Here is a 57671-nt window from a genome sequence, read left to right as displayed (position 1 = left end):
TTTGTCCGCCGAAGTCCAGGCCCTCACCAACGGGGTGAACCCATGAACCATGTCCTACGTCTCTCCGTGCTAACCCTCGCACTGGTGGCCACCTTTGCCTGCGACCGCAAGGCCGCCGCCCCCGCTGAAACCAAGGAGGCCCAGAAGGATGAGGCCACCCAAGGCGACGAGCATATGCACCTTCCGCTGAAGGACATCCGGGGTCTTCGCTTCCTCGTGGTCCCCGAGCCCAAGGCCGAGGGCGCGTGGTATCCCGCCGAGGCCATCGGGGACGAATCCGCCCAGGCCATCCTCAGCAGCCCGGTGAAGGGCATCGTCTCGGCGATCCAGGTCCCACCCGGTCAGCACGTCGGCGCGGGTGTCGGGTTGTTCACCATCCAGAGCCCCGAACTGGCCCGACTGAAAGCTGACTGGCTGTCCGCCAGGGCCAAGCGTGACCGTGCCGAGTCCGAACTGGCCCGCGAGCAGCGCCTCTTCGACGCCCAGGCCGGATCCCGGCGCGATTTGGAAGTCTCCAAGAGTGAAGCCGCCACAGCCCGTGCCGACGAAGAAGCGGCCCGCCTTGCCCTGGAGGCCCGAGGGCAGAACCCCGAGACCACTGGCGCCGTCCTGACCGTGAAAGCTCCGAAAGCTGGCACGGTCACCGCTTACAAGATCCAGCCCGGCCAGGGGGTCGAGGCTGGACAGGAGCTGGGTAGCTTCCAGGCCGCCTCCGCTGCCATCGCCCGCCTGGAGCTGCCGCTCCCCGCTCCGGAGAACTGGAAAACCGGCGCCATGACCGAGGTCCGCAAGGGCGACGGCCAGCGTTGGAAGGCGCGACTGGAGGGCACCCCCATGACCCTCACCACGGACACCCGGCGCCTCAGCTACCGCCTGCGCCTGCTGGGGGGTCCGCTGCCGATCCCAGGCACGCCGCTGGAGGTCCACGTGCCCCTGGCGAAGACCGTTGTCCTCCCCCAGAGCGCCCTGCAACAGGTGGAAGGCATCTGGGGCGTCTTCGTGAAGGACGGCGAGGAGGCCGTGTTCCGACCTGTCCGCCGGGGCCCTGAGTTGGGAACTGATGTGATGGTGCTCGACGGGGTGAAGCCCGCCGAGACAGTGGTGGGCGAAGGCGCCTACCTGCTGAAGTCCCTCCAGATCAAGCGGAAGAGCGGAGGGGAAGACCATGACCACTGAGCCCAATGCCAACCAGGATCCGGACATCCCCCTCGATCCAGCGATGCCCAACGATCCCTTCAAGGTTTACACACCCCAGCACCGGACCCTGATCCGCCGCTGGTTCGACTGGATGCTCCCCCGCAAGGGCTGGGTCTTCGCCCTGGCCATGGTCTGGGGAGTCGCGGGATTGGCTAGCTTCGCGACCCTGAAGCGGGATCTCTTCCCGGACCTCACGCTCCCCAGCCTCAACCTGCTGATCCAGAGCCCCGGGCGGGCCGCCACGGAGCTGGAGCTGACCGTGGCCCAGCCGGTGGAGCAGGCCATCGGCGGCCTTCCCGGCGTCAAGCGCGTGGTGAGCACCGTGCAGGCTGAGGTGGTGCAGGTCGTGGTGTCCTTCGAGGGCGACACGGATCCTTGGCGAGCCCGCCAGCTTGTGGCCGAACGCCTCGCAGGGATCATCGGCAACTTCCCCGATGGGACCCGAGCACCGCTGGTCTCCAGTGCCGCTGGGCGCCTCCAGGAGATCATGGAGATCGTGCTTGAAGGGCCCACCACGGACCCCATGAAGCTGCGGGACCATACGGAGAAGGTGATCATTCCCCGGCTTCAGGCCGTTCCCGGCGTGGCCCGCGTGGAACGCCTGGGCGGCGAGGAGCGCCAACTCCAGATCATCGTCCAGCCTGAACGAATGCGCCTACAGGGGGTGAGCCTCACCCAGATCCTCGAAGCCATGGACGGCACCAACCAGGACAGCGCCGCCGGGGTGATGGAGATCCAAGACAAGGGCTGGTTCATCACCGTGGGCAGCCTCGCGGCCCAGCCCGAGGCCGTGAAGAAGCTCCGCCTGAAGACCCCCCGGGGGACGATCCTCCTGGGCGATGTTGCTGAAGTCCGTGAAGGTGCTGGCTTCCGGCGCGGCCTCGCCCGCCACCAGGGCCACGAGGACGTGAGCCTGCGGGTCGTGCGGCAGCCCTCGGCGGAGACCCTGACCGTGTCCATGGAGACCAGGAAGGCCCTGGATGAACTTCGCCAGAGCCTCCCGGAGGGCATGGAACTGACCCTTATGTATGACCAGGGAGGACTCGTCACCCACGCCCTGAATGGCGTCACACTGGCGCTCCTGCTCGGCGGACTCTTCGTCGCCCTGGTGCTCGTGCTTCTCTTGGGGAACATCCGGGCAGCCCTCATCGTCATCGCCGTGCTCCCACTGGCCACCCTCGGGGCTGCGATCCCCCTGAGCGCCGCAGGCATGGGGCTCAATGCCATGACCTTGGGCGGCCTCGCCATCGCGGTGGGTCTGCTGGTGGACGCCGCCGTGATCATGGTGGAGAACCTCGCCCACCGGTTACATGAACACCGTGATCACATCGAACCCCGCCGGGTGGCTCTCACGCGGGCCGCCGCAGAAGTGGGGGTTCCCATCCTCACGGCGGTGCTGGTCATCCTGGCCGTCTTCATCCCCTTGCTGGCCATCGGGGGACTCGCGGGCAGGCTCTATGCCCCCCTGGCTGTGGCCATCGCCACCGCGATGACCCTCAGCCTAGTGCTGAGCTTCACGCTCGTCCCGGCGCTCGTGGAGCGGTTCCTGCCCCCCGGTTCCATGCTGGAGGAGCCCAGGCCCGTGAAGGCCATCAAGGCCATCTACAAGCCCGGCCTGGAGTGGGCCATGAAGCACGGGGTGCTGGTGCAGATGGCGTTCCTGGGGTTGACGATCCCCAGCCTGTGGCTGGCGATCAACCTGGGGAGCAACTTCCTGCCCACCCTGGACGAGGGCGCCCTGCTCCTGAACAGCATCCTGCCAGCGGAGACGAGCCTGGCCGCCGTGGACGAGGCCAACTTCCAACTCGAACAGAAGCTGGTCAAGCTCCCCGGTGTCTCCTCGGTCTACCGCCGAACTGGACGATCCGAACTAACCGAAGATCCCATGCCTCACACGATCTCCGACGTGTTGGTGGTGCTGGACGGGTCCAAGCGAACCGCTGATGTTCAGAAGGAAGTGGCAGAAATCTCTGAAGAGCTGCCCTATCCGGTGGAGCTGACCACACCCATGCAGATGCGCATCGCTGAAGGCATCGGGGGCACTCCGGCGGACATCCAGATCAAGCTCTTCCACCCGGACCTGGGGGCCCTTCAGACCCAGCTCCCCGGCATCCAGGAAGTCTTGGCCAAGGTGCCGGGCGTGGCGTCGGTCACCCCCGAGGGCGCGGGATCGCTCCCAAAGTGGACCGTGGTGCCCGACGAGGACGCCCTGCGTCGTCTGGACGTGCCTCGGATGCTGATTGTGAAGACTCTGAGGACAGCCCTGCAAGGCATCGACACTGCGCCTCGCTTCGACGGCCCCCAGCGCATCGAACGGATCGTCCGCTTCCCGGACGATGGCCGCACCAGCCCCGAGACCCTCAAGCGTCTGCCCTTGGTGCTGGACGATGGCCGTGTGGTGGAGCTGGGTCAGGTGGCCCGCTTCGACGAGGCCAGCACGCCCAGCTTGATCCGTCGGGAAGCGGCCCAGCGGCGTCTGGCCCTGAACGTCCGCACCAAGGGCGACCTCGGTGGCACGGCGGATCGCCTGGAGAAGGCCCTGAAGGGCATCACGTTGCCCAAGGGCACCGTCGTGAAGCTGGGCGGCAAGATCGAGGATGCCCGGGAGACCCAGAAGCGCCTGATGGTGGCCATCGGAGCCGCCCTGGCCCTCGTGGTCGGCCTGCTCTACCTAGCCCTCGGTCGATGGCGGGAAGTCCTCGTGGTCGTGCTCACCATGCCCAACGCCTTCGCCGGTGGCCTCATCGCCCTCTGGCTGGCAGGGGAGACCTGGAACATCAGTTCCATCGTGGGGGTGATCGGGCTCTTCGGTGTGGCGGTGCAGAACAGTCTGGTCCTCATCTCCCAGGCCAAGCACCTCATAGCTGCGGGGATGCCCTTCCATGAGGCCATCAAGGAAGCCAGCCTGGGTCGTGTGCGCCCCAAGCTAATGACCGCCGGGAGCGCCATCCTCGGCCTCATGCCCATGCTGCTCGGCATCGGCGGCAGCGAACTTGAACGCCCCCTTGCCATCGTCATGGTGGGCGGGCTCATCACCAGCACCCTGTTCACCCTACTGGCGTTGCCGAGCTTCTACGCCTGGGTGGGGAAGCCGAAGGAAAGGCGAGATGCCATGTCCTAGCGCCACGCGGTCTGGGGTGGAGTCCCTGGGACAACCTACAATGGGGAATCCACCCGCACCAAACGCGACTCCCAACGAGGTTCTCCATGACTTCGCACTACGACCCAGAAAAAAAATGCCGCATTGGCCTCATGGACGAGAAGCAGTTCTTCTCGGAGGCCAACGAGGTCAACGGGGTCTACTTCAAAGCGTTGCTCGGCGCCTGGCGGAAACAGGGAGGAAGCCAGCAATGGGGAGCGGGGGGCCTTGGCCTCCGCTCCCGCATCGAAGGGAAGGAGGTTGGCATCTGCTTCCTCGCGCCCGCCTTCGCGGGCAAGAAGGATCGCATCGAGCTATCGTTCACAAATCTGGCGAAGCAGGTGGGCCCCACCAGGTGTGAGACCCTAAAGCGGGCCTTGCAGGCTGCGGCGGGCGACCACTTCAAGGGCACGTCCATGGTGAGCATCCTAGACCCAGGGGACCTGCCGCCCGCAAGCTGCACGGCCCTGACTACCGCCCTTACGGCCCTGCTCTAGGGGTTGGCGTCGGCAGGTGTTCAACTCAAAACGTGACGACCTTGTCGGAATCCCGCACGAGTTCGTAGAGGTCCTTCATGGTCGAAAGGGGACAGAGTTCTGTGCCCTCAGAGTTCCGGATCTTCAGACAGGTGCCGCAGGCGAGGATCTTGCCGCCCTTCTCCACCAACTCGGTCATCTGGCCGGTCACAGAGAACCGCTCGGTATCCAGGGATTCGCACTCGACGCCGCTGGCCAGCAGGAAGACGTTCACCGTGTCGCCTTCCTTGAGGGCGAACACACCCAACCGGAAGGCGTTCCACACGGTCTCCGCATCGGTGGAGTAGATGACGATTCCAAGCTTCATGGGGTATCTCCTATGGCGACCACGAGGGTCAGCGTGGTTGCTTTGTGCGGGTGGAAGCCCGAGGGCTGGGTAAGAGAGGCGTGGAGGCCTGGCCTACGGCGACGGGGAACCCCCTTTTGCGCCAGTCCTGGACGCCGTCTTCAAGGCGGATGGCTTCGATCCCATGCTTCCGGAGCAGCTCGACAGCCTCTACCGCCAGAACGCAGTAGGGCCCACGGCAGTAGGCGACGACCTCACGGTCCTTTGGGAGGCTGGCGATCCGGCGCTTCAGCTCCGCAAGGGGCACGGAGATCGCCCCGGGGATATGGCCCGTCTGGAACTCCTCCTCCGGACGCACATCCAGAAGCATGACCTCCTGGTGCCTCACGCGATCAACCAAAGCGTCCTGGTCTACAACCTCCAGCAGATGCCGTTCCTTCAAGAAGGTCCGGGTGAGCTGGCCCACCTCGGCGATCTGGACCTCACCCAGGCGACGGAAGCTGGTGAGGAAGTCCTCCACCTCCGGGGTCGCCAAGCGGTAGACCACAAATGTCCCCTTCCGGTCGGTCCGAACCAGGGCGGAGCCCTTGAGCACCTGAAGGTGTTGGGAGGTATTGGCGATGGGCATCCCCGTCAGTTTCGCCAGGGCATCGACCGTGCGCGGACACTGCGCCAGGAGATCCAACAACTCCATCCGCTTCGGATTGGCCAAGCCCTTGGCCAACCGGGCGAACTGTTCCCAGACCTGGTCCTTGAAGTGGCGGTTGGAGAGCATGGTGGGCTTGGGCTCCAGATATTCAACAAATCTATTGAATACTAAAATCCGAACGGCCATCCTTGTCAATCCACGGATTCCTCATGACCACGAACCCCGATCCCATCTACCTGGACCACAACGCCACGACGCCCTTGTTGCCCGAGGTCCTAGAGGCGATGCTGCCCTTCCTCTCCACGCACTTTGGCAACGCCTCCAGCTCCCACATCTACGGTCAGCGGACAAGGGAGGCCATCATGCGGGCCCGAGCCCAGGTGGCGACCCTCATCGGAGCCACTCCAGAGGAGATCGTCTTCACCTCCGGCGGTATCGAGGCGAACAACCTCGCCATCCGGGGTGTCGCCCAGGCGGCGACAGGTGATCGGCACATCGTCACTTCGGTCATCGAGCACCCGGCCACGGATGGGCCATGCACTTTCCTAGAGGCCGAGGGCTGGCGCATCACCCGCCTGGGCGTAGATGTGGACGGACGTGTCCGACCCGGCGAAGCGGATGCGGCCCTCTCCGCTGGCACCGCCTTGATGACCCTCATGCACGCCAACAACGAGACCGGGGTGCTCCAGCCCGTGGCGGAGCTGGCCAGACTTGCCAGAGCACGCGGCATCCTCGTCCATACCGACGCAGCTCAGAGCGTCGGAAAGGTCCCCGTCCACGTGGACGACCTCGGCGTCGATCTTCTCTCACTGGTAGGGCACAAGGTCTATGCCCCCAAAGGGATCGGGGTCTTATATGTGCGCAAAGGAACCCCCCTCCAGCCCCTGCTCCTGGGGTCTCCAGGCGACCTCCGCTCCGGCACTTTGAACACCCCCTCCATCGTGGCCCTTGGGGCAGCCTGTGAGATCGCCGCCCGCGATCTGGCCGCCGAATCGGCACGCCTTCTGCGGATGCGGGATGAGCTATGGGACCGCCTTCATGCCGCGATCCCCGGTCTCCGCCTCCACGGTCACCCCTCCCAGCGTCTTCCCAATACGCTGAACGTGGGCTTCCCCGGGGTAACCGGCGGTGCATTGCTGGGTCAGGCAAAGGAGATCGCAGCCTCTACCGGGGCGGCCTGCCACGCCGGACAAAATCATGGCAGCGCCGTGCTTCTCGCCATGGGCCTCACCAATGATCAAGCCCTCGGAGCGGTGAGATTGTCCCTGGGCAAGCTGGTCGGCGAACATCAAATCGCCGACATTGCCGAGTCGCTTTCTTTGGCATGGGAACTCGCACGTTAAAAGTTGGCCCACACCGGATGCCAGCGATCTTGGCACCCTCGGAGTGGGCGGCATGGTTGGACCCGACTACACCAGTGGCCGATCTCCAGGCCCTACTGCGGCCCTGCCCACCAAGCCTCCTCGAAGTGAGGACTGGAGGTCCGAAGGATTTCCATTAATCCAGGTTGGTCCTGGGGAACGAAAAAGATAGTGCCGCTTTGAGGGAGCGGCACTATCCACTTTGGTTGAGAACTGTATTAGTTTTCGAGGATTTCGATTTCGATCAGAACTCCGTTAGAGAGAAGGGCATGGAGAGCAAGAAGGCCGACCGCTCCGAGGAGTTGATCGGGCGGGCATGCCGTTGAGAACCGGTGGACGTGGTCGCTCGAAGGGTCTGAGAGGCCGAAGATTTCGAGGGTGATTTCACCTGGTACGACTTGGACATCGAGCTTGGCCGACGTGTTCTGGCCGTCCATTTTGATTCTGAAACGATCAGTGAACCCCATTTTGGGGGTGAGGAGGATGCGTGCGGAAGTTATGAAGGCCACCCGTACGACTTCTTGGTGCTTCTGGTCCGAGCATTTCATGTTGGTGGCCTGGTGGAGCAGGAGGTCGGCAAGGAAGTAAAAAAAATCCAGTTGGAGGGCTTGGTTGTCCGGCCCCGAGGAGGGCGTTGGACTCAGTGGGAGGGGGCTAGGGACTGTGGGGCGAACAGACGACTGTCGTGAGGCGGACTTCTGGTGGGACTTCTGGCGGTTTTTCATTGAACGTCTCCATGCGTGAGGGAAGTGGCTGGTGGCCCGTTGAGGAATGATTTGAGGTCTGGTCCTGAGGTACAGCTCTCCTGCCCACCGCCAGCGGTGCCGTGAGCAGGGTGGTATCGAAGGCCGCTTGACTCCTCGATACCGGGGGATGGTCTGAAGTTCAGCCGCCGGTTTTGGTCGAATAGGCCGTCTTCATTTGGATGATACCCAGCACATGGGAAACTTCATTGACGGGCCCCCTCAAGAGAGGAAAGCACATTCACCTCAAGTCGCCTGGCAGTCAAGAATCTCCGGTTCCCGGGCTTCGAGGGATGGTTTAGGCCGCATCATGCTGGCCACCAATGCCGGGTAATAGGGTCCTCCAGACTGGCGGCAGTGCCCCTGCTGACGAAGGGCCTCCGCGACCTTCCGAAGTGAAAGCCCCCCTGACCTCAGGCGGCGTGCTTCCTCTATGACGTTCCACTCCTGCTCATTGAGGGTCAGCCGGGTTTTGCCGCCAACCTCAACAAGATTGAAACCGAAGGGCCGCCTCCCCCCGATGTAGCCCCCAGATTGGAAAAGGTGCCGGACACAGGCTGAAGTTCGCTCGCTGATCTGGCCCCGTTCCAGCTCCGCGAGACTTGCAAGCAGGTGGAACAAAAATCTTCCGGCAGCCGTCTCGGTGTTCAGCTCCTCGCTCAGAGAGACGAGGCTGGCACCCTTCTTCTCCAATAGCTTGACGATGTCCAACGCATCGCGGATGGATCGAACCAGCCGGGAGAGGGCGCAAACCACGAGGGTGTCACCCCGCTCCAGCATCCCGAGTGCCATGCGGAGCTGATGGCGATTCAGGAGCGACCCACCACTGACGCCCAGCTCTCGGACGATGAGGGGCGTGCCGCGCTGCTGGAAATCGCACCATGCCTTGATGCGTTCGGCCTGGTTGTCCAGGCTGACGCCATGCCGGGCTTGCTCTTGGGTGGACACGCGGCAGTAGCCAACGACCACCGGATCCCTTTTTCGCTGTTTCCGGCTGATGGTCACCCCGTTGGTTTGTATGGGCGGCGTCGCGCCCATACACTCACACTCCCGAATAGGGCCTGAAGGGTGCCCCGGTGCACCCTCAATCTCGCAGGCCATATCCTCGCGCCCAGCCGCTCCACCTTCGGCGATTCGATGGGGCCGGTGGCCGAGGCTGGCCATAACGAACTGGCGTTGGACCTCCAGCCCTATAATTGAGGTAAAGGGGGAGGATTTGCTGGTGAACAAATGCCAGCTTCCCCTCGATACCAACTCCAGTGTCGGCGTTCACTCAATCGATTTGATTCTAGTTAAGTCCAATCGATAAAGGAATAAACGTGAATTTCTACTCCGAAGGCATCAGTGGAAAACCTGCGACAGGATTCTCCGAGGTCCGGGACTGGGAGGCATTCAAGGGAAGGGCATTGGCTTGCTTCGTCCCGGCACTCTCTGAACCTGTTCAGGAGTCCGCATGGGCTGAAGTGAAATACCTTGGTACGGTTTACATGGCCAACCTCGAACGATTAAGAACCCCATCGCCTTTCACGATGAATTACATGTTGAGGTTTAAGAGTGGGCTTCTCGTCAAGGCCACTTACCCTTCTCCAAAACATCGTGGAAGGCCAAGTGAAAATATTGCAGCTAGGCTTGTTTGCGACCTTCGAGCGTTATTGATCCGACATCATTGCCGACATGGTGTCTCCCACCAAGATCGCAAGAAATACGGAAGTCCCATTGAGGATCTGGCCAAGGTCGTCCACGAGATGGTGGGAGAAGATCCCAGGGGGGGGTGGATGCACATGGCTGAGATGGCCAACGTCAACCGGGAAAGGGCCAAACGGGTCAAGGCAATCAAGTGGCGGTGGAACTTGAAATGTGGAGACGGGGCCCCTCCACCTAGCTCGACACTTGATGAGTCGAGGGTGTGGGAGTGCATCACTTCGACCTACGAACCGGGCACCACAGAACCATAAGACCCACACCCCAGTGTTCACAGCCTTCAGATCCTGTTCAAGGAGAGGCTAAGACGGGCTTCAGAAATGGAAATTTGCGACCGGGATTTGTCCCGCCTAAGAAAGTCCAAAAGGATGGGGTTTCATGATTGCAGGCCTATCTTGGCCATCCTGGAACCCACATGGCACACGACCCACATCCTCCCCAGCCCTCACATCAGGCTAGCCAACAATCCCAGTTGTCTACCGCAGAGCCTCACCATCTGGCAACAGCCGATGCTCTGATCGATCCCCGTGCCACCGCCGCCTATCTCGGGGTATCGATCATGACCCTCGCCGATTTCCGCACCAAGCGGGTTGGCCCTGACTACATCAAAGTCGGTCGATGCGTTCGTTACCGTCGATCTGACATAGAAGCCTGGCTTGTCAGCCGAACCAAACAGGGTGGCTAACAACGCTTAAGGTCTAAACCCAATCCTTCACCTTCCACCTTCAAGGGATTAGCCATGGCCTGCCTTCGGTCTGTCTATTCCTAGAACAACCCGACTTACAGCACAGCGCCTTGGCCTACTTGGAACACAACCTGATCCGAACTCCAACACTCACAGGAGAGCAAACCATGAAACCGCTCAAGCTCGATGAGCTGACCATCGTCTTCGGAATCGACGGGATCTTACTCACGGAGGGCGAGGACGTTGAATGGGGCGAGGACCCTAGGTTGATCCTCATCACCCCAGGAACCTCCCGAGTTCTGGCCGAGCACTATGCTCATGTGTTCCGGGTGGTCGCTGACCACTTCGAGACCATCGTGAAACCCTGGGCAGAACAGGTGGATGCCCCGAAGCCCACCATCTCCTTGAGGAAAGCCCAGGCCACCCTTAACCATGTGTGCCGCAACTACGGATCCTGGTCGGAGGAGTTCCACCAGGCCATCACGGAAGGTCCCACTGAGCTTCCTAGCGACACGGCTGAGTGGGATTACTAGATGGCGGTCTGGAGCGCAGTTCTTCTCAACCTTCGCCTTCTCTTCCATCTGCAGAAAAGGCCTCATCAACAACGAGTGGGGTCATAGATGGCCAGGGAACGAACCCTCTCGCCTGAGTTCTTCACGAACCACCGGCTCGCAAGTTGTCCACCCCTCACCCGCCTGATGCTCCAGGGGATCTGGACCCTTGCAGATTTCGACGGGTGCTTCGAGTGGGATCCGGAGGCCCTGGCGATGAAGCTCCTTCCCCGGGATGACTTCGACGCCCAGGAAGCTCTGGGTCGTCTGGAGCGGGACGGGTTCGTCAAATCGTTCGACGCCGATGGTCGTCGCTTCGGCTACGTCACGAAGTGGCACGACCACCAGGACCCCCACCCGCTGGAGCGGCTCGTCTACCCGAGGCCCGATGGGGATCCTGAGTTCTGCGTGCGGGTGAAGGCCGAGAAGTATCGGCGGGACGGGGACATTGGCGTCGGCGTGCCCGACCTTCTGCCCCGTCGCTACCCCTTTCAGCAAGTCGCTAGCAAGTTGCTCGCACATGGTCAGCAGGTTGTCAGCAACGCTATGCCTTCTATGCCTTCTATGCCTTCTTGTCCTTCTTTGAAAGACATAAAAGACATGAAAGACATGGAGCCCATTTCCCCTTCGGGGATTGAAAAGCAAAGGACCCGGGCTACGCCCGACAGGAACACCCCAGAACTCACTCAGCTCTACTCCGCCTATTCAGCTATCACCATCCAGGGAGCCCCCTGGCCCGCCATTTCCCAGGAGGTCATGGAGGCTATCCCGGGGGTCCACCGGTGCCTCTCCCGCCCGGGCTGGTTCGAGGAGGCGGAGGAACTCTTCGGTCTCATGACCAACCCGGAGAACACTCCGCTCCTCGCCGGACTGCTCCCGGCGAAGTCCGGGGGAAAGAAATTCGACCCTGCGACGACTCCCCGCTACCTCTTCTCTGACCCCCGTCGAGTGCCCGCCCATCTGAAAAGAGCCCGGGAGGTCGCCGCCCAGCGCCAACACACCCCCGAGAACCCCCGGGAGGCTCCTCCTGCACCCCAACCCACCTGTGAGACCTACAGCCAGAAAGTGGCCCGTATTCAGGCCAAGACCTCGATCACCACCCCAGCTCCCGCCATCCAGGAGGCCCGATGACCCCCGACGAGTTCACCACCCGCCAACTCAAGGTCTGGAAGGTCCCGAAGACCCTTCAGGGCCTGAACCTCGCCGACCTTGATGACGCGGCGGCCCTCCCCGACCACGCCATCGAGGCGGCCCTGGTCGGCAAGCTCCCCGCCTCGTTCGGCCTCCTGGCCGTCGGGGGCGACCGGGTGATCGCCGCCCTCCTCCGCCAGACCCTACTGGCCATGGTCGCCACGCATCCCCGGTTCCTGGACGACGACCGCCAGAACCACCAGCTCCTCTGGGTGTCCTGGCCTGTCCTCTTCGGCGAGCTGGCCATGGCCGACCTCGCCTCCGACGCCTACAAGGCGACCCTGACCACCCTGGACCGGATGCAGACCGTGAAGGTCCTGGTCCTCACCGGCCTCGGCGACACCCCCGAGCGTCCCGACCGCCTGGAGGCCGCCCTGAGGGGGATCCTCACCCGCCGGGAATCCGAGGGGCTCCGGACCTACTGGTCCTCGCCGCTTGGCCTTCTCCAACTCCGGGCCCGTTATGGCCGGACGGGGCTACTCCCGGAGGCTGCCCATGTCTGAGATCACGATCACCACCTGGCACTTGGTCAAGGCGATCCTCCGCCCCGAGAACGCCACGCCGACCGAGATGGAGGAGTCTCGTCGGGCGTGCCAGTGGCTCCACGAGAACCTCACGGTCGTCCAGAAGGTCTCGGTCGCCGAGGAGCGCGAGCTTCTCGACAACATCAACGTCTATTACCTGGTCAACCGCGAGGCTCCGACCCGATCCCTCCTGGAGCACACGCTCCTAGAGACCAGGGCATCCCTGGTCAACCTCGACGAATACAAGGCCGCCGACGACGCCGGGGAGCTGGTGAGGCAGGCGGTCGAGGACCTCCCGGCGATCCTCAAAATGAGGGCCACCGCGTTCCGAAACGAACAGCTCGCGAAGGTCTTCAAGAACGGGATGGCCATCGCCACTATTGGTGTGGACCAGCCCGTGAAGGGCGGTGAGAAGCTCCGGCTCCAGGGCGCAGACGCCGCGATCCAATACGTCCTCGCCCGCCTCGACCGCGACGCCATCCGCCAGGGCTTGCCCCCGACGCGGGTCTCGTCCTCGGGGGACCCGACCCTCCGCCAGCTCTGGGAGGCCGCCCTTGCCCCCGACGACCGGGACAAGATCACCTCAGGGATCACCACCATCGACGAGAAAATCCCCCTCCGGAAGGGCCAGCTCGTCGGGCTCCTCGGCCACGCCGGTCAGGGCAAGTCCACCTTGGCGCGGACCATTGTTTACAACGCTGCGATGGCGGGTGCTTCGGTCCTGACGATCCCATTGGAGTTTGAAGTAGGCGAGGAGGTCGCCGCCCTGGCGATCATCCACGCCCTCAAGGTCTTCCCCGATGAGTCCCGGCACCTGAAGGTCACGAAGGCCGCCCAGTATCAGCGGCAGCTCTCTCCCGATGCCCGCTCGTGGCTCTCCGGGGTCCGGGCTGACTTCGAGGCCCAGTTCGATGGTCAGGGAAGCCGGGGAATTATCCGTGTCGCCCGCCCGGCGGCGATGACCCTCGATGCCGTGATCGCCCTGATCGACCAGGAGCACGCCAAGCACCCCATCGACGTGGTGTGCATCGACTACCCCCGTTGCCTCCGGCTCCCCGGGAAGAACCCCCGCCCAGAGGCCGAGGACATGGTCGCCCGTCTCAAGGACCTCGCCGCCCACTTTGACTCCGGGAACCGCCTTCTCGTCCTGGCGCCAATCCAGTCCAACCGCGCTGGGTATGAGACTGCGAAGAAAAACGGTGGGGCATGGGAGATGTCTGCGGTCCTGGAGGATAGCGCTTATGAGCGTTACGCCGACATGATCCTGGGTGTCTACCGGGACGATGATCTCGACGACGAAGGCAAGGTTCGGCTCAGCACACCCAAGGTCCGCAACGGGGCTCCCATCCCTCCCTGGGACCTTCGCGTGGACCGCGCCGGTCGATTCTTTTTTCAGGGGAATCCTCCTCTTCCGGACATCGACCTGGTGACGATGGATGTTCTGGAGGTTATCTAGCTCCTCGGCAACCTCAAGCGGGACGCTTCTTTGGCCCAGATTGGTTGACGACCTTGGGTTCGACGACCTAGGTGAGTGGGTCGATTTGAATGCCACCTACAGCTCTCCACCCTACGAACATGCCCACCTCCAGTAGGTGGCGGGGATGGTGGCCATCGGGGCATTCACCCGAAGGTCAGGGCCTATCAGCGCAGGCCCCAGGAAGCCTCAATCCGGCGTGTAGACGAGTCGGGGCGGCCATCACATAGGCGGAGGCCCTTGCGGGGCTATTAGGACCTGTTCTGGAGGCGACTTTTTTCGGTCCCGAATCGAACACTCGGGTGATGGCCCCGAACTTCGTGACAGCCGACTACCCGTGCAGGCTGTGGCCAATGGCCTCCATGTGCTGCTTCTTCCCTGTTGGGTCGCTGAGGGCACTCCAGGGGATGCGGTGGACGTGATACCCCTCCATCTTCAGGATCCGGTTGATCATCGCGTCACGCTCTCGCATCTTGGGGTCCCCGTGCAGCCCGGCGGACATCCCATCCAGGTAGACGGCGACCTTCTTGGTCCTGTAGAGGGCGTCCGGGGAGGTCACGATGCCATCGCCGAGGTCCAGATTGGCGTTCAGCTCGGGGCCGTCGTCACCGACGAGTCCGGCCTCTTGCAGTGCCAGGAGGAAGACCTGCTCCTTCGAGTGGTGCGGCTGGCCCTTCGTGGGCATGTCCCCGGTCGCGGGCTCGATGGTGTTCTGCTTGGTAAGACCGCGCCACGCGGCCAGTAGATCCTGGGCTTTGACCCGATCCAGGTATGGCTGATGGAAGGCGTTGGAGTGGTTCTTCAAACACTCGTAGCACGCGGTCGCACATGCTTCTGGACATCCTTGTAGACGTTCGGTGGCGCCGTCCAGCACCTGCTCCCAACGGTCCAGGATCTCATCGAGAACCCCCGACCCGCCGGGCATGGGGTCGTAGAGGAGGGCTTCCCAGGCGCCGTCGTCCTGGGCGATCCCAACCCAGGTCAGATCCCGCTCTCCCATGTCCAGGAGGTCACGGGCGCCGAGGAGGAGGGCCTCGCACAGATTCGCCGCGTCCGCCATGGACGCCTGACCACGTAGACGAAGACCATCTACGCGAACATCCGCGAAGAGGGCACGGGGGACGGGCACCTGGCCGCAGGACTTCACGTGGGTGTCCACGAAGGCGGCCTTCTCGGCGTCCGATGACATCGAACTCCGGGCGGCCCCGCACACAGTGCAGATGGGGTAGCCCCATTCACCCTGCCGGGAGAGATTGGCCGGTCCGAGGTTCACTAGCCGGAGCTTCTGCTGACGAAGCAACTGGAGCTGAAGTCCCGTTGGGGCCGTGTAGGTGGCACCGCCGTTGTGGACGTTCTCCAACTGGCTGGCGCGGAGGTCCACGGACAAGGCGAATCGCATGGACTCGTCGTCGGTGATCCGGCTGGCGTGGTCCAGGCTGCCGTCGGACATGGGAATGGCATCCACGGAGGCCGGTGGTGTCGAGGCGGCCACGCCGAGCTTACCTGCCTGACCGGGCAGACGTAGGAACGGGGCATCCGGGTCCACGCCGATCTCGAACCGCTCGGCGGTCCGGTCCTCCGGCTTGGGGCTCAGCCTATAGCTCACGACCTTGAATCGTTCGCCCATGGCGTAGATCAAGTTGCCCGGCACGAACTCGCGGACGCCCTGGGCCAGACCGCGCCCGAGGGATAGGTCCCGGCTGGCAGACTTCGAGTCGGCGCCGTGGAACTCGAAGCGGCAACCACCCTGGGTCATCCCATAGCCGGGCAGGAAGCCCTCCAGTGCCAATACCGACAACGTATAGGTGTCCTGGGTCTTGCCCCGGTAGGCCCGGATCATGGCGTCGAACCGCTGCTTCAACCGGCGCTCTGACTCCTCCAGCTCCTTGCCCTCACCCTCCAGCTTTGCCCATTCAGCCCGGCGATCGCTTGCCCACTTGGCGCGGTGATAGAGACGAGCGACGACTTCCTGGAGATCAGGGCCGAGACCATCAAGGAGAGCGTCCAGGATCTCGGGGCGCACGGTCTCCTGATCCTCCACGGGCCACGCCTGATCGAAGGCGGCCCGGACTGCGACGACGAGCTTGTCCCGATGCTTGACGACCAGCTCCGCCAGGGGCTCACCCACCTCGGGGGGCTTGCCGCGCAGGCGGGTCCGCTCGTCGTCGGCGTCGTAGATGAACATGTAGTCGCCGATGAAGGACGGGAAGATGGTCTTGATGGCCTCGGAGTCGGGGCCTTCCAGGCGAAGTAACGTTCCGACGACGACGGCGTGGAGGTGCTTGGCCACCAACACGGGATTCCGGAGGTTGAACCTTGGGGCTTCGATCTCACCTCTCAGCAAGTCCAGGGGGTTGTTGAAGAAGTATTGGTCGTGGTGCCACCGTTTGCAGTAGGTGACGATCGACGCCATCCGCTCGCGCCGCCCTGCACGACCAGCCCGCTGCCAGTAGTTACTGGAGCCCGGCGGCATGTTCCGCATCAGCACCATGTCCAGTGCGCCGATGTCCACGCCCATCTCCAGGGTCGGGGTGGCGACCAGGCAGTTGAGATCGCCGTCCTTCCGCTTGAACTCGCGCTCGATGCGGGCCCGCACGTCGGCGGGCACCTGGGCGGAGTGCTCGGAGGGCACCAGGGGCTCGAAGTCGGGTTGGAGCAGGAGCGCCACGTCGAAGTTGTCCTTGTCCAAGGACTCCAGCTTCAGCAGGCCGTCGCAGTTGTGCCGGGGACACCTGTTCTCCGGTGATGCATGTGCCGTAGGCTTCCGGCACCGCTGACAGCGCCACCGGTCGTCGGCGATCTTGAAGCTCAAGCTGTCGGCGACCAGGGAATAGCCCTTGCCGCCCGGCAAGGCCGTGGCCTTCAGGCCGCTGCCCTTGAGGGTGACGTGCTCCATCAGCGACGACTGGCTGAGGAAGGCCCATGCCTCTTCCATGAACGCGATCCGGTCCGAGGGGGATCGTCCCGGCGTCAGCTTTGCCAGGAGGCCGAGGGCGAACGTCCGCCCGGTCTTCGACACCAGGGCCTGCTGCCGACGTTCGTCGTCGCCCTCCTTTTTCTTCTTGAGCACAATAACCTTCGGGCGCTTGAACTCCTGGATGTAGCCCTTGGTGACTTCGCGGGCACCCTGGTTCCAGATGCGGGTGAAGGTGTCGGCCCCACCGGTGGCGTCCGAGAGAATCTGGTTGCGCCGCCAACTGTCCAGCAGGAGGGCCAGGAAGCGACGCACCTCCACGGGGTCCCAGGTCAGGATCCCAGCCAGCTCCCGGAGCTTGGCCCCGTGGGCGTCCAGCTCGGGGTAGTCGATCTGCACAAGGCCATAGGGTTCCAGGCCATAGCGGCTGGTGTAGGAAGTCGCGGCCTCGACCATCAGTCGGTGCCGGAGGTATCGCGCCAGCTCCTTCCGCTGGCGGTCCTTGTCCGTGGTCCCCACCAAGTAGGACATGACTTCTGGGGCGATCACACGGAGGAGAAAACTGTCCCCCATGAGGCGATCGACGAGGCGGCTATGGAGGGCCCCGAAGGATAAGCCATCGTCCTTCTGGATCTCCTGGAACATCAACTGGCGAAGCCGGTGACGGCGCCCATGATCTTCACTCCAGCCTGCCTGGAAGGCGGCGTCCTGGCGGCTGTCGGCAAACACCAGGAGCTTCCGATGCTCTGTCGGGGCAAAGGTGAGCATGGCCTGCCCCAGGGTGTGCACGTCGGCCACCTGAGAAGCGCGGACCGGACGGAAGGGGCGAACAGCCCCCTTATAGCCCCGACTGCCTGAACCGCAGGCCGGGCACTTGGTGTTCTCCTCGCCGGAGACCTCGACCTTCAGCAGCGGTAGCTCGACGCCGCACTTCGGGGCCAGACATCGTTCTGCCTGCCGTCCATGCATACTCCCGCATCTCCGGCACAGGTAGCCCCTGACGGTTCCCTTCAGTTCAGGCCGGGTCGTCAACGGCAGGGTGTCGTCCTCGCCCTCGTCCTCTGGCAGCCACGCGAGCTGGTCCGTGAAGTAGCAGGTGGCGGTCGCGGGACCATCGGGGATCTGTCCTCCACTGGCCCAGACGGCGTTGTGCCCCTCCTGCTGTCCGCCGACGACCTTCCCGTCCTCGGTGCCGAAGCCGTGGATCTCGGTGGCCATCAAGTGCTGGCCGCACGTCGTGCACACCGACACGGGGAAGATGCCCGAGGGTTGCCAGTCCGGGTGCTGCTGGATCAAGTCCACCTTGTTGGTGAGATAGAGCTTGAGCTGATCATCATCCTCGAAGCGGGCATGGGCCTGGTCGAGGCCGGAGATGAACGTGTGGAGCTTGGGGCGGAGGATGGGATCCCCCTCCTTCTGCGCCCGGACGCCCATGGCCAGATAGGCCAGGACCTCGACCTGATTCCAGATCGGATCGATGGCGCGGCCCGTCTCCTTTGCCACCTGTTCGGCCCCTTCGGCCAGCCCCAGCGGCTTTGCGAAGGTCCTCGCGATGGCCTGCACCATGGGGTTGGCAGCCAGGAGGTAGTGAAGCCCCTCTTCGGCGGATGCCTTGGTGGGGATGCTCTGCCCGAGCCACCGTTTAACTTCGGCGTTCAGCTTGGGCAACTCCTCCCAGTCCTCGCCCGTGACCGTGGCGAGCAAGCTCTCCAGGGTGGCCATGGCATCGCCAGTCGGCAGTGCGGGGAGCGCACCCGGCGTGGGCCACTCCACCTCCACGTAGCGTTCCTCGACGACGGCCACCTTGTCCTGGGGCACGCCGAAGAAGCGATGGGCAAAGCGGGCGGCGGCCTCCGTGCCGCGCTCGGGGTCCGCCAACGTCGCCGACGTTCCGATACAGGTGATCTGGCCCCCGGCGAACGCCTTCAGGCGCCGGATGAGCACGGCGACCTCCGCCCCGGTAGTGCCCTCGTAGGTGTGAGCCTCGTCGAAGACAAGGTAGCGAAGCATCCCACTGGAGAAGAGCCCCTGGTCCTTGGCCCGGGTGAGCAGCATCTCTAACTGCTGGGGGTTCGTGAGCAGAAGGCGAGGCGGGCGGGTGCGAATGTCTTCCTCTGAGATGCGCTCCTCCTGGGGAACCCGGCGGGTCTTGGCCTTGGGGTCCTCCAGCCACTTCGACAGCGGCTCCCCCGACAGGGCCTCGGGCGCCCGCTCGACATCAGCCCCGGCGTCCTTGTCAGGCGTGGAGCCCACCCACATCCCGTAGCTGATGCCCGAGCCGCGAAGCATCCGCCGAAGGCGGTCCATCTGGTCGATGGCCAAGGCGTTCATGGGGTAGACGAGCACGGCCATGACCCCCTGGGGGGCCTTCTCATCCCTCATCGTCAAGGCCGAGTCCAGGATGGGGGACAAAAACGCCTCGGTCTTCCCGGAGCCCGTGCCGGTGGACACGATCAGGTGCTTGCCCGCCTTCACCGCCCGCAGGGCTTCCTCCTGGTGCTGGAAGAGCGTCGGATAGGGCATGACCCCCTTCATCCCGGCGTGGAGGGTCCCCTCCGCGACTAGGGAGGCCACGGTAGCCCCGAGCCTGAAGGGGCGGCTGAGGCTGACGAAGGGACCTTTGGCCAGATGGCTGGTCAGGCTCTCGCCCAGCATCTCCTTGGCCTGGGCCGCCAACCTGGGGTCCGAAAACGGGAACGCCGTCCGCTGGTAACGGAGGAAGGTGTCCAGGATCTGCTTGGTGAACACGATGGGGTTCAGGGACATATGTGATCCTGTTCTTCGCTGAAACTATCGAAAGTAATGTGTTAGGTTCTCATTCATGACCACCTTCCCGCCAGATATGCCTGATCAGTGTCCCCCTGCGGACGCTCAGGCGGCCTCTGGTCCCGTGTTCCGAATCGTTCAACGTCGCCCTTTGGCCCACAAAGATTTCCGGACCCACGCGGAGATGGACAAACTCCCAGATGCCGACCCTTGCCTTCGCAGGGGGTTGTCCGTTTTCCCTCACGTCAAAGGTGCGATTCATCAAGCCAACCTGTTCCCAAAGCTAGGCCCGTTGTTGGCTTGTGGGACCTTCCAGCCCCATCATGGGGTAATTAAACGGACCCCAGGAAAAGCACCCGGACACACCACATGGTGGCCCTACGAAGGTGTGGACAGGGTTGAACCGTTTCATGAAGTCATTGATATCCCGGTGCAATCATGACCTGGGAAATTGAGGATCGTTTTGCTTGTCCTAATGTCTTTGGCGATCTTAGGCCAGAGACGGTCTTGAACGAGTTCGATGGCCCAAAACTATTCACCACTCGACACACACAGGGGCATCTTCTTCTGGCGTATTGGTGTGATGAGGACGATGAAGCTAAAACAGAACGATTTATCCTGGCCCCAACAACAGAATCAACGATTACTAGTATTGATTCTGGTGAGTTGGCAGTTCGTGATGGGCTAGATCAACCACTTGTATGGTTAGTGGATCGTGCGTATGACTCACGTGTTACTGCATGTTGGAACGTCCCCTTCGCCTTGATACCTAACGGCGTTCTTCCGAAATTAAATACATTCCTACACTTAGAACACCAACCTTATCTCTCCGTTCGTATGGCAGGGGCCGATCTCCACAAGGACAACGTCCCTGCAAGCGTCATCAAGCGAGTTGTGGACTCAGTGACGACCGCCATGAAATCTTTAGTCGAAGCAGCCTCGTCCCGAGCTATCGCACCCGGACGACCTGATGATGCATTCCGAATGCTTTATGACCTCCGGGCCCAAAGTGTGGCATTTGGCAGTTTTCAAATATCCTTCCGCCCCCCCCAAACTTCAGATGTAGATAAAGAATCCTGCGGACATGTATCCCAATTGTTCACTCAGTCCTTGGACTGGCTTGTAGGCCCAGCGGAAACGCTGCCTTCAGACGGCGATCAGGAGCTATTGGCCCTCGCATTAGCTTCCATCGTGAGTTTAACTCCTCCGAAACATGGCCTCGTCGAGGAAGTGCACATCGGCGGGGTTGTCGCGGCAGGGCGTGACTTCGTCCTGCGTCGGGAACACACCGTTAAGGCTAAGAACGAATTAAAACGAATTGCATCCGAAGACCCTGTGGTCGAAATCAAAGGGCAAGTTCGCCAAATTGATAAAGATAGGTGCATCCTTACTGTGCGTGACCACCAGGTAGGAGTGGATCAGCGTTGTCGCTACGACGACCAGTATGCTGACGACGCAATTGAAGCCCTGGCTAACGATGATGTTGTTCGTGTCGTAGGTAGGAGGAAGCCGTCTGGGGTTGTAGAAATCAACCTTCTATCGGTTGAGCCACCCGATGGCGCAGGCCATGCCGACGGTGGAACTCCCACCCCCTGAACTACCGAAGCCTCAACCATAGACCACAAGGCTACGGTGTGTGGGCCCTTATGCGCCGATGCGACGTAGCTTCTCGATCATCTCGGTCTCCATCTCATAGCGACGTGCCCCATAGTGGGCTTGGCGATGATGTTCTGGGCACAGCGCGATCACGTTCTCCACGGTGTCTGGCCCTTGGTCCGCCAGCGAGATGATGTGGTGGGCCTCCAAATATTTTTTTCCATCCAGCATGAGGAAACCTTCCATACCGCAATGTTCACACCGTCCCTGTGCCCGCCGGATGACGTAGGCCCGCACTGCTGGATCTCTCTGGAAGGCCAATGCTGAGGACTTGATCCTGGGTGGCTGCTGGGCACCCACTGGACGGTCGTCCAAGTCATCTAGCGAGTCCAGGTTGGCCTGTGGGCCTGAATGGATCTCCAACAAGTCCACGCCGAATGTCCGGACCACGTTCACCAGAGCTTCTTGTCGTGGCCCGGTTGCCGTGACGTAAAAACTTGGTGAGGCTCCGTTCTGGGTGAGCGGGAAGTCAACAGCCAGGGCCGCCTCGGTGAGGGCACCGAATGCGACGAGGGGAACTAGATAGGCTGCCAGCGGGGTCTGCCCCGAATTGTCCGCAGCCAGTAGGAGCACGTGTGTTGCACCCCGCTGCTCAGCTCGTCCCACCTTTTCGGTCACGATGGTGATGACTTCTTCAGGAGTGTGGGCACGCTCCTCCTTACCGGGGAAGGCCATCTGCACCGCACAGTTGCCATGCTTCCCTGGCTTCCATGCACATTTCACCCAGACCACCATTTTTGAGTCGGACTCTGGTTCCACTGTCACGAACTGCATCCCTCGAACCGTGCGTTCCTCAGTGATGGGGCCTAGGCGGCCAACGAGCGTGGGCGCAAGCGCTCGCATGGTGACTTCCCTTGATTCACTTTCTGGAGTCCTCGAATACGGTGTTTTGTCAGCCATTGGTCATCCTGTGATTCTGTCTCATGTGGGCCTTGCTCGTTAGAAGGCTGGGTCCTCGTCGAAGAGGCCCAAGGTGTCATCACTTCCAACCTTGGCCTTCTTCCCGATGACCGCCCTGTCCTCCAGGAAGGGGGCGAGGTCCTTCTTGTCGTGGAAGGCGTCCAGGAGTCGTTCCCTGAACTCATCCTCGTTCATCTGCTGAAGGGTGAACTCCCGGATCGTGACCTCCAGCTTGGGCTTGGTGAGCTGCCTCATCATCTGGTTGACGTTGTTCCAAAGGGCCTCCTGGATCCGGTCCCCCAACGGCACAGCCATGTCAGGCCTGCTCGGGCGCGTTTCCATCCACCGTTCCCAACGGGCCAGTTCCTTCTTGTCCTTGGTCTGGGGTCGTAAAGCTTGGATGATGTCCTGATCGTTCATGGTGTGAAGGCACTGCTCCAAGCAGATATGGCGGATGTCCTCTACCTGCGGTGCCAGCCCATCCTTGAAGGCCCTGATGGCTTCCGGGTGGTTCAGCTCGATGAGGGCCTCGATGGCCTTGCGCTCAGCTTCAAAGACATCCAGATCCCGGCGGAGAAGCACTGTGCCATAGGGCTTCCCCAGGCTCCGGGCGGTCTTCGTCCGGAGGATGTCCGTGCGCCTGCGAATCTCTGCCAGCCCCGAGAGATCACCATCCACCTTCAACTGGAAGGACCGGCGGCCAACGATGTCAGCCTTCTCACCCAGAAGGGGCAGCAGGGCCTTGTTGACGACGATCTCCCGGTTGTCCAACCGGCAGGCGGTCAGTTCCACCACCACGTAGAGCAGCAGGGACGTGTAGACCATGGACTGTCGGTGGACCTGAAAGTCCATGGGGGGTGCCATGGCCAGGGAAGCCTGGGTCACCGCTAGGACTTCATCGGTGATCGGCAGGGCCTTGGGCGCTTCCAGGTCAGCGTTCTTGCTGTTGGCGAGCCGGTCGAGGATGTCTTCCTGGGCCTCAGAGGAAAGTTCAGGGTCGGGCGAGAGCACGTCATCCAGCTCTGGTCCGTTGGCAATGCCTCGCAGGAACGCCAGGGCGATCTGGGGCTCGACGTAGACAGCATTCACTGGATGCACTTCTGGGTCCGGGGGTGCCTCGACCAGTTGGGGCGGCTGTGTCAGGAAGAAGGCCCTCTCGTCGATCAGGCCGCAACCCAGACGAAGCCCATGCCGGGCGAGCAGGGGCATCCCCTTGCCGTAGGCCTCCTTGATCTCCTGGAACGCCCCGTAGCCGACCCGGTAGACCCGTTCATCTGGGTCAACGACCACCAGGACCCGGCCAGGGAGGCGGTCGTGGGCTGCCACAAGAGCTGCACCGAGACCCTCTGTCAGGCTAGGCAGGGCAAAGATCACACGAGTCTGGGCGGATGCCACCGACTTGACCAAGTCGAGCATGGTCAGGCACTGGGGGACTGCTCTAGGCATGGTCGCCTCGCATCAGAACCACTCTGGGACAGGGGCAGACGGGGGTGGAACGGGGGCCACGGCCACGGCGGCGGGATCTCGGCGGCCTGAGAGGATGGCCACGAGGTTGACGACCGAGGTGGTCGCCTCCTCGCACAGTGCCGCTGTGCGGAAGTTGGCCGTTCGGTCGTGCTGGAGACCTAACGTAAGATCCATTGCCGCCTTGGCGTGCTTACGGGCGATCTCGTTGGACCCACCCCCAAGCTCGACGGCGATGAACGCCTCAAGCATCCGCTTAGCATCTGTCCGGCTTGGGGTGGTCCCATCTAGGGGTGGATGGCGTTGCGGGTCATACACGGCCTGGGCAGTGGAGATCAGGACCTCGCGGCACAGGAGACCCACCTGTTGAAAGTCCTCTTCCACGGCTGCGGTAGCCAATCGGCCCCTGGCCTTCTCGACACACCGGTCCACCCGTTCCCATCCGGTAGGTTCAGCCCCCAGGCCCGTTCGGTCGCCAGAGGACGTGGACTCTAACTCGTCCAAAAGTGGGCGAAACATCTCAGAGAGGAAGACTCTGCGGTCCTGCCATTTGGGCATCTCTCCGTTGCTCCAACGTCCATACCAATCCCAGATGCCCCGGAAGGGGTTGGGGTCGGCGATACCCATGGCGGTGAGGGACCGGTTGATGAGCCTCCAGCGTTCCGAGTATTCCTGCTCAACTGATTTGAGGGTCGGTCCCTTGGTGGCTACGGCCAGCATCAGGTCCCACTGGGCCTGAACCTCCATAGCCAGAGCACCTCGGGCGAGAACTTCAGGGCTCACAGCAGCCTCCGCTGCCCATCCCGGCGGAACTCATCGGTATCGAAGAGGGCTCCGGGTTGGGGGTCGGCGCGGTAGGGGTCCTTGCCGTGCTCGGCGGAGGCGGCCATGTCCAGGGCGCCTTCGAGGTTGCCGTATTCGGCTTGGACGGCGTGCTCCTTGCCCAGGAAGAGATCCCATTCATGCTCTGACTCCGCCATGGCCTCGGCCTCGGCCCAGGCGGCGTCCCAGCCGTCGGCGGGGGACCATATCTCGATCAGAGGGCGGCGGTAACCCAGGGCAGCCTCTGGGATCTCAGCGCCGTCCTGGAGGAAGCGATCAAGGCCCTTGTGGAGGAGCTGATGGTAGGCATCCAGGGTGAGTTGGGGCTGGCGGATCTTGAAAGGAAGATGTTTGTCCAAAGCATCGAAACCTTTGGGCTTGGCTTCTGAGTCCAGGAGGATGTGTTCGTAAAGGTCCTCAGGCAACTCATAGGAGAAGGCACAGAGGACATCTATCAAGATGTGTGCGCGAAGACGGGCAAGGGGATCACTTTCAGGTGCACAACCGACACCCGATAGGGATATAACCGCTTCCGAAAGTGTTCTCACAACCTCCGGATGAAGCCGAGGAATTGGTAGAGTCGTGATCTGGAACAGGCTTAGGTGGTTCGTGATCTTCCTCCGGATCACCCAGTCCACACAGAAGGAGTTCAGAAGGGCCACGGCTCCATCACGGCCCATTCCGTGCGTAGTGGAGATGTCTGCTACCAGGTGGCCGTGGGGAAGAGGAAGCCCGGTAGTCGCGATATATGTCCTTGCATTGGTGGCGTTCTGGATATCTCTGAACATCAATCTGGGTCTTACCCATGGCATAAAATCCAGGAGCGCTTGGTCGAAGGACTCGTCGTTTTTCTCTGCCTTCTCCTTGGCCTTCTGCCACTGCTCCTCGGCAACCCGATGGAGGGTGTCACGGGTAACAAACCGCTGGCGCTCCATAATTTTGCGAAGACCGTTCTCGGTATCGTTTCCTAGGTAGTAGGGATTGAATTGCCAGAAGTGCTTGCCTTCGACTAGGGGAACCAAGCCTGCCTTCCAAAGGCGGAATCGAACTCGGACATCCCGAACATCCTCTCCGGGAGCACTGAACCCAGCCGCGTCCAATTTCTTCCGAGTGCCCTCCTTCCATAGATCGGAGTCACCCGTCATGTTGAACTCCTGGCTGTATCGCAGGCCAAGATCCCCCAGAAGTGGATGATCCGCGTATAGCCTGTCCGCAACTGCCAAGTCTTTAGGGCTCCTGAACTCCATGAAGGCGAGCGTATTCGGGGCGAAACGACGCACTGCTGAGGATTTGAGAGCAAGTGTGTAAGGAACCGGAGACTTCAATTCCTCAGGGTCCAATCGCATAAAGGCGGCCTGAAGTGGTTGGCTCGGTTCAGGCATACCCTTCGCAACAACAATCGCAACGAATTTTTCGCGGGAATCAATTTGGAAAATTTTTCGTCGATTTTCAAAACCAAACATCAACTCCCAGTGGTCCTGGAACAGGAAAGTGCGCCGAAGATCAACGGCGCCAGAAGCGTTATATAAGCTTGAAGGCACTAAGAACCCAAGGCGACCCCCAGCCTTCAGAACAGAGCGAGCCTGTTCGAGAAACAGTTTGTAGGTGAAGACCTTCCCACTCGCCTGAAATACAAATGGGTGTGCAGGATCGCTGTGGACAGGATGGCGCTTTCTCTGGGTTGACCAGCGCTCCAATAATTGGTCCTTCCCCTTACCGAAACTGGTGTCGAAGGGGTTTCCAGCCGCTTTGATGAAACCGGTCAAAGACCGGATCTCCTGAATTACAGTGTTCCAAGAACGAGCTATGCCTGGATCCTGTGCAAAGAGGTCCTTTTGAACAGTAAGTGCCTTCTGCTTGCCACGTGTCCTGTAGATGGGGTCGAACCTCGTGAAGAACTCCAAGCTTTCTGGCTGAACGGTATCCCATGGGGGGTTCCCGACAACAACGTCGAAGCCAGACATGGGCCCTGTGAACACCTCAGGGAACGCAAGCTCCCAATGAAAGAAGCAATGCCGAGCAGCCAGTCGGTGGACAGTGGCAGCGAAAGCCTGATCCCGCCAGGAGTCAGGCATGGGCAGGCCCTCGGGCTTGATGGGCTGGCCCGCATCGCCGACACCCGGCCAGAAGAACAAGGCGCACCAGCGATCGAGGGCTTGCTTGAGGGCGTGGAGAGCGGGGTCAGCCTCCAGGGCCCTCCAGGTCTTCCGCTGGCGATCCACATTGTGGATAGGGATGTCGTGCAGATCGCCCAAGGCCTTGCGGGCAGCGGGCAGCACCTCCTCCGGAGCCTTGTGGTCGGGCGCCATCACCCAGGAGGCGCCGCTGAAGAGCTGACCTTCTAAGAGCTTCTTAGCAGCCTTGAAGGCTTCCTTGAGGGCTTTTGTTTCGACGCCAGCCTTGCCGTCGCCACCCTCCCGGTCCCAGGCCAGGATGGGGTAGTCATCCACCCGATCAAGCCAGCAGCCGACGAGGCCGTTACCGCAGCGAAGCTTGTGGTCCAGAAATCCGAAGGGCAAGTCGGGGTCCAGGGTCTCCACCCACACGGCCAGCTTGGCCAGCTCCACTGCCAGGGGGTTGATGTCTACGCCGTAGATGCACCGCTCTACCACAAAACGCTTGAGCCTCCGCTTCAACTTGGGCTCGGCGTCGGCATCATCCGGGTGCACCGGCGGCAAGCTCTCCCCAGGGCTGCCCACGGCCCGCAGGCCGAAGGGGAGCGTCAGGATCACCCGGTCGGGCCTGTCCTCGCGGAGCCGGTGATGGATGAGGCTGTCGTAGAGGGCATGGGTGAGGTAGCGCAGGGCGCCAACCAGGAAGCTGGCGCTGCCCATGGCTGGGTCCAACACCCGCAGTGACAGGATGGCCTCCGGTTTCTTCGGTGTGCCATCGGCCTCGAAGCACAGGGGCTTGAGGGTCTCGCGGATCAAAGGCTCGGTGAGGGCGGGCCGGGTGTAGAAGGTGCCGGAGCCCTTGCGGGTGCCGGACCAGCGGATCAGGTAACGCTCCCCAGGCGGTATGACGCGGGCCACCAGGTTCCGGGCGGCCCGCTGAAGGCGGTCGGCCCACTCCTGGGTGTCCATGTCATCGGGCTTTTGGGCCTTGGTCTGGCCACGTCGCAGGTTGCCCAGCCCGAAGCGGGACGGCATGATGCGTGCTGCCTCAGCAGCCCAATCCCAAGCCTGGGTCATCAGCTCGACCGGGACCTCAGGGGCATCTTCGGGGGCAGTTTCGTCCTCCGAGGGCGTTTCGGAAGCATCCGGCTCCGGTTCTTCGGCTACCTCCTCCTCGGTCTCGGACTCGTCATCCTCCTCATCGTACTCTTCGTCAGAACTGGCCTTGGTGGCCTTCTCCTTCGCCAGCGTCTCCAGCAGTTCCTTTGTTTCTTTCTCGCTCTTGTCCTTGAGTAAGCTCAGGGGCAGCAGGGGCTGCTGGCCCAGGTTGAGGAGGAGCATGGGCTCGGTGGCGGTGCGGAGGTCGTAGTCCAGCAAGCCCTCGTAGAGCAAGCCAATGTATTCCGTGCTGAGGGTGCTGAAGTCCACGGGCGTGGCCACGGCCCTGCCGTTCACCCGGATGGTGGTCCGCTTCAGCCGATCCAGAACCTGCAACACATCCTTGTCCGACACGGGCACGCCGTCCACGGACTCCCACAGAGCCATGGCCCGGGATACGGGGTCAAAGTCTGACGCATTGCCAGGACGGAATAGGTCCCCACCATAGGCGCGAAGATTAAGATTTGGATGGGCGCACCCGTCATGAACCAGTCGGAACAGGCCCAGAAGCTGAACCCAGGCGGACATCTGATTGTCGAAGCCGACTTCACCTTTGGCCCGCTTCAGGCGCTGCCAAAGCACCTCCAGCCCGTAGCTCTGCTTGTAGGCATCGAGATCCTTGGGAAGCAGGCCCCGGCTCTCTGCAAAGGCGATGACCACTAGCCGCATGACCAGCCGCACGGCAGCGGTGTAGAGCGCATGGTTCTGTTTGAGGGGATCGGGCTCGGCCTCCACCAGGGGTGCGAGACGAGTGGCGTCCTCCATGGACCAGCGGTCTAGGGCGTGGACGAGGGCCTCCACGGCCTCTCGGATCTGCTCTCCCAGCGTGGTGGAGAGGTCGCCCTGCATCTGGCCGCTCTCCAGTAGCCACAGGCCGAGCTGGTGGGCCCGGTCCTTGTCGGGGGTAGCAGCCCAGCCCTGGCCGCGACCGAACAATGTGAACAGCCCCCGCCAGGGGAGCCATGCCTCGCCTTCGCCCCAGCCCGCCAGGAGATCCCATTGGGTGAAGGCGTTTTGGTGGGTGCCTGCCACGACCCAGCGGAGCGATCGTCCGTCCGTGATGAGGCCCATGGGGAGCTGCTTGGCCCGGAGGAAGCGGTCCAGATCCAGGGCCCGGCGCTTGCCGTCCTTCTGGTTCAGCGGCGCCGACGTAATGAAGATCGGGAGGGCGTGCTCCTCCCCGGGCGGGTTCAGGCGGAGAAGCCGCTCGGGTTTCAGGGCCCGGCCATCGGGGCCGACGACCTTCCAACTGTCGCCGATGCCGCTGTGCTTGAGGTAGTCCTGGGGGCTGTGACCCAGGAAGCCTTCGAGCACCGCATCGAGCCAGCGGTGGAGGGGGTCCAGGTTCTTCTCGCGCTTGCTGGCGCCTAGCTCGGTCCAGGCCCGGAAGGCGGGCATGGCCTCGGCCAGGGCGATCCAGGACTTCGCCGGGGGATCGGCCAGGGTCAGCTTGGGGGCGTGCCCAGCGTGAAGGGTCTGTCCGAAGTGGTTCAGCTCGGACCACCAGGAGGTGTAGGCGAAGGTGCTCGGGTTCACCATGTCAGCTCCCCACCCGAACTTCAAAGGCAAGGGGCAGCACGGACAGGCCACCCGGGGGGATGGCGTAGCGCCTGGGGAGGATCTTGTTCAGCCAGCGATCCTGACCCTGCTGCAACTGATCCTGGAGGGCCATGAGTTCGGCTTTGCGCTGTTCGAGGAAGGCCACGCGCTGCTCACGGGCGACGAGGTCGTTCTCCAGGTTCAGGAGCTGCTCCTGGCGTTCCATTTCCAGTTCCTCGAAGAGGCTCTGGCTCTGCTGGCGGGCAGCGATGAGGTCTTTCTGATCGGCGAGGATTTTCTCTTCCAGGCGCTTGATGCCCCTCTCGCTGAGGTTGTCGCCGATCTCTTTGAGTCGGGCCTCGAACTGGGTCTTGCCCTCCTTGGCCAGCTCGGACCTCCAGACCTTGGCCCGCTCCGTCAGCAGAGCCTGGTGCTGGGTCTCAGCCTGCTTGATGGCCTGGGTCAGGGTGGGTTCCAGGCGGGTCCACACCTGATTCAGGCGGCTGTGGATGGTGGCGGCGCGGTCCTTGGCAAGGGGCTGAAGGATGTGCGTGGCGTAGGGTTCCCACTCCCGGGCTTCCATGGGCAGCAGGTGATCACCAGCCCATTGGAAGGGGATGGACACGATCTCGTGGTGGAGGTTCTCCCGCAGATCGTTCTGGGCCCGCAACTCAGCATGGAGGATGAGCACGCCTTCCACCCCCGGGGGAAGCTCGGCGGTCCCGAGGGTCCATCGGTGTGCATCCTCGTCATGGACCCGCCTGAGGATTTCGTGGACGGCGCGGCGGAGAATGGGGTGGCCAAGACGGAGAAGCAGGGAGTCCGGCTCGTTGCGGAAGGTGCGGAGGCCGTTGACGCGCTTCTCGAAAGTGAGGGGATCGAACACCAGGTAGGGCCGATTGCCGTGGTCGTCCATGAGGCTGGTCTTGACCATGTCCTCCCAAGCCTTCGGCTCCTGGAAGGTGAAGTGACCGGGGCGATGGGCGACGGCGGTCACGGTGCCCCGGGTCCTCACGGTCGCTCGCTCCAGCACCCGGCGAACGCGGTCGGGGCTCCACCCCATCTGCCGCTCCATGACCTTGAGCTGGCGACGGGTGCGCTCCAGAACATCTCGGGATCCGTGATCCGCGCCTTGCATATCCGCACGGGAGGAAGAGGCGGCCACGCGGCCTTCCACGGCATCGAGCAGGCCCTTGGCGGTCTTCTTCTCGCCCAGGAAGTGCTGGGTGACGGCGGCGTCCAGGACCTGCCCAGCCGAGCCAAGTTCCTCGCGGACGGTGTGGACCTTGCGGGCCAGAAGATCGAGGAAGGCGAGATCCTCGTCCTGGTCGCTGACGAAGTGGTGGGCGACTACGTCCCGGAACTGGCCATGGCGATCAACACGACCGTTGCGCTGTTCCAGCTTGGTAGGACTCCAGGGGAGTTCCTGGTGGATGACGTAGCGGCAGGACTCCTGGAAGTTCAAGCCCTCGCTGGCGGCGTCGGTGGCCACCATTAGGCGGAGGTCTGCCATGGGGTTGTTGAAGAGCTTCTTGATGCGGTCGCGGTCCCTGGCATCGCTGGCGCCGTGCAACTCCTCGACCCTTGGCGTCTTGAAGCCTTCGGCATCGAGCCGTGCCCGGAGGTAGTCCAGGGTGTCGCGATATTCGGTGAAGAGGATCAGGCGCTCATCGGTCCAATCCCCCATAGGAGTCAGTAGCTTGCTGCCGATCCACGTCTTTAGCGCGACCCAGCGGGCATCCTCCGGCCACTTGGCGGGCCAGCTCATGGGCACAGCGGAGCCATCCTCGCCCAAGGCACGGGCGGTCTTGGCCCGGGTCCACCCCAGGGCCTCCAGGGCGGCGGATACCTCGGCGGCGGGGATCAGCAGGTCCTTGGCCACGGTGGACAGCCAGCGGGCGCCCTTGACCAGGGCTTCCTGCTCCCAGAGGCTTCGGGCGGCTTCGTTATCCACTTCGCGTTCGGCCTGCCGCTGGGCAGCACGAGCTTCCTGGAGGGCAGCTTCCTCCCGTAGGGCCTGGGCTTTGGCGTGACCCTCCAACCCCTCCATGTGGGACCACCATGTGCGGGCGAAGGAGTAGGAGCTGGACAGGGCCCGCTTGGTGAGCAGGGTGAAGATGAACCGGCCTACATGTTGTTCTCGGCGGCCCAGCCGCCCCAGGATCGCCAAGCCCTGCTCGCGGTAGGCGCGGAGGGCTGTCCACAGACGTGCTTCGCCGGGGCCGTAAGCCGGGAGGGTAATGGCCTCGATGTGGCGGTCCTTGAACCGGGGTTCGAGGCTCTGGGCGTTGATCTCCTTCTTCAACCTGCGGACCATCACGAGCTGGAGCTGCTGCTGCGCGGCGACCGGAAAGGTGTCGTCCTGGTGGAACCGGACGGGGTCGAGGAGTTCGAGCAGGCCGGTGAAGGCCCGGGTCTGCCCGTTGTGGGGGGTGGCCGTCAGGAACAGCCGGTGCTCGAAGCACGGCAGAAGAGCCCGGAGGAGCTGAGTGCGTTGGGAGTCGTCGCCGAGGGCGTTGGGGGCGAGGTTGTGGGCCTCGTCCACGATCAGCAGGTCGAAGCCCGGGAAGAGGCTCTGGCCCTCCTGGCTGAACCTGCGGGATGCCTCTAGGAACTGGTCCTTGATGCCTTCCTGCTTGAGGAAGTCCATAGACGTGATGAGTCGGGGGTGGACCATCCAGGGGTTGGTGTCGAAGCCTTCTTCCTTGCGGAGACGGTCTACGGCGCGGCTGTCGAGCACCTCGAAGTCGAGGTGAAACTTGTCGTGCAGTTCTTCCTGCCACTGCTGCTGGAGGCCCGCCGGGCACAGCACGAGCACGCGGCGGATGCGGCGCCGGTTGAACAGCTCGGAGAGGGTGAGACCGGCCTCGATGGTCTTGCCCAAGCCGACATCATCCGCCAGTAGGAGCGTCACCCGGGGCATGGCCAGGGCCTTAAGCACGGGGACGAGCTGGTAGTCCTCGGGCTCCACCGCTGAGTGCCACACGCCGGTGAGGGGAGAGTGCTGGGCACGCTCCAGGGGGTCCGAACTCCAGTCTGGCAGGCGGTCCAGGGCCGTCCAGCGGCAGGCGTCCACCATGGCCTCCAGGTCTGCCGGGTCGTCAGCTTTGCCTTCGATGGGGTTGGGGAGCGTCAACGACGAGATGACCTTGGCGCCGGTGAGTTCCTCCAGGTGCCAGACAACCTTGTCGGACTCAGGGTGGGCCCAGGGGTCCAGGTAGCTCACCTCGACCAGGGAGGTGACGCCGTCCTTGTCCCCGTGGTGGGGAACGACGTTGACTACTCGCCCGAATCGGCGGCGGAGCTTCACAAACTGACCGGGCAGAGGTTGAGTCATAAGTGGGTCCAGTGCAGTAGATTCTGGCACATGGGCAACATTTACATGACCTGTTGGACATTATTTGACCGATTGATGTGCGTTCCAAAGGGGGGGTGACCTACTGGGGAGGGAGGTGTGTCTGCTTTCCGATAGAAGCCGGTTAAAACCATTCTCGGGGACACCGAAGTCCCATGGTGATCCTCCAACGGGTCTGGCCTGGGTTAGGGATCGACGGGACCAGCCGCGCCATGGCACCCGTTTACGCCTTGGGGCGCTTCCCTGTGGTGGCCCTGCCCACCTTCGATTTCGTGTCGGGTTTGGACACGATCCACACGGGGGCTTCGCTGTCGATGGCGTCGGACAACCACGCCACCGCCTGCTCCTTGGTGAGGGGGACTCTCTCCCCAGAGTCGGCATCGATGCCCCAGACCTCTCCGGGCGCCGCCGCTGGCAGTGCGATGGGCTTGCGAGTCCCGTCTTCAACGGCCACGTAGCCCTCCTCTGCCCCATGGAGCTGGGCTCCCCTGCCCTCCAGGGCCGGTGGCGCATCCGGGATTGTGAACCCCTTCCCGGTCTTGAGGGCGGCGGCGGTCACGCCCAGGACGTTCGTGAGCATGGCCATCCCGGGCCCCGATGGGTCGGTCAGCCCCCGCTCCCACGAGGAAACGCTCTGCTGGGGAACACCGACAGCCTCTGCCAGGGTCACCTGACTGAACCCGAGGGCACGGCGAACTACCTGGAGCCTCTCGCCCAGGGTCTCGGGCTTCATGACGGCGCGGCGAGGCTTGTAAGGCCCCCTGTTGGTCACAACTGCCTCGACGATGAAATACAACGATGGTGTAATCCATGTTGACCATTCTGACACCCCACATCTCCAGGGGGGCCAGCTCGGTAGCAGGTCATGACCTGCATTCTACCTAACTGCTCCTGAATCGTTGACCAACCTCACCACCCACTCAAATCCCTCGGAGCCCACATGACGCGCTTCCCCCGAGCCCGGTTTTTCTTCCTGGCCCCTGCCCTGGTCGCCTGCATGGCCCAGGCCCAGGCCCCTGAATGGAAAGAGATATGCAAAACCCCTAGAACCACAGTGGAAGTGCGCGTCGGTTCGGTAATTCCGACAAAACGTGGGGTCACGGCGTGGCTTAGGATCCGGCCAGTGAACCCTCCCATGACGGTCCCGGGGTTCAGTGACCAAGTCTTCGTGATTGTGGAAAAGGCGGAGTTCTCCAAGACGCGAAAGTGGTCGCACCGGTTTCTCCTCTACGACAAGGATGACCGGCAGTTGGTGGACCACAGCGACCCCGCATCCAGCCCGGGCGGGGAGATCATCCCAGACACTGTGGATGATGTTTGCTGCCAGAAGGTTTGGGCCCTGGCACCCAAGGGGAAGAAGAGCACAACCTCGAAGACCGCCCGCTAACGCCAGGCTCCCGCATATTGGCAAAGGCTCGGGTCGCAAAGCTGGTGCCCCCGTTTTGCTTTCTAGGACTCTCACTGGAGGTGGTTGAGATGAAGATGTGGGCAAAGGTCGGGTTGTCGGTCGTCGTCAGCATCGCTGTCATGGCGGGCGGCGTTATCGGGGTCCAAAAGCGTGCCCTCTCCAATGGAAGGCTTGAACTCCAGCAGCACGGAGCCTCAGGGTTCGAGAAGGCTCTGGGTTCCCTCAAGCTCGCCGAGAAGCTGGGCAGCGCCGAGGCCGCCTACGAGATCGGGAAGTGCTTCTCCGAAGGGTCAGTGACTCCGGTGGACCACGAGACGGCCATGGGGTGGTTCCAGCGGGCGGCAAACCGCTCGCACCCCGAGGCGATGGCCGTCATCGGGCAGGCCATGGTTGAAGGGGGCAGTTCTCCCGATGACCTCGCCAAGGGTGCCCAGATGCTGCGGCGCTCGGCGGAGGCGGGGTCCCCGTTGGGGATGTTCAGGTTCAGCCGGGCGCTAACTACGGGGAAGGGCGTTCCGGAGAACGCACAACTCGGAACCTCCTGGGCTGACCGCGCTGCGGAGGCGGGTCAGGTGGACGCCGCCTTCACCCAGGGCACCGTCTACCTGTTGACCGGCAAGGACACCCAGAAGGGCATCCACTACCTTGAGATCGCCGCAGCCAAGGGCAGTCACCCGGCGACCATGGCCCTCTTCGACACTTACAGCGGGAACATCGGATCGACGCCGGACCCGGTGAAGGCCCTTGCCCTTCTACAGAAGAAGGTTCAGGACGGAAACGAGTGGGCAATGTTCAAACTCGGCGTGGCTCATGTCCGAGGACAGTTCGGATTGAAGGAAGACCAGCAGGAGGGTGAGCGCCTCATCAGGCTGGCCGCTAGCAAGGGAGACCTCGACGCCAGGAAGATCGTGGCGGCGATGGACGCTCCCAAGCCAGATCCCATCACCTTGATTGGCCCCCAGGTAATCGTGTCTGACGGCGGCTACGCCCGGGTCATTGGATACGCCAAGAACATCAGCAACGCCACCCTCGACGCCAACGTGCAGTTCGACCTCATCGACCCAGGTGGGGTGACCTTGGAGAACTACAGCAAGTCCTTATTCGGGATCCCCCCTGGCGGCTCCCAAATGATCGACATCGCCATCGCCCCCTACCATCGCAACGCCCACGTCCAGGTCCGGGGCGTGAAGTGGCGATAGACACCCGCTCCTGACCGCTAGTCAGACCAAACCGAGAGGTCCTATGTTCCGCATGACCTTTGTCCTACTGACGCTTGCTGTGGCGGCGGTTGGCCAGACGAACTCTGGTAAGAAGCCCAAGGCGCCACCGGCGAAGCCAGCGGCCCAATACACTTCGATCACTGAGGTCCAGGAGGCGGCGGGGAGGGGTGTCCCGGAAGCTCAACTCATGCTTGGCCTCGCCTATCAGGCCGGTAAGGCAGGGTTGACCAAGGACGATGTCGAAGCCATGAGCTGGTTTCAGAAGGCCGCGACCCAGGGAAATCCCACTGCCATGAACGAACTGGGCCACGCCTACGAAGACGGAAAAGGAGCCACCCAGAACCTCCCCGAAGCCATCAGGTGGTATCAACAGGCCGCTGAACATGGAGACGAATGGGCACAGGTCCGGGTTGGCCGCGCCTACACAAAGGGTGAGGGTGTCAGATTGGACAAGGGCGAAGCCGTGAAGTGGTATCGCAAGGCTGCGGCGCAGGGGAGCCTGTCAGCCCAGTTCTACCTCGGGCACGCACTTCAGCAGGGTGAGGGCGTCCCCCAGAACTTCGTGGAGGCCGCAAAGTGGTTTAGGAAGGCGGCTGAGCGTGGGCAGGGAGATGCCCAGTTCAGGCTGGGGATGGCCTACCTAGAGGGTAAGGGCGTGACTAAGAGTGTGCCGGAGTCCTACATTTGGTTCAGTCTCGCGGCGGCCAAGGATCACCCTGGCGGAGCCAAGGGTATGGACCTGGCTTCCGGGATGATGTCAGCACAGGCGCTTCAACAGGCCCAGGCCAGGACTCTGAAGATCGCCGAGGAAATCCAAAAGAGGAAGAAGGGCTGAGACGGGCGCCTCGGCTTGGTTATGCACCCCGAGGATCCCCGTGGTCCTGGTCGTCGTTTCTCCCGTGACCAAACCCGGAATGTGAGGCTGCGGGGTCTTCATCCTTCTGGTCATCGGCGGCGCCCTGTATTTCATTTTGAAATAGGGGTGACTCTACGCACCACCGCCTCCCCTCTCTGAACTTCCGGTGGGTTCGTGGGGATAAGTAGCCAGCAGTTTTACGGCAACCCTGATGATTCGGGGTGTAACCCAGGGCCACACCTCCCTACTTAGGAAGATGAACTCAGTTCCCCCGTGCCCCCGATGACCATCCGGACCGCAACCCTTACCGGTGTGCAGAAGTCCTTCCGGCCCGTGCTCCGGCTGTGGGGTCTTCGCCTGCTCCTGGACCTCGACGGCTACCGCTTTGTCATGGACCAGAACCGGATCACCGACTCATTCAGCCTGGCGATGATCGGCATGGACGATGTCATCGACATGGGCGACGCCAGCCTGAAGGAGCGGCTGGACACCCTGTGGCGCCAGCGAAAGACCATGAGGGTCATGGCCCCCCGGATCCCCCGGACCTCCACGCTGGGGAAGAACATCGCCTGGCTGGCGAAGACCCTGTGCCTGACCGCAGTGGAAAGCGACATCGTGGCCTTCCTCGCCCTGGCCCACCAGAACGTGGGCCTGGAACGCCTGCTGGAGAAGTTCGGGGCCTTGCGAACCAGCGAAGTCCACATGGTTTTGGCCACTGTCCTTGGCCACCCGACCGAGGAAATCGCCACTGCCTTGCACCACGCCGCCCGGCTGATCCGGTCGAACTTGGTATGGGTCCAGGGCGCGGACAAGTGGAGCTGGTCATTGAAGCTCGGCCTCCTGGCCGGGATTGGAGACCTGCTTGCCCTTGAGCACGCGGACCCTTTTGACATGTTCGCGTCGAACTTCCGCCGACCTTCCTCCGGTCCACTCGACCTCGCGGACTTCCCCCATTTGGAGCAGGACCTCAGGGTGCTGGCCCCCTATCTTCGACAGGCCCTGTTGAAGGGGCATTCCGGCGTGAACATCTTGTTCTACGGCCCGCCGGGCACCGGCAAGACTGAGTTGGCGAAAGCCCTTGCCAAAGCCGTGGGGGCGCCCCTCTTCGAGGTCGCCGCCGAGGACCGGGACGGCAACGTGATCAAGGGGGAGGCCCGGTTCGGTGCCTTCCAGCTTGCCCAGGGGGTGCTCGGTGGCGACCCCCCGCCCGTTCTGCTCTTCGACGAGGTCGAAGACGTGTTCCAGGCCGAGGAGGATGGGCTCGGCCTGTCCCGGAGGCACCGGTCGGGGCGAAAAGCATGGGTGAACCACATGCTTAGCCAGAACGCCATCCCGGCGATCTGGGTGACGAACGTCGTGGCAGCCATCGACCCCGCCTACCTTCGCAGGTTCGACTACGTTCTGGAGGTTGGGGTTCCACCCCGAAGCGTCCGCGCCGACATCCTGGAGCAATACACCAATGGGTTATCGGTCTCTCCGTGCTGGCAGGCCCAGGTGGCCGACCAGGAACGCCTCACACCCGCCGCGCTCGAACGAGCCGCAAAGGTCACGCGGGTGGCCCTCAACGGTCAGCCCGATCTCCAGGCAGAAGGGGTGATGAGCCAGCTGTTGAACAACGGTCTGGCCCTGCTGGGTGAGGTACGGATGCCATCAGGTCACAACCACGGGGAACCTCCCTATCGGCATGATCTGGTCAACGCCGACCTCGACCTGGGCGCCGTAGCCCTGGGCTTGAAGGGTTCTGGGGCGGGTCGTCTCTGCCTCTACGGCCCGCCCGGGACGGGCAAAACGGCATGGGGGCGACACCTGGCTCAGGTGCTGGACCGTCCCCTACATGTCCATCGGGGCTCGGACCTCCTTAGCCCCTACGTCGGCGAGACAGAGGCCAAGATGGCGCGGATGTTCCGCATGGCAGAGGCCGAGGGCGCCCTCCTACTCCTCGACGAGGCGGACAGCTTCTTCAGGGACCGGACGACGGCGGACGTGAGGGGTTGGGAGGTCACCCAGGTGAACGAGATGCTGACCCAGACCGAGTCCTACAGGGGGATCTTCGTCGCCTCAACGAACCTCATGGATCGCATCGACGCCGCAACCCTACGCCGCTTCGACCTGAAGATCCGCTTCGGCTTCATGACCCCGGACCAAACCGTGGCCATGCTCACGAACTGCCTAGGGCTCCTGGGGCTTCACCGCGACAGCAGGGCAGAGATGGACATCCAGAGCCTCAGCAACCTCACCCCGGGCGACTTCGCCAACGTCATGCGGCAGGCCCGCCTGGACCCCGTGACCACCACCAGGGAGTTCGTGGTCAGGCTCTCCAGAGAGTGCTCCCTCAAAGGCGGCCCCCAACGCCGCACCATCGGCTTCAGGGGGGACCATGTCGCTGTGTGACATCATCCGCCCTCGGCGCCCGGGAGCCCCCCTCCCCAACCCACAGGGGCGGTGGGCGGACCTCCTGACATCCCTGAGGGCGCAGGAGGACAGCCCGGTCGTCCAGCTCCAGGCTGTGGAAGATGCCGGTGCTATGCCAGACGAGATCGGGGATTTGGTCCAAGACTTCTTCCTCCCGCTGTTCCCCCGCTTCCGTGGGCTCTCCAGGGGCTTTCGGACTTCAAGACGGGACCTCCGCCCTGATGACTCCGAGATGGGGCTCTGGTGCCTCACGGTCTTCCGCGAACCCTGGCGGATCTTGGAGGCCCTGGGGCATCAACCCATTAACCTACTGCGTTTCCTCCTGGCCACCCATGAACCCTCCGCCTGGATCGAAGACCTTCAGCTCCTCCGTGTGCCTGCCGACATCGGCAGGTTCATCAAACCCTGGGGTGTCGAGGTCAGCCCCCAGACGGCCCCCGTGGACCTCACCTGGCTGCCGCCCAGACTGATGGGGCACCTTCAGATCATTGGCCCGGTATCCCTAGTCAAACCGCCGGAGACCGTTGACTGCCGGGGCAGTTTCACCCTTCAGGATGTCGCCGGTGTGCGCCGCCTCCACCCGGTGTTCGCTCAGTCCCTGCTAGTGGAGGGTGGCGTGGATCTGGCCGCCGTCATGCTTCACCCGCTGACCCCGACGACCATCCGGGCCTGCCCGGCCTTGAGGCAGATCCACGGCTCCGTGTGTGCGGATCTGGTCGTAGAGGACTGCCCCAACCTCCTGACCCTTGACGTGCTTCTGCCGAGGGACGCCATGCCGATCCCGTCCCTGACTATCAGGGGGTGCTCATCCTTGAAGTGGATCGGGCGGATGGCCTCTCAGCCCCGGGTGGTCAAACATCTGGTCATTGAAGGCTGCCCTGCCCTGCAAGGGGTCCGTCAGCGCCTCATCGTCAGGGGGCATAAGACCGTGGCCGGATGCCCGAGGTTGGTGGGGTGACCGTGCGTTCTTATCCCTTCAAGTCCGGCACGGCCCAGGTGGTCGTGTTCAACGGCTACGACCAGCACGGCCTCACCCTCTCCGGGCGAACCCTGACCCGGATCCTGGCGGGCAAGCCGGTGGCCATCCGGGGCCAGGGCTTTCCCGTCGAGGGCGTCCTGGAGTGGGACAGCTGGACTTTCAATCACCTCGTTCCCGGTCGCATCCATATATTCACCGACACTGGCCGCGAGGTGTTCGAGGGGAACCTCCGTGATGCCGAGGTGGCCGTCGTGGGTCCCACCCGGGGGTGACGGTGCCGAGAAGCAGGCCGGGAACCCATTCCACATGGATTGAACTTTGGTGTGTATTGGGAGCACCGGTGGTCCTACTAGGTGGGTGGAGGTGCTTTCCATGGCCCGTAAGACCGCCCCCCACGCCCTAGAACCCGAGATGGACCGCAGCCTGCGGGTGCAGCTCCTGTTGCCAGAGCATGTCGCCGACATGGTTCAGAAAATCTGCCGCGTGACCGGGGAGCGGCCTGCCGACGCCCTAAAACGCCTCATCCACATCGCCGCACCCGAAGAGCTTCACCGCATGACCAGGAGAGCGGCATGAGCGCGGGCTGGCGGGGGGGCCTCAAGAAGATCGGCGAGTTCTGGCAGTATCGGTTCTCCCACCGGGGCCAGCTCCTGACCGGCAGCACCAAGTGCGCGAACTTTAACGATGCCCGGACGTGGCTAGCCGCTTTCAGATCTCGCCTCGCTCGCGCAGAAGTGGGGGACCTCGACGCCCCCACGGTGGAGCGAGCCTTCAAGAACTGGCTCTCTCTGAAGAAGGGCATGTCCTCTGAGGCGAACCTCTCCAGAGCCCGCCGGGCGATGGACCTGCATGTCCTCCCGATCATCGGCAAAGTGAAGGCTGACCGCGTCCGGACCGGTGATGTCGCTCGGGTCTTCCAGACCTACCTCGAAGGCAAGGGGCCTCACGGACGCGCCCGCACAGTTGACGGGGCCAACGTGCTGATCTCCTACCTGCGGGCGGTCTTCGCTCAGCTCGTCGATGACGGCTACCTCGTCAAGATCCCCTTCAAGATCAGGAAGCAGAAGGTCCAGGTGAAGCCCCGGACGACGCTGCCCATAGATTTGATCGAGCCCTTCCTGGAACACATCGACCAGCACGCCCACCTCCACATCCGGGTCGCCGTGCGGTTCATGCTCTGGATGGGCCTGCGGGAGACGGAGTCACTCAGCGTTCGTTGGGAATGGATGCGCGGAAAGACCAACATGGCCCACGGGGCCACGAAGGGTAAGGAAGAAGCCAAACTCAACATCTCCGAGGACCTCCAGGAGTTACTGGCTAAGCTGCCAAAGGAGTCCGCCTGGGTTCTCCCCGGGAAGGATGACGCCCCCCATAGCCAGCAGTTCACTCGAACGGCCATCAAGCGGGCTGGGATCGCGGTGGGCGTGCCCGGGCTGACTCCCCATCGGCTTCGTGCGACCTATGCGACCCTGCTCAGCCAAACAGGGGCATCCGTCTACGAGGTTCAGAAGCTGCTGCGTCATAAGCAGTTGTCAACAACCCTGCACTACGTCCAGACGGACGAGAAGAGTCTTGCCGAGGCCAACCAGCGCCTTTACCGTCTGGCCCACCAGCCCAGGGTCACCCCTGCTGGTGACGACCCAGCGGTGCAGGAGCCCAGGGCCGTGGCCGTGACCAACATGACGGCGCCCTACGCAAACCAATCGGCCCAGATCGTCACCTTCGTTCCCATGGCCAGCGGCTACTCCTCGACGATGGGGGCCCAGAGAACGACATGGGTCTCCCAGGCCGAGGATGAGCTGACGGTGCCGGTGGCATGACCTGGGCTGGAACATGAGCGACGCGAAACTGATCACGAGCCCACTGGGTGCCATGACCTACCTGGAGACCCAGGGCTATCACCCGGGCACCTCAGGGCTCCTCGTCCTCGACACCTCGGGGCACATTCTCCTGGCCAAGGTTCTCTCTGAGACGGCCCTGCCCGACTGTCGGAAGTTCTTCCGCGAGGCCCTGGTGGCAGGCCCATCCGCTTCCGGGGTCGTGGCCTTCACCATCGCGGCGGAGGTCGGCCAGCGGGTCGAGGATGTCCGCGAGTTTGCCCTTCATCTCCACGAAGCAGGTTCCGTGCTGGGCCTTCCTCTTCTCGACTTCCTGGTGATCACCGCCTGCCCCTTCAAGGGAGCCTCTGCCAGCTTCCGGGCGAGGGAGCCATGGAGCTGAAACCTGGCCGAGACGTTGTATGGGTCGAGGGCACGATCCAGTCCGTGGAGATCGCGGGATCGTTGCTCACCATTTACGTAGTTGACGACGAGGGTGACCGACACGTCATGGCCGGGGACTGGCGTCCGGTCTCCCTCATCCTGGACGAGGTGATCTCCAGGTCGAGAGCCCTGGGCATCAACCCCTCTGATCTGGTCGTCCAGGTATGCGCCCATTCGTTGCCCATGCGGAAAGTAACAAATAGTGTTTCTATCCGCATAGGACCAAGTCCCCGGCCTCCATATACCAATTGAAATAGTATTCGTTACATTTTGAGGTTGTTCATGTTGGATGTCTCGATCAACTCCGCCCATCCACCTCCTCGTCTTCGACGGTGGGTGGATGAGCTGCAAGCGGAAGGCCGTCACACCTTCACCAAGGAGGAGGCATCCAAGGCAACCCGTCTCGTCGATCCAAACTTGCGGATCTACCTGGGACGGCTGGTCAGTCGTGGACGATTGGCCATGCCCCGGCGCGGCTTCTTCGTGATCGTTCCGCTGGAGCACCAGTCAACGGGGGGCCCATCAGCCCCCTGGTTCATCGACGCCCTGATGGCAGCCGAAGGCCGTGAATACTATGTGGCCCTCGTGTCCGCCGCCGCGATCTACGGCGTGTCCACCCCACCCCTCGCGGCGCTCCAGGTCATGGTGGAGTCCCAGCGGAGGCCCGTGCAGGTTGGGCACCACCGGATCGACTTCTTCGTGCGCCCAGCCGCCGAGCTGATGCCTCGCCGGGAGGTGAAGACGCCCACGGGCACCATGATGGTCTCTACCCCGGCCACTACCGCCCTGGATCTTGTGGCTTTCCAGCATCACATCGGTGGGCTGGACCGTGCCGTATCCCTGATCTCCAGGTTTGCAGATCAAATCGACACCTACGACCTGCTTTTGGCCGCCAGAAGGGCCAGCCCACCGACCTTCCAGCGCCTGGGCTTCCTCCTTGAGCAGATGGGCAAGGAGAAGCCGGTGGAGGAGATCGAGATCATCCTCCGGTCCGTGAAACACGACATCGTCAAACTTCATCCCGGAGTTCCTGTCGGGGGTTCGGCCTTCTCGAACCGATGGTTACTCTGGCTTAATGATGAGCGCGGGTAGGGTTCGAGGTCCTCAAAAGGCAAAGATTCCAGTCCTTACAAATGATTTTACCGTTTCAAAATATAATATTGAATCGGTCATCAATAGTCCTAGACTCTATTTATGATCCAACGGGACCTCCTGCCCATCCTTCTACGCTGGGCCGCTGCCTACCCAGTCGTGACCCTGACGGGGCCCAGGCAGTCGGGGAAGACGACCCTATGCAAGGCGGCCTTCCCCGGCAAGCCATACGTGAGCCTGGAGCCGCTGGAGACCCGGGCCTTCGCCCTGGAGGACCCCAGAGGGTTCCTAGCCCAATACCCTGATGGCGCCATCCTCGACGAGGTCCAGCACGCCGCCGGACTGCTCAGTTACATCCAGGACATGGTGGACAACGACCCCGCCCCTGGTCGCTTCATCCTCACAGGCTCTCAACATTTCGGGCTGAGCGAGGCGGTGAGCCAGTCCCTGGCCGGAAGGACGGTCATCCTCCACCTGCTGCCGCCCAGCCTGGGCGAGCTGCGCCGATTCCCGGCGGCCCCGAAGGACTTGTTCTCCACGCTGTTCATGGGCGCCTACCCCCGCATCCATGACCAGGGCATCCCGCCGGAACGGTGGCTGGCCGACTACGTCGCCACCTATGTCCAACGTGACGTTCGGCAGGTGCTCAACGTGGGCGACCTGCTGGGCTTCAACACCTTCCTCCGCCTCTGTGCAGGCAGCACGGGGCAGGAACTCAATCTCTCCCGCCTCGGGGCGGATGCTGGGATCTCCCAGCCCACCGCCAAGGCATGGCTCTCGGTGCTGGAGAGCAGCTTCCTATGCTTCCGCCTGGGCCCGTGGCACACGAACCACCGCAAGCGGCTCGTCAAGGCCCCGAAGCTGCACTTCTACGATTCGGGCCTGGTCTGCTATCTACTCGGCATCCGCACCGCCGAGCAGCTTGAGACCCACCCCCTGAGGGGCTCGATCTTCGAGACCTGGGTGGCCTCCGAGGTCATGAAGATGCACCTACATCAGGGCCTGGAAGCCTCGGCGTTCCACTACCGGGAGGTCTCTGGCTTGGAAGTGGACCTTGTCATCCATGGCCTCGACCGGACCCGCCTCGTGGAGTTCAAGTCGGGACGCACCGTCGATGGCTCATGGTTGAAGCCGCTCATGGAGGCCAAGGCAGCCCTGGAGGCCGGGGCGCCGGGTCACGAGTTCGAGCCCATCCTGGTTTACGGTGGTGATCAGCGACAGCGCCGGAACGAGGTAGACATCCGTCCCTGGGACAGCCTCGAAGACTTGGGCCCGACTCCGAATCGCCCCCAGGAACGCTGACATCGCCCGGATGATCCATGACCGTTATCTCGATCTCAAGCGCCCGACACTGTGAGTTGGGGCTCTCCCGGTGACTGGTCAGAGGCAGCTTGGGGTTGTTATCTGATTAAAAAGATTTAAAATCCCTAAATGGGGGGTCTCTATGGCCATCGGTCGTCCAAAGTCCTTTGAAGGTCCGACCACCAAGGTCTCCATGATGGTCCCGGAGGAGACGGCTCGGATGATGCGCGTCATGGCTGCTGAGAAGGGCGTGAGCATGGCCCAGCTTGTGGATGATTGGGCGCGTCGGGCCCGAGTTGTAGAAGCTGTTGACCAGGGGCGGGAGGCTTTCGAGGCCGGGGACTTCGTCACCCATGAGGAGGCAGGAGCCCGCCTCAAGAAGCGTGCTCACTGATGCAGGTCCTGTGGGCCGGACCGGCCCTGAGGGAGCTGGAGGAGTCGCTGGACTACATCGCTAGAGAGGCCCCCGAGGCCGCCGACCGCATCGGTCACAAGGTCCACGGTGCTGTGGGGCGGCTTGCCCAGTTCCCTGACCTAGGCCGCATGGTGCCGGAGATCGAGGACCCCTCCTTGAGGGAAATCATCGAACCTCCCTTTCGAGTCATATACGAGCGCCAGGACGATGTCATCCGCGTCTTGGCGGTGCTACGGTTTGAGCGGGATCCTGACCTCGGAGAGATTCAGGGGCGTTAAAAAAAAATCCAGGATTCAACCCTTGGTGAACAAGGATTGAAATATCGAGGTCGCCACCACCATCACCAACCCGCACCACTATTGAGTTCCAGCGGTTTTCATCCAGGTCCTCATAATCCCTAGGTCGGCAGTTCGAGTCTGCCTCCAGCCACCACTCAACACACCGGAGCCGAGCGGCTCCGGTTTTGCTGTGCCACCACCCAAGCCCGCAGACTCGGACTGCCGAGAAGCAGTGGCGGCCCGGCAGTCCAAAGCGAGCAAGACATCATTGACAGCCATTGTCGAATGTTGGGGTCCGTCTCTGTACAGAACCAGCGGGGAGGCACACCGCCTCCCCGCTGGCCTTGCTCGAACCGCTGCTACTTCTTCTTGGCGGCCTTCTTCGGGGCGGCCTTCTTGGCGGCGCCGGCCTTGGAGGCCTTGAAGCCCATGGACTTGGAAGCGCCGATCTTGATCGCGGCGCCAGTCTGGGGGTTGCGGCCAGTGCGGGCCTTGCGGACCTTCTGGGAGAAGGTGCCGAAGCCAACGAGGGTCACCTTTCCGCCCTTGCCAACGTGGCCGGCGATGGTTCCGAGGAAGCAGCCGATGGCGGCGGCAGCAGCGGACTTGGTGATGTCGGCAGCCTTGGCGACCGCTTCGACGAGTTCAGCCTTGGTGAGGTTCTCGGCCATGAAATGGCTCCTGTGTAAGGGCGTGGGCCCGCACAGGATGATGCCCTCAATCGCGGGAGTTTCAAGCCCGAATTGAGTTCCCGGGAAATTCGTGGGAGGCATCGGGCCCTGCCCGGGCTGCAGAAAGCCCCCTCTGGACACCCCTGAATCGGGGCAGAATCCCAATCAAATCAAGGCGATTCCCATTGCGGAACCATGCTGGTACTGGATCCGCACACGGCTGGAGCCACCCCGGTATGGCGCCTCTCCCCGCCTAGTCGATGGCGATCTTCAGGTCGAACCGGGTGATCTTGTCGGATCCCATTTTGAGGAGTTCCTCGGTCTGATAGGAAAACAGGGCCTCCCGCTCGGGGTTCTGGTTGGTCCGGTTGAGGAAGTCCTCCCGCAGCTTGTCGACCTTCCCGGTCATCTCCCCCCAGGTCGCCTCGGGGTCGAAGTCGGGGATCTTCCTGTCCCGGACCCGCTCCGCCAGGAAGCTCACCACCGTGCGGGCCAGTTTCTTGTTGGCAAAGGTCATGCGTTTGGTCTTCTGGATGAAGTGGGCCGCCTCCTCGGCCAGTTCCCCCCGCAGGTCCAGGGGCAGGGAGGCCGGGAGCAGCCGCAGCAGCTGCATGCTGGTCAGCATGGGGGTCTGGGCCCGGGGAGCTGTGATCTGCGCCAGGGCCAGGGGCAGGGACACCGAAGCCTCGGTGATCCGGATGCGGCTGGGGGCGAACTCCTTGAGCAGGCTATTGCTCTCATAGACCTGCCGCCAGTGCTCGCGGCTGACGTCGGCGGCCACTCCCGCCGCTTCGAACTCCTTGAGCAGGCTGGCCAGGATTTCCTTCAGAGGCAGGGCTTCCATGAATCATTCTCTCCCGGCCTCCGCCGACATATCCGACGGAGGCACCCAAGCTGACGATGGTGGAATCAGGTCCCTCGGTCCGGTCAGGGGGCTGGCGGCGTCACGACCTTGGTGGCGTTCTCGGCGATGCTCAGGAGGGTCTCGATGCCCTTGGGGAGCGGCGCAGAGCTGCCCTTAATGCTGATGTTGAGGTTGTACTCCTGCTCTCGCCCGGTCTTGAACCTCGATTCGAAATCAGTCTTGGTGGTGGACTCCACCTTCATTCCCCCACCGATCTTCAGCATGGAGAAGATGCTCAGGGATCCGCCCACATTGCCGGTGGTGGTCGTGGTGGTGCTGGTCGCGAACTTGGCTGAGAAGGACTGCATGCTCTTCAGCTTCACGTTGAAGGACCAGTCGAAGTTATTGATCTCGAAGCTCGGGACATTGAAGAGGGTAATGAAGGGGAGGTCGACGTTGGTGACCGTCTGGACTCCGTCCTTGTCCACGGAGACCTGTAGCTTCGCCACGCGGACATCGTAGTCGTTCGCCGTGCCGTCGCTGGGTGCATCGAAGAGGGAGAGGGAGTCCTCCTCCTTGCGGATGAAGCCGACCTCCTCGATGAACTGGACGGTCGTCATGGCGGCCTGGGCCTGGGCCTTGATGACGGCATTGAGGGGGGCCGAGATCAGCTGTTCCAGGGGCAGGTTCCTGAGTTCGGTGATGTCTTCTTGCATGGCTCTGATCCTCCTGAGGCGTGCCTACTCTGTGCGGTTTTCGGCGTTCCCGTATTCGGAACCCTGGACCGCAAGGAGTGTGCCTGTGGGATTGATTCGATAAATGATTTATTTGCCTGAAATAAACAAGCAGCACGCCAGCCATGGGGCGATGACGACCCGGTTTGATGCGGGGCTCCGGGTCTGATCAGACCCAATTCCCGGGTGGCTTGGACCCAAGAGGTCCAGCCCCTACCGGGCCTTCTCCAGACCCGTGATGCGCTCGGTGGCCTCCATGGCCAGGCTCACCAGGCTGGAGGCGAAGGCCGCGAACTGCTTCTCCTCGGGCAGCCAGGCCCGCCGGGGGCCGGTGTGTTCCAGGCAGACGACCCCCGCCAATTTGTCGCCATGCTTGATGGGCACATCCAGCATGGAGGTGATGCTCAGCGGGATCAGGTAACCTTCCGTGAACTCCCGCGTACGGGGGTCCTGGCGGGCATCCTCGGCGGCGACCACCCTGCCCCGTTCGATCTCCGCGAAATAGGTGGGGTAGTGGCCGCCCGAGAGCCGGGCGCCTTCGCTGTGGAGGCCCTCAAGGCCGTCGAAGATGCAGGCGCAGGTCAGGATTGTCCGTGTCTCGTCGAGGAACCAGACACTGGCCCGCTGGACCTGGACGGAAAGCGCCGCCATCCGGGTGATGTCACGCAGGGCGCTGCCCAGGTCGCCCGACACGATCGAGCGGTGGCGGCTGAGCAGGGTCATGGCCATGAGCAGGCGGTTGAGGAAGTTTTCCTTCTCACGCAGATGGTGAACCTCGAGCGAGAGCGCCTCCACGTCCACCGTGTTCACGGCGTCGATGAACTCGAAAACGGAGCCGTTCTCGGAACGCATGTGACTAGGCACGAAGCCCCTCCGGGCAAAGGAACAGTCTGGTCGATCGGTTCCTCCCAGTGGAGTGGTGAGCATCACACTTTCGGATTAAATAAATAATATGATTCAACTTCTAATTACAGCATGATCCATGACCCCAGACTCCTCATTGACAGATCCCGGTTCGGGGTCTATCCGTGGAGGACTTTTCCCGGGGTGCCTCATGGCGTGCAGCCTTCGTCGATTCCGAGTTGGGCTGAGTCTGCTTGCCCTCAGTTTGCCGAGTTGTGCCCAGGGCGCACCTGGCCCCTGGTCCATGACGGCCTACCTCCAGCAAAGCTGGCCAAAGCAGACCGAGACGAACAGGCAGATCAGGGAGATCAACGCGACCTTCGGATCCTCCTTCCGGACTTGGGATGATGTGCCGAATCTCAATCTGGGTCTGCACCTCTTCCATGACCTGAACCCGAAGTGGAAGGTGGGCCTCGGCCTTGACTACTCCCGGGGCAAGATCGATGGGATGGCCACCGTGGACACGCTGGCCGGACCAGCCGCCCTGACCTTCAAGCAGGAGTACGGGATCTATGCCGACCTCTTCGTCCTGGCCCAGTATCGGCCCATGGGTGCGGCGGATCGCTGGGTGCCCTTTCTGCTCGGCGGGGTCGGGCTCGCCTACGAGAAGGACCAGACGCGCCTGACCCTGCGCAACAGCTTCCTGGACGAGTCCCTCCAGGTGGACAACAGCGGCTGGTTCCCCATCGCCACCCTTGGCGTTGGTGTGGACATCTATCTGTCCGAACGGAGGACCTGGTACGCCGAGGCCGGGTTGAGCTATTCCTGGGCCCGGCTCAGGCACTCCGTCCCGGCCACGGGCTCCCTGGCCACCTCACCCTCGGTCACGGCGGACACTGACTCCACCGGGCCCAACGTCTGGGTGGGACTGGGACGGCGGTTCTAGGCCGATCCCTGATCCGGGTGGTCGCCTCGGGGCTCTTCCTTGGCCCTGGTCGGGTGTTTCCCTGAGTAGTCCGGAAACAGGTTGCCCACGCAATCCGGGCAGATGCCATGAGAGAAGCCAACTTCCGAGTGGTCGCTGATGTATTGCTCAAGCTGGTTCCAGTAGCCGCGGTCGTCGCGGATCTTCTTGCAGCTCGCGCAAATGGGCAGGAGCCCTGAGAGCTGTTTCACCCGGCCAAGAGCCTCGGTGAGTTCAAGGTTCCGCCCTCGCAGCTCTTCGGTCCGCGAGGTCACCAGCACTTCCAGGGCCGCCTTGCTGCGGGCGAGGTTGGCGACCCGCAGGCGGACGATCAGGAAGATCACACCCACCGCACCCAGTCCCCAGAGCGTCCAGGCCCACCAGGACCGGTACCAGGACGGCAGGACTCGCAGAGAGAGGCCCGCGGCGGGCCCGAAAGCTCCGTCCGGCTGGGCCGCCCGGGCCTCGAAGCGGTAGGTTCCGCCCGGCAGGGACTGATACCGGGTCCATGGGGCGTCCAGATCGCGCCATGCCTCTTCCAGGCCCAGCAGACGGACCTGAATGCGGACCTGGCCCTCGTGTCGGTAGCTCGGGACGGCCACCCGGAAGGCGAGGCTGGAATCCCGCGGCCCCACAGGCTGGAAAGTGCCGAACGGGGCCTCCAGGCGTTGCTGGCCTTTCATGACGTAGAGGATGTGGGGTTGGGGGGCCGGCAGCGGCGGCTCCACCATGCCAGTCTCGTAGCGGACGAGGCCCGCCACGGTGCCCACCCACACCTGCTTGTCCTCGGCTAGCAGGGCTAGGAGATCGCAGTCCTCACTGACCATCCCTTCCTGGCGACCCACATGCAGTCCGGTGTCCAGGCAGTCCAGCCCCTGGTCCGTGCTCACCCAGGTCCTGCCCTGGGGATCCACCTCTACGGCATAGACTAGATCGGAGCGGAGTCCCTGCCCTGCGTGACGCCTGTCCACCACGGTCAGCCGGTCACCATCGAGGCGGACCCGCAACAGACCAAGGGGCTCGCGAGAGGAGATCCACGCGCTGCCATCGGCGAGGAAGGCAAGAGCATAGTGGCCGAAGGGGTGGAGTCCGTCCTGCTCCGAGAAAAGTCGCCAGGTTCCAGATCTGTCGCGGATGTGCAGACCCAGGCTCGAGGCCGCCCAGATCCTCCCCTGCTTGTCCTCGCGCATCTGGAAGACACTCAGGCTGCCAGATGGCGCGCCCGCCGGCCCAACTTCTTGCACGAGGCGCTGGCTGCTGGGGTCCCAGCGAAGCAGACCCAGGCTGACGTGACCGAGCCAGACCTGCCCGGACCGATCCGTCATCACCGTGTTCAGTTTGCGGCCCAATTCGCCGAGGGGCGCCACTCGGGCCCTGGCGGCCCCTGGCTCGAGCCAGAGAATCGGCCCCATGGTCCCAACCATCCAAAGCCGGCCTGTCTTGTCCATCGCCACGGATTTCACTCGCTGGCCCCCGGTCCCGGGTATCTGCCACGCCCCGCTTTCACCCACACGGAAGGCGCCGTCGTCCGTTCCCGCGAGCAGGTTTCCCTTGGGGTCGCGAAGCATGGACCACACGATGCCCCCAGTCGCTCCAGAGGTCAGTGGATGGTTCCAGATCCGCCCCTTGCCCTGCAGCCGGGCTAGGCTGGGGCCGAGGATCCACAGACCTCCTTCCCGATCCCTGAAGACGTTCCGGACCCAGCGCATGGGCAGGCCGGCCGACGCGTCCAGGAGGATGGAGCGGGTTCCCTCCAGGCGCAGCGCCCCTGCCCTGGTGGGCAACCAGAGAGAGCCGTCTTCATCCCGCAGGAACACGCCATAGGGGGTCAGGGCGGCCTTCAGGTGATGGGACTGGTCGGTGAAGCGGGCGGCCCCCGGCTCCTTCATGACCAGTTGCCGGTCCTTGCAAACCCACACTCGACCTGCTCCGTCCTGGCCGACCAGGCCGGCACCGCTCCGGGGAAGCCCCTGGGAAGCGCCCCAGGATTCAATGCCTCCGTTTGGATGAAAGGTGAAGAGTCCCTGGTCCGTGCCCACGTGCATGGCCCCATCCAGTCCCCCTGCCACGCTGACCACTTGGCCCGGGGGAGAGTGAGGGTGTCGCTTGAACTCCAGGCCCTGGACCTGGACGAACAGGACCTGCCCAGTGGCGATCCACAGTCGACCGGTGGCGTCGGTGGCCATGCCCTGCAGGCCCAAGGGGGGGCTCTGGAGATCGAACCTGGCAGCCTCGATGCGGCCTTGCCTGAACCGGGCGAGCCCCTGGGCGGTCGAGACCCAGAGCCCGCCATCGGGAGCAGCCAGCAACCGGTCGACCCAGTCCGAAGGCAGCCCGTCCTTCCGCGACCAGCGGCTGGTGTGGCCACCCTCGTAGCGGAGCAGCCCGTTCCCGGTGCCCATCCAGATGAATCCATCCGAGTCCTGCGCCAGACAGGTGATGCCACCGTTGGGCAGGCCTTGGTCAGGACCGACCACGGCGAAGGGTCGATGCCAGCCCTCGGCGCTCAGGCCCCCCCAGGCCAGACCCAGGGCCAGGGCTATGAGCGCCATTCGCCAAACCTTCACCTGAATGCCTCCATGCCCGCTTCATCGGCGAAGTGGGCCGATGCCTGATTTCCAGGGCGAACGCCAAAAGCTGCTGCGTCAGGCCTGTCCAAGCACCCGCCGGTATAGGGCCTCGTACTGGTCCACGATGGGGCCTTCGGCGAAAGTGCCCAGGGCCCTGGCCCGGGCAAAGTCCCCCATGGTCAGGCGCAGGTCTTCGTCCCGCAGCAGCCGGATCGCGTCCGCCGCCATGGCCTCCACATCGCCCAGCTCTTCCAGATAGCCGTCCACCCCGTGGCGAACCACCTCGGGCAGGCCGCCCACGCGGCTGGCGATGACCGGTACCCGGTGGCCCATGGCCTCGAGGGCAGCTAGGCCGAAGCTCTCGGTGGCGCTGGGGAGCAGGAAGAGGTCTGAGCAGGCCAGCACCGTCCCGATGTCCAGCTGCTTGCCCGTGAAGCGCACTTCCGCCGCGAAGCCCTGCTCCCGACAGTAGGCCTCGGCCTCCACGCGGTCGGGGCCGTCGCCCACCATGATGAGGCGAGCAGGAACCTCCTTCCGCACCCGCTCAAATACCTTGAGCACATCCATGACCCGCTTCACCGGACGGAAATTGGAGATGTGGGTCAGCACGAAGGCCGCCTTGGGGGCCAGCCAGGCACGGCAGTCGGGTCGCTCCTGGCCGGGCGGCTCCACGAAATTGCCGATGACATCGATGGTGCGGTCCACCCCGAAGGTCTTGACGGTCTCCTCCCGCAGGTATTCGGAGACGGCCGTGACGCCATCGCTCTCGCGGATGGCCATCCTCACCATGGGCAGGTAGCTGGGGTCGCTGCCCACCACCGTGATGTCCGTGCCGTGCAGGGTGGTCACCACCTTGAGGCGTGGCACGGCCATGCGCGCCAGCAGGGCCGCCATGGCGTGGGGGATGGCGTAGTGGGCATGGATGATGTCCAGGCCATTGTGCTCGGCCACGTCCGCCATCTTCGAGCCCAGGGCGATTGAATAGGGGGCGTCCTCGAACAGGGGGTAGGGACTGGCCCGCACCTCGTGGAAGGTGATGCGGTCCTCGAAGCCGATTAGGCGCGGCGGCAGGCTGGGGCTGAGGATGTGCACCTCGTGGCCCCGGGCCGCCAGGGCCTTCCCGACCTCCGTGGCCACGACGCCCGAGCCGCCGAAGGTGCTGTAGCAGGAGATGCCGATGCGCATGGAAGATCCTCGTCCCAGCTATGATGAACAGGTCCCAAGGATTATGCCCATGCCCCTGCTCTTCACCATCGCCTACTACGCCCTGGATGCGATCATCTACCTCCTGATCGCCACGGCCCTCCTGTCCTGGTTCCCCATCGATCCCCGGAACCGCTGGGTGCGCCTCCTGCATACGATCACCGAGCCCATCCTGCATCCCATCCGGGCCATCGTTCCCCCCATCGGCGGCTTCAGCCTCGACATCCTCATCGCCGTGCTGCTGCTCGGCGTCATCCAGCGGGTCTTCCTCCGGGCCCTGACCTCCTGAGGCCACCATGAAATACACCCCCCTCGACATCCAGCGCCGGGAATTCGAGAAGGTCTTCCGGGGCCTGGAGGAGTCCGAGGTCCGCACCTTCCTTCACGAGATCGCCGGGGAGTGGGAGGAGCTGCTGGCAGAGAACCAGAAGCTGAAGGAGGAGATCCTCGACAACCGCGAGCGCCTGCGCCAGTACCAGGACCAGGACCGCATCTTCCGCGAGACACTCCTCCAGGCCCAGCGCACCCGCGAGGACGTGCTGGACGGGGCCAACCGCGAAAAGGAACTGGTCATCCGCGAAGCCCAGTTCAAGGCCGAGGAGGTGGTCCGCGAAGCCCAGCAGCACGTGGTGGAGCTGGAGGTGCACATCCGCAATCTAAAAATGGAGCGCCTCAAGTTCCTGCGGGAAATGGAGGCCCTCATGGACCGCACCCGCCGCCACCTGCAGGACGAGGCCCCGGACATCTACCTGGCCGCGCCCCCCACCCTGAACCTGGAGAACCTCGATCTCAGTGCCCTGGATGAGGCCTTTCCGCCGCAGCGGCGCCCGATTCAGGGCTGACCGTGGTGCTCACCACCGGAGTCCCCATGTCCCACGCCGTCATCCTGAAATCCCTCCGCAGCCCCATCGGCAAGTTCCAGGGCGCCTTGGCGCCCCTGGCGGCGCCGGACCTGGCAGCCCAGGTGGTGAAGGCCCTGCTGGCCGCGGTGCCGGGCGCCGAACCCACCGAAGCCATCTTCGGTAATGTGGTGGGCGCGGGCGTGGGCCAGGCCCCGGCCCGCCAGGCGGCGCTCCGCGGCGGCCTACCCGCCAGCGTCTCGGCGCTCACCATCAACAAGGTCTGCGGCAGCGGCCTCAAGGCCATCCAGCTGGCGGCCAACGCCGTGCGACTCGGTGACCACGAGGTGGTCCTGGCGGGCGGCATGGAGTCCATGTCCAATGCGCCCTACCTCATGCCCAAGCTGCGCGCCGGCGCCCGCATGGGCCACACCGAGGCCAAGGACGCCATGATCCTCGATGGCCTCTGGTGCGCCATGACCGATCAGCACATGGGCCACACGGGCGAACTGGTGGCCGACAAGTACGGCGTGGGCCGCGAGGCCCAGGATGCCTGGGCCGCCGAGAGCCACCGCAAGGCCCTGGCTGCCATGCAGGCGGGCGCCTTTCAGGCCGAGATCGTGCCCATCACCATTCCTGGGAAGAAGGGCGACCTCATCGTCAGCGAGGACGAGGGGCCCCGGGCCGACTGCACCACGGAATCCCTGGCTAAGCTGCGCCCGGCCTTCAAGAAGGACGGCACTGTCACCGCGGGCAACGCCCCCAGCGTGAACGACGGCGCCGCCGCTGTTCTGGTCACGACCGAGGACTACGCCAGGGCCCACGGCCTGCCCATCCAGGCGCGCATCCTGGGCACCGCCACGGCGGGCCTGGATCCCGAGTGGGTGCTCATGGCCCCCGTGGAGGCCATCCGCAAGCTGCTGGCGAAGGTGGGCTGGGCCGTGAACGATGTGGACCTCTGGGAGATCAACGAGGCCTTCGCCGTGCAACTCGTGGCCACCAAGGATGAGCTGAAGCTGCCCGCCGACCGCATCAACATCCACGGCGGCGCCGTGGCCCTGGGCCATCCCATCGGGGCGTCCGGTGCCCGGGTGATGGCCACCCTTCTGCATGCCCTGGAGCGCCAGGGGCAGCAGCGCGGCATCGCCGCGCTGTGTCTCGGTGGCGGCAACGCCATCGCCATGGCGGTCGAACGGGTGTAGCGGGACGGCCAAGCCGTGCGTACGCAAAAGGGGGCCGGTATGCCGGCCCCCTTTTGCGCATGAGCGCTGCTAACTAGAAGCTGTAGCGGAGGGCGGCACCCAGGATGTTGATGTCGGCCTTGATGGTGCCGTTCAGGTTGCCGCGGGTCGCGTTGGGGTCGGTGGCCGTGGTCCCGGCGGAGAGCATGACCTTGCCATCGCTGATGAAGAGGCGGCTGTAGCCGAAATCGAGGGTGGTCTGCTTCGAGAAGGCGTAGCTGGCCCCGAAGGAGATCCACTTGCGGTCGTTGTCGGGGATGCGGGGGGTTCGGTAGGCATCGGCCACGGCGCTCTTGTCCATGGCTGCACCAGCCCGGAAGGTCCAGGCCTGGTTCAGCTTCCAAGTGCCGCCCAGGGAGACGAAGGTGGTGTCATTCCAGTTCTCGTCCGTGATGGATTCCGTGGTCTGGGGCGCCACGTTGTCCGTGAACTTCACGACCAGGGTCTTGAAGCTGGACCAGGTCGTGCGGGCCACTTCGCCCTGGAGGGCGAAGGTGGGGGTCACCTTCCAGTCGAAGCCCAGCGAGAGGGTTGAGGGCAGGTTGAGGTCCGCCTGGCCCTTGCCGTTCTTGAGGCCGGCTGCAGTCAGTGCGCCGAAGTCGGTGGCGGGCATGGAAGCCGGGTACTCGAAGGAGGCATCGCCCTTCAGGGTCATGTCCATGGCTGCCTGGTAGGCCAGGCCGATGCGCAAGTCCTTGGAGGGTTGGAAGATGATGCCGGCCTTCCAGCCGTAGCCCCAGCCATCACCCTTGAGTCCAGCCTTGCCGTCCCAGGCGCCCGGGATGGCGTATCCGGGGGTGCCAAACGTGCCATTGGGCAGACCCATGGCGACGGTGGCGACAGGGCTGTTCTGGCCGGGGCCGGGGGATACGGTGGACAGTCCGGCACCCGCCAGGGCCCCACCCACCTTCAAGGCTAGCGCCGTGCCGTAATCCACGGCATTGGTCAGTTCCGCCTCGGCTTTGCGGACAATGAAGGCCGCGCCGAAGGTGACGGAGTTGCTCACGCGATAGGCGATGCTCGGGGCGATGTCGATGGTCTTCAGCTCAGACTTCAGCGCGTGGTAGCGGCCGATCCAGTTGGCGTCGTACTCGGTGGTGAGGCCGTAGGGCACGTTCAGGGAGAGGCCGAGCTTCAGGTCCTTGCTCACGCTGTACATGATGTTGAACTCAGGCAGCACCGCCGAGATGGCGGCGTTGCCGTGGCTGGAAGGACCGGAAATAGTGTTCAGGCTGGTGCCGGTGACAGGGGCACTCTGGAACCCGAGCCCGAGCAGGACCGGCGTGCGGGTCGCCGTGGCACCCTCGAACTTGGCGCCCAAGCTGACATAGGTGCCGCCCATGGAGAACTGCCAGCCGTCGTACTGAGTCATCACCGCCGGATTGAAGAAGAGGGCGCTGATGTCGCCGCCGCCCGCGCTGACGCCGGCGAAGGCGTTGCCCTGGGAGAGCGGGCTCTGCTCGCGAAGCTGGAAGCCGCTGGCCTGGGCCTGGGGCGCGAAGGCCCCGGCCGCGACCAGGGTCAGGGCGGTGAGGGTGAGACGCGAACGATGACTCATAGGGGCATAGCTCCTGACCCGGTGTCCCGGGGTGAGTGGCTGTCGCCAGCCGATTCCGTAGGGATGAAGATGGACCACGATACCAAATCGCCCCGGTCCTGCAACCACTCTCGCGGATTGGGTTCGGTTGCCTCATTCACGATCTAGGAGTCACCAACCATGCGAGGCGACAGAATGGCGCGGAGGCTCTGGCCCTCGGCCAACTCCTGCACCAGAGCTGAACCGATGACTGGCGTGGCTCCGAGAGTGCGCACCTGGGCCAGGCTCTGCGCATCCGACAGGCCGAAGCCCACGGCAAGAGGGCGGTCCGAAAGGGTCCGGATCTGCTGGACGCGCGTCACGACCGGCCCCAGGTCCATGCCCTGCCCCGTGCCGGTGACGCCCAGCCGGGCCACCACATAGGCGAAGCGCTGGGCGAAGGGGGTGCCGGCGCCAGGATCGGGGCGTTCCAACAGGATCTGCCGCGCCCGCTCGAGGGTGGTGGTCGGGGACAGCAGGGGCACCATGGGGTAGCCTGCGGTGCGCAGGTCCGCCTCGAAGGCAGGTTCCTCGCCGAAGGGCAGGTCCACCACGAGCAGGGCCTTCACGGGCGTCGGCGCCAGCAGGGCCCGCAGCCGCCCGGCCCCGATTTGGAGCAGCGGATTGAGGTAGGTGAAGAGGATCACGTCAGGGCTGTCTGATATCCCGGCCAGGGACTCCAGGACACGCATGGGCGTGGCACCGCGGCCGATGGCCCGCTGGGCGGCGGCCTGCAAGACCGGGCCATCGGCGATGGGGTCCGAGTGGGGCAGACCGAGTTCGATGGCTGGGATGCCCAGGGCTTTGGCTTCGGCAAGCAGGCTGGGCAGCGCATCCAGGGAAGGATCGCCGGCCATGAGGAAGGGCAGCAGTGGATTCAGGCTCATCTCAGATCCCCAGACGCGACTGGTAGGTGGACAGGTCCTTGTCACCGCGGCCGCTGAGGCCCAGCAGGACGGTGGCGACGCCCTCGGCGACGAGCGCGGGCAGCAGGGCCAGGGCGTGACTGCTCTCCAGGGCCGGCAGGATGCCCTCGGCTTCGCAGAGCTGGCGTGCGCCGACAAGCGCCTCGTCATCGGAGGCGCGGCGCACTTCGACTTTCCCGTCGAGGGCCAGGGCCGCTAGCTCAGGCCCGAGGGCCGGGTAGTCCAGCCCGGCGCTGATGCTCGCGGTCTCGGCCGTGTGGCCGTGGTCGTTCTGCAGCAGCAGGGTCTTGCAGCCGTGCAGCACACCCATGC

At 63.5% G+C, this 57671-nt stretch carries 49 protein-coding genes and 1 pseudogene (1 of these 50 running past the window's edge); 30 read left to right on the top strand and 20 right to left on the bottom strand.

The features are described from left to right. From WAS25_RS06450 to WAS25_RS06435, 4 genes are all read left to right on the top strand, one after another. Positions 1-46, top strand: the final stretch of a protein-coding gene (locus tag WAS25_RS06450) for a TolC family protein (protein ID WP_422310699.1). It extends 1130 nt beyond the left edge of the window; the window shows 46 of its 1176 coding nt (coding positions 1131-1176); its start codon lies beyond the left edge, outside the window; its stop codon occupies positions 44-46. After that, positions 43-1176: an efflux RND transporter periplasmic adaptor subunit gene (locus tag WAS25_RS06445; RefSeq protein WP_422310698.1), complete on the top strand. Its 1134-nt coding sequence runs from the start codon at positions 43-45 to the stop codon at positions 1174-1176. Before WAS25_RS06450 ends, WAS25_RS06445 begins: the two co-directional genes overlap by 4 nt. Further along, on the top strand, positions 1166-4318 hold the full coding sequence (locus WAS25_RS06440; protein ID WP_422310697.1) for an efflux RND transporter permease subunit: 3153 nt from the start codon (positions 1166-1168) through the stop codon (positions 4316-4318). Before WAS25_RS06445 ends, WAS25_RS06440 begins: the two co-directional genes overlap by 11 nt. 86 nt (positions 4319-4404) lie before the next feature. After that, positions 4405-4833 carry a hypothetical protein gene (locus WAS25_RS06435; RefSeq protein WP_422310696.1) on the top strand — a complete coding sequence of 143 codons (429 nt, stop codon included), beginning with the start codon at positions 4405-4407 and terminating at the stop codon, positions 4831-4833. Between the two features lie 25 nt (positions 4834-4858). Here WAS25_RS06435 and WAS25_RS06430 read toward each other — a convergent pair whose 3' ends face one another. Together WAS25_RS06430 and WAS25_RS06425 are read right to left on the bottom strand one after the other, a co-directional pair. Continuing rightward, positions 4859-5179, bottom strand: coding sequence for a DsrE family protein (locus tag WAS25_RS06430; RefSeq protein ID WP_422310695.1), 321 nt, complete (start codon positions 5177-5179; stop codon positions 4859-4861). A gap of 28 nt (positions 5180-5207) precedes the next feature. Then, on the bottom strand, positions 5208-5933 hold the full coding sequence (locus WAS25_RS06425; protein ID WP_422310694.1) for an ArsR/SmtB family transcription factor: 726 nt from the start codon (positions 5931-5933) through the stop codon (positions 5208-5210). Between the two features lie 83 nt (positions 5934-6016). On the opposite strand from WAS25_RS06425, the gene WAS25_RS06420 reads away from it, so the two are divergent. Next, the gene (locus WAS25_RS06420; protein ID WP_422310693.1) at positions 6017-7150 is read left to right on the top strand and encodes a cysteine desulfurase family protein; all 1134 of its coding nucleotides are present in this window, start codon (positions 6017-6019) and stop codon (positions 7148-7150) included. Next, positions 7132-7308, top strand: a complete 177-nt coding sequence (locus tag WAS25_RS06415) for an SOS response-associated peptidase family protein (RefSeq protein ID WP_422310692.1) — start codon at positions 7132-7134, stop codon at positions 7306-7308. Before WAS25_RS06420 ends, WAS25_RS06415 begins: the two co-directional genes overlap by 19 nt. A gap of 78 nt (positions 7309-7386) precedes the next feature. Here WAS25_RS06415 and WAS25_RS06410 read toward each other — a convergent pair whose 3' ends face one another. Beyond that, complete coding sequence (locus WAS25_RS06410) at positions 7387-7893, bottom strand: hypothetical protein (protein ID WP_422310691.1); 507 nt, start codon at positions 7891-7893, stop codon at positions 7387-7389. A 264-nt stretch (positions 7894-8157) separates the two neighbouring features. Beyond that, positions 8158-8949, bottom strand: a complete 792-nt coding sequence (locus WAS25_RS06405) for a recombinase family protein (protein WP_422310690.1) — start codon at positions 8947-8949, stop codon at positions 8158-8160. Positions 8950-9230: 281 nt separating this feature from the next. On the opposite strand from WAS25_RS06405, the gene WAS25_RS06400 reads away from it, so the two are divergent. From WAS25_RS06400 to WAS25_RS06375, 6 genes are all read left to right on the top strand, one after another. Continuing rightward, positions 9231-9866 carry a hypothetical protein gene (locus WAS25_RS06400; RefSeq protein WP_422310689.1) on the top strand — a complete coding sequence of 212 codons (636 nt, stop codon included), beginning with the start codon at positions 9231-9233 and terminating at the stop codon, positions 9864-9866. A gap of 161 nt (positions 9867-10027) precedes the next feature. Continuing rightward, a complete protein-coding gene (locus tag WAS25_RS06395; protein WP_422310688.1) occupies positions 10028-10297 on the top strand; it encodes a helix-turn-helix transcriptional regulator in 270 nt (89 codons plus the stop codon). Between the two features lie 167 nt (positions 10298-10464). Then, positions 10465-10830, top strand: coding sequence for a hypothetical protein (locus tag WAS25_RS06390; RefSeq protein ID WP_422310687.1), 366 nt, complete (start codon positions 10465-10467; stop codon positions 10828-10830). Between the two features lie 87 nt (positions 10831-10917). Continuing rightward, positions 10918-11979 carry a hypothetical protein gene (locus tag WAS25_RS06385; protein WP_422310686.1) on the top strand — a complete coding sequence of 354 codons (1062 nt, stop codon included), beginning with the start codon at positions 10918-10920 and terminating at the stop codon, positions 11977-11979. Continuing rightward, positions 11976-12542 (top strand): hypothetical protein, encoded by a 567-nt coding sequence (locus WAS25_RS06380; protein ID WP_422310685.1) that lies wholly within the window; start codon positions 11976-11978, stop codon positions 12540-12542. Before WAS25_RS06385 ends, WAS25_RS06380 begins: the two co-directional genes overlap by 4 nt. Further along, complete coding sequence (locus WAS25_RS06375; RefSeq protein WP_422310684.1) at positions 12535-14019, top strand: DnaB-like helicase C-terminal domain-containing protein; 1485 nt, start codon at positions 12535-12537, stop codon at positions 14017-14019. The genes WAS25_RS06380 and WAS25_RS06375 overlap by 8 nt, the downstream gene beginning before the upstream one ends. A 349-nt stretch (positions 14020-14368) precedes the next feature. On the opposite strand, the gene WAS25_RS06370 is transcribed toward WAS25_RS06375, so the two are convergent. Further along, the gene (locus tag WAS25_RS06370; RefSeq protein ID WP_422310683.1) at positions 14369-19717 is read right to left on the bottom strand and encodes a DEAD/DEAH box helicase; all 5349 of its coding nucleotides are present in this window, start codon (positions 19715-19717) and stop codon (positions 14369-14371) included. Positions 19718-20155: 438 nt separating this feature from the next. On the opposite strand from WAS25_RS06370, the gene WAS25_RS06365 reads away from it, so the two are divergent. After that, the gene (locus tag WAS25_RS06365) at positions 20156-21313 is read left to right on the top strand and encodes a DUF6575 domain-containing protein (RefSeq protein ID WP_422310682.1); all 1158 of its coding nucleotides are present in this window, start codon (positions 20156-20158) and stop codon (positions 21311-21313) included. Positions 21314-21361: 48 nt separating this feature from the next. On the opposite strand, the gene WAS25_RS06360 is transcribed toward WAS25_RS06365, so the two are convergent. From WAS25_RS06360 to WAS25_RS06335, 6 genes are all read right to left on the bottom strand, one after another. Continuing rightward, the gene (locus tag WAS25_RS06360; protein WP_422310681.1) at positions 21362-22147 is read right to left on the bottom strand and encodes an HNH endonuclease; all 786 of its coding nucleotides are present in this window, start codon (positions 22145-22147) and stop codon (positions 21362-21364) included. Between the two features lie 165 nt (positions 22148-22312). After that, positions 22313-23719: a hypothetical protein gene (locus WAS25_RS06355; protein ID WP_422310680.1), complete on the bottom strand. Its 1407-nt coding sequence runs from the start codon at positions 23717-23719 to the stop codon at positions 22313-22315. Positions 23720-23731: 12 nt separating this feature from the next. Then, the gene (locus WAS25_RS06350) at positions 23732-23989 is read right to left on the bottom strand and encodes a hypothetical protein (RefSeq protein WP_422310679.1); all 258 of its coding nucleotides are present in this window, start codon (positions 23987-23989) and stop codon (positions 23732-23734) included. A gap of 527 nt (positions 23990-24516) precedes the next feature. After that, positions 24517-29370, bottom strand: a complete 4854-nt coding sequence (locus WAS25_RS06345; RefSeq protein ID WP_422310678.1) for an Eco57I restriction-modification methylase domain-containing protein — start codon at positions 29368-29370, stop codon at positions 24517-24519. Between the two features lies 1 nt (position 29371). Then, positions 29372-32707: a DISARM system SNF2-like helicase DrmD gene (gene drmD / locus WAS25_RS06340; RefSeq protein WP_422310677.1), complete on the bottom strand. Its 3336-nt coding sequence runs from the start codon at positions 32705-32707 to the stop codon at positions 29372-29374. A 241-nt stretch (positions 32708-32948) separates the two neighbouring features. After that, positions 32949-33458 (bottom strand): helix-turn-helix domain-containing protein, encoded by a 510-nt coding sequence (locus WAS25_RS06335; RefSeq protein ID WP_422310676.1) that lies wholly within the window; start codon positions 33456-33458, stop codon positions 32949-32951. Between the two features lie 207 nt (positions 33459-33665). On the opposite strand from WAS25_RS06335, the gene WAS25_RS06330 reads away from it, so the two are divergent. The 13 genes from WAS25_RS06330 to WAS25_RS06270 all read left to right on the top strand — a co-directional run bounded on the left by WAS25_RS06330 (position 33666) and on the right by WAS25_RS06270 (position 44948). After that, positions 33666-34112, top strand: a complete 447-nt coding sequence (locus WAS25_RS06330; RefSeq protein WP_422310675.1) for a hypothetical protein — start codon at positions 33666-33668, stop codon at positions 34110-34112. An 89-nt stretch (positions 34113-34201) separates the two neighbouring features. Beyond that, positions 34202-35332 (top strand): hypothetical protein, encoded by a 1131-nt coding sequence (locus tag WAS25_RS06325; RefSeq protein WP_422310674.1) that lies wholly within the window; start codon positions 34202-34204, stop codon positions 35330-35332. A gap of 43 nt (positions 35333-35375) precedes the next feature. Beyond that, positions 35376-36188 carry a tetratricopeptide repeat protein gene (locus WAS25_RS06320; protein WP_422310673.1) on the top strand — a complete coding sequence of 271 codons (813 nt, stop codon included), beginning with the start codon at positions 35376-35378 and terminating at the stop codon, positions 36186-36188. Positions 36189-36491: 303 nt separating this feature from the next. Then, on the top strand, positions 36492-38600 hold the full coding sequence (locus WAS25_RS06315) for an AAA family ATPase (RefSeq protein ID WP_422310672.1): 2109 nt from the start codon (positions 36492-36494) through the stop codon (positions 38598-38600). A gap of 253 nt (positions 38601-38853) precedes the next feature. Beyond that, a complete protein-coding gene (locus WAS25_RS06310) occupies positions 38854-39579 on the top strand; it encodes a hypothetical protein (protein ID WP_422310671.1) in 726 nt (241 codons plus the stop codon). A 2-nt stretch (positions 39580-39581) separates the two neighbouring features. Next, complete coding sequence (locus WAS25_RS06305; protein WP_422310670.1) at positions 39582-39872, top strand: hypothetical protein; 291 nt, start codon at positions 39582-39584, stop codon at positions 39870-39872. Between the two features lie 100 nt (positions 39873-39972). Further along, positions 39973-40176 carry a hypothetical protein gene (locus tag WAS25_RS06300; protein WP_422310669.1) on the top strand — a complete coding sequence of 68 codons (204 nt, stop codon included), beginning with the start codon at positions 39973-39975 and terminating at the stop codon, positions 40174-40176. Next, a complete protein-coding gene (locus tag WAS25_RS06295) occupies positions 40173-41420 on the top strand; it encodes a tyrosine-type recombinase/integrase (RefSeq protein ID WP_422310668.1) in 1248 nt (415 codons plus the stop codon). The genes WAS25_RS06300 and WAS25_RS06295 overlap by 4 nt, the downstream gene beginning before the upstream one ends. Before the next feature lie 13 nt (positions 41421-41433). Continuing rightward, on the top strand, positions 41434-41820 hold the full coding sequence (locus tag WAS25_RS06290; protein ID WP_422310667.1) for a hypothetical protein: 387 nt from the start codon (positions 41434-41436) through the stop codon (positions 41818-41820). 377 nt (positions 41821-42197) lie between these two features. Further along, positions 42198-42953 carry a type IV toxin-antitoxin system AbiEi family antitoxin domain-containing protein gene (locus WAS25_RS06285; RefSeq protein ID WP_422310666.1) on the top strand — a complete coding sequence of 252 codons (756 nt, stop codon included), beginning with the start codon at positions 42198-42200 and terminating at the stop codon, positions 42951-42953. 102 nt (positions 42954-43055) lie between these two features. Next, positions 43056-44255, top strand: coding sequence for an ATP-binding protein (locus WAS25_RS06280; RefSeq protein WP_422310665.1), 1200 nt, complete (start codon positions 43056-43058; stop codon positions 44253-44255). Between the two features lie 142 nt (positions 44256-44397). Next, positions 44398-44649 carry a hypothetical protein gene (locus tag WAS25_RS06275; RefSeq protein WP_422310664.1) on the top strand — a complete coding sequence of 84 codons (252 nt, stop codon included), beginning with the start codon at positions 44398-44400 and terminating at the stop codon, positions 44647-44649. Beyond that, on the top strand, positions 44649-44948 hold the full coding sequence (locus WAS25_RS06270; RefSeq protein WP_422310663.1) for a type II toxin-antitoxin system RelE/ParE family toxin: 300 nt from the start codon (positions 44649-44651) through the stop codon (positions 44946-44948). Before WAS25_RS06275 ends, WAS25_RS06270 begins: the two co-directional genes overlap by 1 nt. Before the next feature lie 359 nt (positions 44949-45307). On the opposite strand, the gene WAS25_RS06265 is transcribed toward WAS25_RS06270, so the two are convergent. The 4 genes from WAS25_RS06265 to WAS25_RS06250 form a co-directional block, all read right to left on the bottom strand. Continuing rightward, a complete protein-coding gene (locus tag WAS25_RS06265; protein WP_422310662.1) occupies positions 45308-45619 on the bottom strand; it encodes an HU family DNA-binding protein in 312 nt (103 codons plus the stop codon). A 253-nt stretch (positions 45620-45872) separates the two neighbouring features. Beyond that, positions 45873-46463 (bottom strand): hypothetical protein, encoded by a 591-nt coding sequence (locus WAS25_RS06260; RefSeq protein ID WP_422310661.1) that lies wholly within the window; start codon positions 46461-46463, stop codon positions 45873-45875. 83 nt (positions 46464-46546) lie between these two features. After that, complete coding sequence (locus WAS25_RS06255) at positions 46547-47179, bottom strand: DUF2589 domain-containing protein (protein ID WP_422310660.1); 633 nt, start codon at positions 47177-47179, stop codon at positions 46547-46549. A gap of 231 nt (positions 47180-47410) precedes the next feature. Next, on the bottom strand, positions 47411-48061 hold the full coding sequence (locus tag WAS25_RS06250) for a GAF domain-containing protein (RefSeq protein WP_422310659.1): 651 nt from the start codon (positions 48059-48061) through the stop codon (positions 47411-47413). 388 nt (positions 48062-48449) lie between these two features. Here WAS25_RS06250 and WAS25_RS06245 point away from each other — a divergent pair, with 388 nt between their 5' ends. After that, on the top strand, positions 48450-48986 hold the full coding sequence (locus WAS25_RS06245; protein WP_422310658.1) for a hypothetical protein: 537 nt from the start codon (positions 48450-48452) through the stop codon (positions 48984-48986). Here WAS25_RS06245 and WAS25_RS06240 read toward each other — a convergent pair. Both WAS25_RS06240 and bshA read right to left on the bottom strand, forming a co-directional pair. Beyond that, entirely contained in the window at positions 48983-51556 is a 2574-nt protein-coding gene (locus WAS25_RS06240; RefSeq protein ID WP_422310657.1) for a two-component regulator propeller domain-containing protein, read from the bottom strand. The two genes, WAS25_RS06245 and WAS25_RS06240, sit on opposite strands and share 4 nt — an antisense overlap. Before the next feature lie 93 nt (positions 51557-51649). Then, a complete protein-coding gene (bshA, locus tag WAS25_RS06235; RefSeq protein ID WP_422310656.1) occupies positions 51650-52759 on the bottom strand; it encodes an N-acetyl-alpha-D-glucosaminyl L-malate synthase BshA in 1110 nt (369 codons plus the stop codon). A gap of 49 nt (positions 52760-52808) precedes the next feature. On the opposite strand from bshA, the gene WAS25_RS06230 reads away from it, so the two are divergent. The 3 genes from WAS25_RS06230 to WAS25_RS06220 are packed head-to-tail and all read left to right on the top strand — an operon-like array spanning position 52809 to position 54818. Beyond that, a complete protein-coding gene (locus tag WAS25_RS06230; protein WP_422310655.1) occupies positions 52809-53066 on the top strand; it encodes a YggT family protein in 258 nt (85 codons plus the stop codon). A 7-nt stretch (positions 53067-53073) separates the two neighbouring features. Next, on the top strand, positions 53074-53619 hold the full coding sequence (locus tag WAS25_RS06225; protein WP_422310654.1) for a DivIVA domain-containing protein: 546 nt from the start codon (positions 53074-53076) through the stop codon (positions 53617-53619). A 26-nt stretch (positions 53620-53645) separates the two neighbouring features. Further along, the gene (locus tag WAS25_RS06220) at positions 53646-54818 is read left to right on the top strand and encodes a thiolase family protein (RefSeq protein WP_422310653.1); all 1173 of its coding nucleotides are present in this window, start codon (positions 53646-53648) and stop codon (positions 54816-54818) included. A gap of 73 nt (positions 54819-54891) precedes the next feature. On the opposite strand, the gene WAS25_RS06215 is transcribed toward WAS25_RS06220, so the two are convergent. From WAS25_RS06215 to WAS25_RS06205, 3 genes and pseudogenes are all read right to left on the bottom strand, one after another. Beyond that, on the bottom strand, positions 54892-56415 hold the full coding sequence (locus WAS25_RS06215; protein ID WP_422310652.1) for an OmpP1/FadL family transporter: 1524 nt from the start codon (positions 56413-56415) through the stop codon (positions 54892-54894). A 143-nt stretch (positions 56416-56558) separates the two neighbouring features. Beyond that, positions 56559-57320 carry a tryptophan synthase subunit alpha gene (gene trpA / locus WAS25_RS06210; RefSeq protein ID WP_422310651.1) on the bottom strand — a complete coding sequence of 254 codons (762 nt, stop codon included), beginning with the start codon at positions 57318-57320 and terminating at the stop codon, positions 56559-56561. A 1-nt stretch (position 57321) separates the two neighbouring features. Then, a pseudogene (locus WAS25_RS06205) lies at positions 57322-57671 on the bottom strand (tryptophan synthase subunit beta); the annotation flags it as partial.

This window comes from Geothrix sp., from assembly GCF_049292215.1.
Classification (GTDB): Bacteria; Acidobacteriota; Holophagae; order Holophagales; family Holophagaceae; genus Geothrix.
The sequence above is the reverse complement of the archived record's forward strand: the minus strand, read 5'-3'. Positions and strand labels throughout refer to the sequence as shown.

Bases quoted from the DNA above. Each gene is read 5' to 3' on its own strand.
- WAS25_RS06220 (WP_422310653.1), top strand. From the start codon at position 53,646: ATGTCCCACGCCGTCATCCTGAAATCCCTCCGCAGCCCCATCGGCAAG.
- WAS25_RS06270 (WP_422310663.1), top strand. From the start codon at position 44,649: ATGCAGGTCCTGTGGGCCGGACCGGCCCTGAGGGAGCTGGAGGAGTCG.
- WAS25_RS06330 (WP_422310675.1), top strand. From the start codon at position 33,666: ATGACGCGCTTCCCCCGAGCCCGGTTTTTCTTCCTGGCCCCTGCCCTG.
- WAS25_RS06355 (WP_422310680.1), bottom strand. From the start codon at position 23,719: ATGCCTAGAGCAGTCCCCCAGTGCCTGACCATGCTCGACTTGGTCAAG.
- WAS25_RS06435 (WP_422310696.1), top strand. From the start codon at position 4,405: ATGACTTCGCACTACGACCCAGAAAAAAAATGCCGCATTGGCCTCATG.
- WAS25_RS06360 (WP_422310681.1), bottom strand. From the start codon at position 22,147: ATGCAGTTCGTGACAGTGGAACCAGAGTCCGACTCAAAAATGGTGGTC.
- WAS25_RS06240 (WP_422310657.1), bottom strand. From the start codon at position 51,556: ATGGCGCTCATAGCCCTGGCCCTGGGTCTGGCCTGGGGGGGCCTGAGC.
- WAS25_RS06325 (WP_422310674.1), top strand. From the start codon at position 34,202: ATGAAGATGTGGGCAAAGGTCGGGTTGTCGGTCGTCGTCAGCATCGCT.
- trpA (WP_422310651.1), bottom strand. From the start codon at position 57,320: ATGAGCCTGAATCCACTGCTGCCCTTCCTCATGGCCGGCGATCCTTCC.
- bshA (WP_422310656.1), bottom strand. From the start codon at position 52,759: ATGCGCATCGGCATCTCCTGCTACAGCACCTTCGGCGGCTCGGGCGTC.
- drmD (WP_422310677.1), bottom strand. From the start codon at position 32,707: ATGACTCAACCTCTGCCCGGTCAGTTTGTGAAGCTCCGCCGCCGATTC.
- WAS25_RS06260 (WP_422310661.1), bottom strand. From the start codon at position 46,463: ATGGAAGCCCTGCCTCTGAAGGAAATCCTGGCCAGCCTGCTCAAGGAG.
- WAS25_RS06445 (WP_422310698.1), top strand. From the start codon at position 43: ATGAACCATGTCCTACGTCTCTCCGTGCTAACCCTCGCACTGGTGGCC.
- WAS25_RS06275 (WP_422310664.1), top strand. From the start codon at position 44,398: ATGGCCATCGGTCGTCCAAAGTCCTTTGAAGGTCCGACCACCAAGGTC.
- WAS25_RS06295 (WP_422310668.1), top strand. From the start codon at position 40,173: ATGAGCGCGGGCTGGCGGGGGGGCCTCAAGAAGATCGGCGAGTTCTGG.
- WAS25_RS06365 (WP_422310682.1), top strand. From the start codon at position 20,156: ATGACCTGGGAAATTGAGGATCGTTTTGCTTGTCCTAATGTCTTTGGC.
- WAS25_RS06290 (WP_422310667.1), top strand. From the start codon at position 41,434: ATGAGCGACGCGAAACTGATCACGAGCCCACTGGGTGCCATGACCTAC.
- WAS25_RS06225 (WP_422310654.1), top strand. From the start codon at position 53,074: ATGAAATACACCCCCCTCGACATCCAGCGCCGGGAATTCGAGAAGGTC.
- WAS25_RS06405 (WP_422310690.1), bottom strand. From the start codon at position 8,949: ATGGGCGCGACGCCGCCCATACAAACCAACGGGGTGACCATCAGCCGG.
- WAS25_RS06320 (WP_422310673.1), top strand. From the start codon at position 35,376: ATGTTCCGCATGACCTTTGTCCTACTGACGCTTGCTGTGGCGGCGGTT.
- WAS25_RS06370 (WP_422310683.1), bottom strand. From the start codon at position 19,717: ATGTCCCTGAACCCCATCGTGTTCACCAAGCAGATCCTGGACACCTTC.
- WAS25_RS06430 (WP_422310695.1), bottom strand. From the start codon at position 5,179: ATGAAGCTTGGAATCGTCATCTACTCCACCGATGCGGAGACCGTGTGG.
- WAS25_RS06440 (WP_422310697.1), top strand. From the start codon at position 1,166: ATGACCACTGAGCCCAATGCCAACCAGGATCCGGACATCCCCCTCGAT.
- WAS25_RS06380 (WP_422310685.1), top strand. From the start codon at position 11,976: ATGACCCCCGACGAGTTCACCACCCGCCAACTCAAGGTCTGGAAGGTC.
- WAS25_RS06310 (WP_422310671.1), top strand. From the start codon at position 38,854: ATGGGGCTCTGGTGCCTCACGGTCTTCCGCGAACCCTGGCGGATCTTG.
- WAS25_RS06350 (WP_422310679.1), bottom strand. From the start codon at position 23,989: ATGCTTGAGGCGTTCATCGCCGTCGAGCTTGGGGGTGGGTCCAACGAG.
- WAS25_RS06230 (WP_422310655.1), top strand. From the start codon at position 52,809: ATGCCCCTGCTCTTCACCATCGCCTACTACGCCCTGGATGCGATCATC.
- WAS25_RS06390 (WP_422310687.1), top strand. From the start codon at position 10,465: ATGAAACCGCTCAAGCTCGATGAGCTGACCATCGTCTTCGGAATCGAC.
- WAS25_RS06415 (WP_422310692.1), top strand. From the start codon at position 7,132: ATGGGAACTCGCACGTTAAAAGTTGGCCCACACCGGATGCCAGCGATC.
- WAS25_RS06425 (WP_422310694.1), bottom strand. From the start codon at position 5,933: ATGCTCTCCAACCGCCACTTCAAGGACCAGGTCTGGGAACAGTTCGCC.
- WAS25_RS06395 (WP_422310688.1), top strand. From the start codon at position 10,028: ATGGCACACGACCCACATCCTCCCCAGCCCTCACATCAGGCTAGCCAA.
- WAS25_RS06345 (WP_422310678.1), bottom strand. From the start codon at position 29,370: ATGGTGAACCCGAGCACCTTCGCCTACACCTCCTGGTGGTCCGAGCTG.
- WAS25_RS06375 (WP_422310684.1), top strand. From the start codon at position 12,535: ATGTCTGAGATCACGATCACCACCTGGCACTTGGTCAAGGCGATCCTC.
- WAS25_RS06265 (WP_422310662.1), bottom strand. From the start codon at position 45,619: ATGGCCGAGAACCTCACCAAGGCTGAACTCGTCGAAGCGGTCGCCAAG.
- WAS25_RS06315 (WP_422310672.1), top strand. From the start codon at position 36,492: ATGACCATCCGGACCGCAACCCTTACCGGTGTGCAGAAGTCCTTCCGG.
- WAS25_RS06420 (WP_422310693.1), top strand. From the start codon at position 6,017: ATGACCACGAACCCCGATCCCATCTACCTGGACCACAACGCCACGACG.
- WAS25_RS06255 (WP_422310660.1), bottom strand. From the start codon at position 47,179: ATGCAAGAAGACATCACCGAACTCAGGAACCTGCCCCTGGAACAGCTG.
- WAS25_RS06335 (WP_422310676.1), bottom strand. From the start codon at position 33,458: ATGAAGCCCGAGACCCTGGGCGAGAGGCTCCAGGTAGTTCGCCGTGCC.
- WAS25_RS06300 (WP_422310669.1), top strand. From the start codon at position 39,973: ATGGCCCGTAAGACCGCCCCCCACGCCCTAGAACCCGAGATGGACCGC.
- WAS25_RS06385 (WP_422310686.1), top strand. From the start codon at position 10,918: ATGGCCAGGGAACGAACCCTCTCGCCTGAGTTCTTCACGAACCACCGG.
- WAS25_RS06410 (WP_422310691.1), bottom strand. From the start codon at position 7,893: ATGAAAAACCGCCAGAAGTCCCACCAGAAGTCCGCCTCACGACAGTCG.
- WAS25_RS06280 (WP_422310665.1), top strand. From the start codon at position 43,056: ATGATCCAACGGGACCTCCTGCCCATCCTTCTACGCTGGGCCGCTGCC.
- WAS25_RS06215 (WP_422310652.1), bottom strand. From the start codon at position 56,415: ATGAGTCATCGTTCGCGTCTCACCCTCACCGCCCTGACCCTGGTCGCG.